This is a genomic window from Polymorphospora sp. NPDC051019 (genome assembly GCF_040683055.1).
Classification (GTDB): domain Bacteria; phylum Actinomycetota; class Actinomycetes; order Mycobacteriales; family Micromonosporaceae; genus Polymorphospora; species Polymorphospora lycopeni.
In genome coordinates, this window is sequence record NZ_JBFBCH010000031.1 from 1 (window position 1) to 57671 (window position 57671).

43 protein-coding genes and 1 pseudogene (1 of these 44 running past the window's edge) are annotated in these 57671 nt (G+C 71.2%); 16 read left to right on the forward strand and 28 right to left on the reverse strand.

Going from position 1 to position 57671, the window contains the following annotated elements:
* The 7 genes and pseudogenes from AB0M79_RS33345 to AB0M79_RS33375 all read right to left on the reverse strand — a co-directional run.
* A pseudogene (locus AB0M79_RS33345) lies at positions 1-250 on the reverse strand (hypothetical protein); the annotation flags it as partial.
* Between the two features lie 175 nt (positions 251-425).
* Positions 426-659: a helix-turn-helix transcriptional regulator gene (locus AB0M79_RS33350; RefSeq protein ID WP_364221785.1), complete on the reverse strand. Its 234-nt coding sequence runs from the start codon at positions 657-659 to the stop codon at positions 426-428.
* A gap of 301 nt (positions 660-960) precedes the next feature.
* A complete protein-coding gene (gene ispG, locus AB0M79_RS33355; RefSeq protein WP_364221788.1) occupies positions 961-2094 on the reverse strand; it encodes a flavodoxin-dependent (E)-4-hydroxy-3-methylbut-2-enyl-diphosphate synthase in 1134 nt (377 codons plus the stop codon).
* Positions 2094-3995, reverse strand: a complete 1902-nt coding sequence (gene dxs / locus AB0M79_RS33360; RefSeq protein ID WP_364221952.1) for a 1-deoxy-D-xylulose-5-phosphate synthase — start codon at positions 3993-3995, stop codon at positions 2094-2096. Before dxs ends, ispG begins: the two co-directional genes overlap by 1 nt.
* Before the next feature lie 48 nt (positions 3996-4043).
* Entirely contained in the window at positions 4044-5093 is a 1050-nt protein-coding gene (locus tag AB0M79_RS33365; protein WP_364221791.1) for a polyprenyl synthetase family protein, read from the reverse strand.
* Positions 5083-6042 (reverse strand): 4-hydroxy-3-methylbut-2-enyl diphosphate reductase, encoded by a 960-nt coding sequence (gene ispH, locus AB0M79_RS33370; RefSeq protein WP_364221794.1) that lies wholly within the window; start codon positions 6040-6042, stop codon positions 5083-5085. Before ispH ends, AB0M79_RS33365 begins: the two co-directional genes overlap by 11 nt.
* On the reverse strand, positions 6039-6299 hold the full coding sequence (locus AB0M79_RS33375) for a DUF6059 family protein (protein ID WP_364221797.1): 261 nt from the start codon (positions 6297-6299) through the stop codon (positions 6039-6041). Before AB0M79_RS33375 ends, ispH begins: the two co-directional genes overlap by 4 nt.
* Before the next feature lie 928 nt (positions 6300-7227).
* On the opposite strand from AB0M79_RS33375, the gene AB0M79_RS33380 reads away from it, so the two are divergent.
* The 8 genes from AB0M79_RS33380 to AB0M79_RS33415 all read left to right on the forward strand — a co-directional run bounded on the left by AB0M79_RS33380 (position 7228) and on the right by AB0M79_RS33415 (position 18103).
* A complete protein-coding gene (locus tag AB0M79_RS33380; protein ID WP_364221800.1) occupies positions 7228-8286 on the forward strand; it encodes a cytochrome P450 in 1059 nt (352 codons plus the stop codon).
* Between the two features lie 44 nt (positions 8287-8330).
* The gene (locus AB0M79_RS33385) at positions 8331-9242 is read left to right on the forward strand and encodes a fumarylacetoacetate hydrolase family protein (RefSeq protein ID WP_364221803.1); all 912 of its coding nucleotides are present in this window, start codon (positions 8331-8333) and stop codon (positions 9240-9242) included.
* 26 nt (positions 9243-9268) lie between these two features.
* Positions 9269-12049, forward strand: a complete 2781-nt coding sequence (locus AB0M79_RS33390; RefSeq protein WP_364221806.1) for a UbiA family prenyltransferase — start codon at positions 9269-9271, stop codon at positions 12047-12049.
* Complete coding sequence (locus AB0M79_RS33395; protein ID WP_364221809.1) at positions 12046-13332, forward strand: NAD(P)/FAD-dependent oxidoreductase; 1287 nt, start codon at positions 12046-12048, stop codon at positions 13330-13332. Before AB0M79_RS33390 ends, AB0M79_RS33395 begins: the two co-directional genes overlap by 4 nt.
* 65 nt (positions 13333-13397) lie before the next feature.
* Positions 13398-14264, forward strand: coding sequence for a TauD/TfdA family dioxygenase (locus AB0M79_RS33400; protein WP_364221812.1), 867 nt, complete (start codon positions 13398-13400; stop codon positions 14262-14264).
* A gap of 13 nt (positions 14265-14277) precedes the next feature.
* Positions 14278-15714, forward strand: a complete 1437-nt coding sequence (locus tag AB0M79_RS33405) for a cation:proton antiporter (protein WP_364221815.1) — start codon at positions 14278-14280, stop codon at positions 15712-15714.
* Positions 15711-16439 carry a tryptophan 2,3-dioxygenase family protein gene (locus AB0M79_RS33410; protein ID WP_364221818.1) on the forward strand — a complete coding sequence of 243 codons (729 nt, stop codon included), beginning with the start codon at positions 15711-15713 and terminating at the stop codon, positions 16437-16439. Before AB0M79_RS33405 ends, AB0M79_RS33410 begins: the two co-directional genes overlap by 4 nt.
* A gap of 74 nt (positions 16440-16513) precedes the next feature.
* Positions 16514-18103: a tryptophan halogenase family protein gene (locus AB0M79_RS33415; RefSeq protein ID WP_364221820.1), complete on the forward strand. Its 1590-nt coding sequence runs from the start codon at positions 16514-16516 to the stop codon at positions 18101-18103.
* On the opposite strand, the gene AB0M79_RS33420 is transcribed toward AB0M79_RS33415, so the two are convergent.
* Positions 18097-18984: an alpha/beta hydrolase gene (locus AB0M79_RS33420; RefSeq protein WP_364221823.1), complete on the reverse strand. Its 888-nt coding sequence runs from the start codon at positions 18982-18984 to the stop codon at positions 18097-18099. The genes AB0M79_RS33415 and AB0M79_RS33420 overlap by 7 nt on opposite strands.
* Positions 18984-20234, reverse strand: coding sequence for a kynureninase (kynU, locus tag AB0M79_RS33425; protein WP_364221826.1), 1251 nt, complete (start codon positions 20232-20234; stop codon positions 18984-18986). The genes AB0M79_RS33420 and kynU overlap by 1 nt, the downstream gene beginning before the upstream one ends.
* Before the next feature lie 107 nt (positions 20235-20341).
* Here kynU and AB0M79_RS33430 point away from each other — a divergent pair, with 107 nt between their 5' ends.
* A complete protein-coding gene (locus AB0M79_RS33430) occupies positions 20342-21397 on the forward strand; it encodes an alpha/beta fold hydrolase (RefSeq protein WP_364221829.1) in 1056 nt (351 codons plus the stop codon).
* A gap of 18 nt (positions 21398-21415) precedes the next feature.
* Positions 21416-23002: an NDP-hexose 2,3-dehydratase family protein gene (locus AB0M79_RS33435; RefSeq protein ID WP_364221832.1), complete on the forward strand. Its 1587-nt coding sequence runs from the start codon at positions 21416-21418 to the stop codon at positions 23000-23002.
* 11 nt (positions 23003-23013) lie between these two features.
* Here the strand turns inward: AB0M79_RS33435 and AB0M79_RS33440 are convergent, their stop codons facing one another.
* The 15 genes from AB0M79_RS33440 to AB0M79_RS33510 all read right to left on the reverse strand — a co-directional run bounded on the left by AB0M79_RS33440 (position 23014) and on the right by AB0M79_RS33510 (position 47497).
* Entirely contained in the window at positions 23014-23616 is a 603-nt protein-coding gene (locus AB0M79_RS33440) for a dTDP-4-dehydrorhamnose 3,5-epimerase family protein (RefSeq protein ID WP_364221835.1), read from the reverse strand.
* Between the two features lie 3 nt (positions 23617-23619).
* Positions 23620-24861 (reverse strand): class I SAM-dependent methyltransferase, encoded by a 1242-nt coding sequence (locus AB0M79_RS33445; protein WP_364221838.1) that lies wholly within the window; start codon positions 24859-24861, stop codon positions 23620-23622.
* 8 nt (positions 24862-24869) lie between these two features.
* On the reverse strand, positions 24870-25991 hold the full coding sequence (locus AB0M79_RS33450) for a DegT/DnrJ/EryC1/StrS family aminotransferase (RefSeq protein WP_364221841.1): 1122 nt from the start codon (positions 25989-25991) through the stop codon (positions 24870-24872).
* Positions 25960-27219 carry an acyl-CoA dehydrogenase family protein gene (locus tag AB0M79_RS33455; RefSeq protein ID WP_364221844.1) on the reverse strand — a complete coding sequence of 420 codons (1260 nt, stop codon included), beginning with the start codon at positions 27217-27219 and terminating at the stop codon, positions 25960-25962. Before AB0M79_RS33455 ends, AB0M79_RS33450 begins: the two co-directional genes overlap by 32 nt.
* 217 nt (positions 27220-27436) lie before the next feature.
* Positions 27437-27847, reverse strand: a complete 411-nt coding sequence (locus AB0M79_RS33460; RefSeq protein WP_364221847.1) for a LuxR C-terminal-related transcriptional regulator — start codon at positions 27845-27847, stop codon at positions 27437-27439.
* Between the two features lie 75 nt (positions 27848-27922).
* The gene (locus tag AB0M79_RS33465; RefSeq protein ID WP_364221850.1) at positions 27923-28915 is read right to left on the reverse strand and encodes an NAD-dependent epimerase/dehydratase family protein; all 993 of its coding nucleotides are present in this window, start codon (positions 28913-28915) and stop codon (positions 27923-27925) included.
* Entirely contained in the window at positions 28912-29829 is a 918-nt protein-coding gene (locus tag AB0M79_RS33470) for a putative sugar O-methyltransferase (protein WP_364221853.1), read from the reverse strand. Before AB0M79_RS33470 ends, AB0M79_RS33465 begins: the two co-directional genes overlap by 4 nt.
* Positions 29830-30313: 484 nt before the next feature.
* Entirely contained in the window at positions 30314-32233 is a 1920-nt protein-coding gene (locus tag AB0M79_RS33475; protein ID WP_364221856.1) for a hypothetical protein, read from the reverse strand.
* Complete coding sequence (locus AB0M79_RS33480; protein WP_364221859.1) at positions 32230-35814, reverse strand: DUF5682 family protein; 3585 nt, start codon at positions 35812-35814, stop codon at positions 32230-32232. The genes AB0M79_RS33475 and AB0M79_RS33480 overlap by 4 nt, the downstream gene beginning before the upstream one ends.
* On the reverse strand, positions 35811-36992 hold the full coding sequence (locus AB0M79_RS33485; protein ID WP_364221862.1) for an AAA family ATPase: 1182 nt from the start codon (positions 36990-36992) through the stop codon (positions 35811-35813). The genes AB0M79_RS33480 and AB0M79_RS33485 overlap by 4 nt, the downstream gene beginning before the upstream one ends.
* Before the next feature lie 53 nt (positions 36993-37045).
* Positions 37046-42103, reverse strand: coding sequence for a hypothetical protein (locus tag AB0M79_RS33490; RefSeq protein WP_364221865.1), 5058 nt, complete (start codon positions 42101-42103; stop codon positions 37046-37048).
* Positions 42100-42957, reverse strand: coding sequence for a DUF4132 domain-containing protein (locus AB0M79_RS33495; protein ID WP_364221868.1), 858 nt, complete (start codon positions 42955-42957; stop codon positions 42100-42102). The genes AB0M79_RS33490 and AB0M79_RS33495 overlap by 4 nt, the downstream gene beginning before the upstream one ends.
* Before the next feature lie 733 nt (positions 42958-43690).
* Positions 43691-44227, reverse strand: coding sequence for a hypothetical protein (locus AB0M79_RS33500; RefSeq protein ID WP_364221871.1), 537 nt, complete (start codon positions 44225-44227; stop codon positions 43691-43693).
* Between the two features lie 75 nt (positions 44228-44302).
* On the reverse strand, positions 44303-46846 hold the full coding sequence (locus tag AB0M79_RS33505) for a tetratricopeptide repeat protein (RefSeq protein ID WP_364221874.1): 2544 nt from the start codon (positions 46844-46846) through the stop codon (positions 44303-44305).
* Positions 46847-47041: 195 nt separating this feature from the next.
* Entirely contained in the window at positions 47042-47497 is a 456-nt protein-coding gene (locus AB0M79_RS33510) for a hotdog domain-containing protein (RefSeq protein WP_364221877.1), read from the reverse strand.
* A gap of 154 nt (positions 47498-47651) precedes the next feature.
* Between AB0M79_RS33510 and AB0M79_RS33515 the strand changes: the two genes are divergently transcribed.
* A complete protein-coding gene (locus AB0M79_RS33515) occupies positions 47652-48170 on the forward strand; it encodes a hypothetical protein (RefSeq protein ID WP_364221880.1) in 519 nt (172 codons plus the stop codon).
* Between the two features lie 49 nt (positions 48171-48219).
* Here AB0M79_RS33515 and AB0M79_RS33520 read toward each other — a convergent pair whose 3' ends face one another.
* Positions 48220-49014, reverse strand: a complete 795-nt coding sequence (locus AB0M79_RS33520) for an SDR family NAD(P)-dependent oxidoreductase (RefSeq protein WP_364221883.1) — start codon at positions 49012-49014, stop codon at positions 48220-48222.
* 77 nt (positions 49015-49091) lie between these two features.
* On the opposite strand from AB0M79_RS33520, the gene AB0M79_RS33525 reads away from it, so the two are divergent.
* The 3 genes from AB0M79_RS33525 (at position 49092) to AB0M79_RS33535 (ending at position 51477) form a co-directional block, all read left to right on the forward strand.
* On the forward strand, positions 49092-49598 hold the full coding sequence (locus tag AB0M79_RS33525) for a helix-turn-helix domain-containing protein (protein ID WP_364221886.1): 507 nt from the start codon (positions 49092-49094) through the stop codon (positions 49596-49598).
* A gap of 96 nt (positions 49599-49694) precedes the next feature.
* On the forward strand, positions 49695-50084 hold the full coding sequence (locus tag AB0M79_RS33530) for a TRAP transporter small permease subunit (RefSeq protein WP_364221889.1): 390 nt from the start codon (positions 49695-49697) through the stop codon (positions 50082-50084).
* 118 nt (positions 50085-50202) lie between these two features.
* Positions 50203-51477 (forward strand): TRAP transporter large permease, encoded by a 1275-nt coding sequence (locus AB0M79_RS33535; RefSeq protein WP_364221892.1) that lies wholly within the window; start codon positions 50203-50205, stop codon positions 51475-51477.
* 368 nt (positions 51478-51845) lie between these two features.
* Here the strand turns inward: AB0M79_RS33535 and AB0M79_RS33540 are convergent, their stop codons facing one another.
* The gene (locus AB0M79_RS33540) at positions 51846-52490 is read right to left on the reverse strand and encodes a TetR/AcrR family transcriptional regulator (RefSeq protein WP_364221895.1); all 645 of its coding nucleotides are present in this window, start codon (positions 52488-52490) and stop codon (positions 51846-51848) included.
* 247 nt (positions 52491-52737) lie between these two features.
* Between AB0M79_RS33540 and AB0M79_RS33545 the strand changes: the two genes are divergently transcribed.
* The gene (locus tag AB0M79_RS33545) at positions 52738-54915 is read left to right on the forward strand and encodes an MMPL family transporter (RefSeq protein ID WP_364221898.1); all 2178 of its coding nucleotides are present in this window, start codon (positions 52738-52740) and stop codon (positions 54913-54915) included.
* Between the two features lie 97 nt (positions 54916-55012).
* On the opposite strand, the gene AB0M79_RS33550 is transcribed toward AB0M79_RS33545, so the two are convergent.
* Positions 55013-56584 carry a Na+/H+ antiporter gene (locus tag AB0M79_RS33550; RefSeq protein ID WP_364221901.1) on the reverse strand — a complete coding sequence of 524 codons (1572 nt, stop codon included), beginning with the start codon at positions 56582-56584 and terminating at the stop codon, positions 55013-55015.
* A 116-nt stretch (positions 56585-56700) separates the two neighbouring features.
* A complete protein-coding gene (locus AB0M79_RS33555; protein ID WP_364221904.1) occupies positions 56701-56862 on the reverse strand; it encodes a hypothetical protein in 162 nt (53 codons plus the stop codon).
* Positions 56863-56890: 28 nt separating this feature from the next.
* On the opposite strand from AB0M79_RS33555, the gene AB0M79_RS33560 reads away from it, so the two are divergent.
* Positions 56891-57671, forward strand: partial view of a phosphotransferase gene (locus tag AB0M79_RS33560; protein WP_364221907.1) — the 5' portion only. Its footprint extends 170 nt past the window's final position; 781 of the gene's 951 nt are visible here — the first part of the coding sequence; the start codon lies at positions 56891-56893; the stop codon falls past the right edge of the window.

Consider the following 57671-nt stretch of genomic DNA (forward strand, 5'->3'; position numbering starts at 1 on the left):
GATCCCCCACCCCCACCCCGATCCGCTCCACCATCACATCCGACAACCGCACAGACGCCTCCGCCATCGTCGATTGATCAGACACCGAATCCCAATAGCCAAGATGCAGGCTGCCACCGGCCAGCTCGGCAAGAAAACGACTCATCCCGTCGTCATAGAAGGCCGCCACCTCTCCGGGCCGCGGAACACTCTCTTTTCCCACGCCGGCCGCGCTCGACATTTCTCCTCCTTCATGGTCGAACCTGTCCACCCGGCACACCCGCCCATTCGACGCGAATAGCATGCGGACCGGAACCGGCCAATTGTTCGCCCGACATCGGGATACGCCGACGAACGATTACGAGCACGCCCGGCCCGAGGACCCTGCGATGTGGGCCGGCAAAACCAGACGGACCGCGGGGTACGGCTCAACCAGCCGAAGCGCTCTAGTCAGGCACAATGCCGGAGGCAACCGCCCAACCGATCAGACGGGACTTGGTGGCCGCGCCGACGCGGCGCCGCGCCTCACGCAGATGCTCTTCCACCGTGTTCTTCGAAATACCTAGCTGGCGAGCTGTTTCCTTGGCCGTCAGACCGCAGACCGCGAGCCGGACCACTTCGGTTTGTCTTGGGGTAAGCAATTGACTGTTACCGTGCCAAATTCGCGAAGCCTGGGCCACCTAAAGCCTCCCCGTGCCGTAACTCACGTCCCGCCACGCAACTTGCACCTTAACACTATCACCTACGTCGATGTCATAAAAGTCTGAAGTGTCGACCAAGGACGGATCTATGGCGAACTTGCGGCGGTGGGCTGTTCGGGCGCGAGGAACCTATGGGCACCGTTGTGCCTGCTATTTTGCGGTCCGGATCAGCACCGTCTCCCCGGACCGGATCCGGCGGGACTCCGCACCGGCCGACCACTCCGGCTTCGGCTCCCCGGCGCTCCGGTACCGTCGCAGGCGGGTCGGATAGACGACCGGTTCAGTCGCCGGGCAGGCGGTGCCCGAGCGCCTCGGCCAGTTTGAGCGCCTCGTCGATGAGCGTCTCCACGATCTGCGGCTCCGGCACGGTGCGCACGATCCGGCCCCGTACGAAGATCTGTCCCTTGCCATTGCCGGACGCGACGCCCAGGTCCGCCTCTCTCGCCTCGCCCGGCCCGTTGACGACGCAGCCCATGACCGCGACTCGCAGCGGGATGTCCATCCCCTCCAGGGCGGCGGAAACCTCGTCGGCCATCCTGTACACGTCGACCTGGGCCCGCCCGCAGGACGGGCAGGAGACGATCTCCAGACCCCGCTCGCGCAGCCCGAGCGACTCCAGGATGGCGTTGCCGACCTTGATCTCCTCGACCGGCGGGGCGGACAGCGACACCCGGATCGTGTCCCCGATCCCCTCGGCCAGCAGCGCGCCGAACGCCACCGCCGACTTGATCGTGCCCTGGAACGCCGGTCCGGCCTCGGTGACGCCCAGGTGCAGCGGGTAGTCGCACTGCTCGGCAAGCTGCCGGTAGGCCCGCACCATCACGACCGGATCGTTGTGCTTGACGGAGATCTTGATATCGCGGAAGCCGTGCTCCTCGAAGAGCGAACACTCCCACAGCGCCGACTCGACCAACGCCTCGGCGGTGGCCTTGCCGTGCTTGGCGAGCAGCCGCTTGTCGAGCGAGCCGGCGTTGACCCCGATCCGGATCGGGATGCCGGCCGCCGACGCCGCCGCGGCGATCTCCTTGACCTTGTCGTCGAACTGCCGGATGTTGCCGGGATTGACGCGTACGGCCGCGCAGCCGGCGTCGATCGCGGCGAAGACGTACTTCGGCTGGAAGTGGATGTCGGCGATCACCGGGATCTGCGACTTCTTCGCGATGGCCGGCAGCGCCTCGACATCGTCCTGCGACGGCACGGCGACCCGGACGATCTGACATCCGGACGCCGTCAGCTCGGCGATCTGCTGCAACGTCGCGTCGACGTCGGCGGTCAGGGTCGTCGTCATCGACTGCACGCTGACCGGTGCACCACCGCCCACCGGCACGCCACCGACGTCAAGCCGGCGGGACGTGCGGCGCGTCGCCAGCGGGGGTGGCGGCGATCCCGGCATGCCCAGCGGAGTACCGCTCATCAGTCCTCCTCGCGGTAGGTCGCACGTTGCCGGCCCAGCGCGTTGGTCAGGTCCCGGACGATGCCGGGAGCGGTCAGGCCAGCCTGTTCGAGCACCTCGTGGCGGGTGCCCTGCGGAAGGAAGTCCTGTGGCAGGGCGAGCTGGCGCAGCGGCGTGTGGACATTGGCGTCGTCGAGCGCCTGCGCCAGCGCGGCACCGACTCCGCCCACCCGGCCGTTGTCCTCCACGGTGACGACAAGTTCGTGTGCCTCCACGAGCTTGAGCAACTCGTCGTCGAGCGGTTTCACCCAGCACGGATCGACGACCGTCGCCGCGACACCGTCGGCGGCCAGCTGCTCGGCGGCCGCCATGGCGGGCCCCGCCATGGGCCCCACCGCGACGATGAGGACCTCACTCCGCCCGTCCGGGCGGGCCAGGATCTCCGCGACTCCCGCCGTGGCGACCGGCTCGATGTCCGGGGAGACCGGCCCCTTGGGGTACCGGATCATGGTTGGACGATCGTTCACCGAGACGGCATGACGCAGTTGGGCACGCAGCCGCTTCCCGTCGCGCGGCACCGCGATCTGCATCGTCGGGACCAGTTGGAGCAGCGAGAGATCCCACATCCCGTTGTGACTGGGCCCGTCCGCGCCGGTGACCCCGGCCCGGTCCAGGGCGAACGTCACGCCGCACCGATGCAGGGCGACATCCATGAGCACCTGGTCGAAGGCCCGGTTGAGGAAGGTGGCGTACAGGGCGACGACCGGGTGGACCCCGCCCAGTGCGAGGCCCGCCGCCGACGTGACCGCGTGCTGTTCGGCGATGCCGACGTCGAAGATCCGGTCCGGGTAGCGGGCGGCGAAGTCCTCCAGCCCGACCGGCTCCAGCATGGCCGCGGTAACCGCCACCACGTCGGGCCGCTCGGCGCCGAGGCGTACCATCTCGTCGGCGAAGACCGAAGTCCAGTCGGCCGTACTCGGGCCGGCTTTGGACAACGGGCCGATCGCGTGCATCCGATCGCGTTCGTGCCGCTCGGCTGCCGGGTAACCGTTGCCCTTCCGGGTGACGCAGTGCACCACTACCGGCCCGTCGAAACGGGCGGCGAGCCGCAGCGCCCGCTCCGTCGCGGCGATGTCATGGCCGTCGACCGGACCCAGGTATTTCACCCCGAGGTCCTCGAACAGGCCCTGCGGCGCGAGCATGTCCTTGAGGCCGGCCTTCGCCCCGTGCAGCGCGCCGTAGACCGGGGAGCCGACGACCGGCACGTTCCGCAACTGCTTGATCAGCCTGTTGAACTCCTGATAGCCGCGCGCGGTCCGCAGGGCCGACAGGTGACGGGCGAGCCCGCCGCGGGTCGGCGCGTACGACCGCCCGTTGTCGTTGACCACCACGACCACCCGCAGGTTCTCCTCGACGAGGCTGTTCAGTGACTCCCATGCCATGCCGCCGGTGAGGGCGCCATCGCCGACGACGGCCACCACCCTGCGATCCGCCCCGGTGAGCCGGTAGGCCTTCGCCAGCCCGTCGGCCCAGGCAAGGGCGGTGGAGGCGTGCGAGTTCTCGATGACGTCATGCGCCGACTCGGCGCGGGACGGGTAGCCCGACAGCCCGCCTCTGCTGCGGAGCCGGGAGAAGTCCTTGCGTCCGGTGAGGAGCTTGTGGACGTATGCCTGGTGCCCGGTGTCCCAGAGGATCCGGTCATGCGGCGATTCGAAGACCCGGTGCAGCGCGATGGTGAGTTCCACGACGCCGAGGTTGGGCCCGAGATGCCCGCCGGTACGCGACACCGTGGCGATCAGGGACTGCCGGATCTCCGCGGCCAGCGCCGTCAGCGCGATGTCGTCCAAGGCCCGTAGGTCGACGGGTCCGTTGACGTGGTCGAGCAGCGGTGTCGCGCTGTCCCGACCGGTTCCTGGTCCGATGTCAGCCAAGGTGTCGCTCCAGGGGTAGTGAGGCGGGGCGGGATTCCCTCAGACGTCGCGGTATGCCACCGCCCGCGCGAGCTCCTCGAACTCCTGTCGCCACTCGGGCGTCAGATCCGTCTCGCTCAGCGCGCACCCGCCGGTCTCGACGAGGTCGGCGATACGGTTCTCCACCTCGGCGGGCACGCCCCAGTCGACGAGCATGTCGACGAAGGAGTCGGCCTCGAACAGTTCGTCCATGAACGCCGCGCGTAGACGTTCGTCCCGCTCGAACGCCAGGCTGAGTAGCAGCGTCATCTTGTGCTGCCGCAGGTCGGAGCGAGACGGCTTGCCGGTCGCCGCCGCATCGCCGAAAAGGTCGATCAGGTCGTCCCGTAACTGGAACGCCTCGCCGACGGCCGTGCCGTACGTCTCGAACGCGGGCATCAGATCGGGCCGGCCGGCCAGACAGGCGCCGAGTTGCAGCGGCCGGTGGATGGTGTAACGCCCCGACTTCACCACCGCGATCCACCGGGACAGCCCCGGATCGGTCACGAAGGCGGCCGCCGCCTCGACGTCCATCCACTGTCCGATGACGAGTTCCGCGCGCAGTTCGTCCCAGACGGCGCGAACGCGGGCGTCGTCGACCATCATGGCGTCGGCGTACGCGTGCGCGAGGTCACCGGCGAGGATCGCGACGCTCTCGCCGAACCGGTCGGATCCCCCCATCCGTCGGTCACGGGCGTGTTCCCGGCTGTGCAGCGCGTGCACCGTGGGATGTCCGCGCCGCTGTGCCGACTCGTCCATCACGTCGTCGTGGATCAGGGCGAACGCGTGCAGCAGCTCCAGCGCGGCGGACATCGCCGCTACGTCGTCGTTCGACGGATCGCCCCCGGCGGCGAGGTACCCGGTGATGCAGAAGGTCGGCCGCAGGCGCTTGCCGCCGGATCCCACCAGCCGTGCGATGGCCTCAACCGGCACGCTGGCCCGCGGGTGCACCGCGGACCACCTGGCCCGCTCTCCCGCGAGCAGGCAACCGACCCGGTCCTCGGCAGCCCGCAGCAGCCGTGCCCGATCGCGTCGGGCGCCCTCCACCAGTACCGTCATGTCAGTCGTCATGGCTTCCTCCGTCGGCCGGCGCACCACCGGACAAGGACGCGGGCACCGCGAAGTCGACCCGCTCCACCGAGGTCACGTCCGTGGTGATGTCGTCGTAGCCCAGTCCAGCGAGCCGGTCGACCAGCTGTTCGACAAGAATCTCCGGCACACTCGCACCGGAGCTGACGCCGACCGAGCGAACATCGCGCAACCACGACTCGTCGAGTTGCGCGACGTCGGGTACCAGGTACGCACGGGCGCCGGCCTCCCGGGCGACATCGACCATCCGGAGCGAGTTGCTGGAGTTGCGGGCGCCGACGACGAGAATCAGCTCGCACTGTCGAGCAAGCGACTTGATCCCGTTCTGCCTGTTCTGGCTGGCGTAGCAGATGGTGTCGGCGCCAGGCGCCACGATGTCGGAGAACCGCTGCCTGATCCGGTCGATCAGCACCGCGGTCTCGTCGACCGACAGGGTGGTCTGGGTCAGGTAGGTCACCGGCGTGTCGGACGGCAGGGTCAGCCGGTCGAGATCCTCGATGGTCTCGACGACGATCGTGCGATCGGGCGCCTCGCCGCGAGTGCCCTCCGTCTCCTCGTGCGCGGCATGCCCGATCAGCAGCAACACCCGGCCGTCCCGGGCTCCGCGCTTGGCGTGCTGGTGGACCCTCGACACGAGCGGGCACGTAGCATCGATCACCCGCAGCTCACGCGCTGCGGCGTTGTGCCGGACGAGCGGGGACACGCCGTGTGCGGAGAAGACGCAGACCGACCCCTCGGGCACCTCCGACTCGGAGTCGACGAAGCGCGCCCCCCGGCGCCGCAGGCTCGCGACGACGTGCTGGTTGTGCACGATCTCCTTGCGCACGTACACCGGTGGCCCGTGGAGCTCCAGGGCCCGCTCGACCATCGCGATCGCTCGCACCACGCCGGCGCAGAAACCGCGCGGCTCGGCGAGCACGGTCCGCTTCACGGCGTACCCAAACTGCCGGCGAGCCGGTTCAAATACTCCCGTTCCTGGTCGGTCAGCACGGCGTACGGCACGACCCGCTCCGGGTGGCCGGCCGGCGGCTGGGCCACGTCGGACGCCTCCCGGCGCCGAACTTCCTCCCGCACGGCATGGAACCGCATGGTGTACACATGCAGGGCCGCGCCGGGCAGACACGCCGCCCCGAACAGAGCGATGCCGTGCCCCAGCTCGCGCAGTAGCCAGCGCGCCTTCCCCGCCATCTCCATCACGTTCCTCCCGTTCCTGCGCCAGGACACGCGGCCCGGCTCGGCCGCACCCGGCCACACCGGCACCGTCCGGCCGCCGACCACGACGACATGGGCGCGCGCGTCGAGACGATGCCGAGTGCGCGGACACGACGCGGGCCCCGACGACGGGCGTTGTCGGGCCGGCGCCGCTCCAGAGATCCCGCTGCCTGCCGGTAGGCGTCACCGGCGTCGCGGCCGGCCCCGCACGGTGACAGCTGACTTTCCCGAAGACATGCCGGGCGTCCCGTACCCCGTCACCGGTGTCGGGACGACACGACATTGAGTCGTCACCGCTGCCTGTGTTGTAGCGAGTGGCCTTATGCCCAGCACGTACCGGTGTGGCGTTTCCGCCGCGGAAGCCACGTTGCCGGATGGATTCGGTCCCAACAATCCCCGATTTTCACAGGGTACCCGCGCATGAATGGCTGTGCTACTCTGCGCCCGCCGCACTCATCTCATATAGATACTCGAGCGAGATCGCAAGACCCGACTTCCGGCCCGGGCACATATTTCACGTTCATTCATGCCCGGGTGGCGCCGGCGGCGGGGAGCCTAGCACTCACCGGGTTGCACGGGTACCCCTGCCAAATCAGGGATTGTTGCTGTGAGCGACCGTCCGGCAATGTGGTCTTCCGCGGCGACAGAGATCTGCCGACTATCGGCCGAGTAGTGGTGACAGCTCATTGGTGTGCCGTCCCGCCGCTGGTTACGCGGATGCGGACAACGCCACGTCGCACCGTTCGCCACAGCCACACAGATCGGAATCCCGCAGATGAACGATATTGTCGACTATCCGAGCGCGGCGGCACACGGGGGTGAACTACCGCCAGCCTTCGACACATTGCGCCGGCACGCTCCCGTTTCGCAGGTACGTCTGCCGGACGGGCGTACCGCCTGGCTCGTGACGCGATACGAAGATGTGCGCACGGTATTGGCGGGTGAGCATTTCACCCGCGACCTTTCCGCAGCGGCGCCGTCCGGCCAGAATCACAACACGACGCGTACGGTCAACATGGACGGCCGGCCGCATCTGGAATTGCGTTCGCTGGTGTCGAAGGCGTTCACGGTGCGGCGGATCGAAGGCATGCGGCCGAGAATTCAGCAGCTGACCGACGAACTGCTCGACGAAATGGAGCGGCACGGTCCCCCGGCCGACCTGGTACGCCATCTCGCCGCTCCCCTGCCCGCCATCGCGATGTGTGACCTGCTCGGGTTTCCCACCGCCGACCACGAGCGGCTCAACCACTGGTGTGACGGCATCACCGCGGTGCCGGGCACCGACGCCGGGACGGCGGCGTGGCGGGAACTCGGCGCCTACGTCAACGAGACCGCCCGGGCGAAGCGCGCGGAGATGGCCGGGGGCCGACCGGCGGACGCGGATCTGCTCAGCGTACTCATCCGCGCCCACGACGACGCCGGGCGGCTCACCCACGAGGAACTCGTCCTGCTCGTCGTCGTCGTCCTGGCCGGCGGCCTGGAAACCACCCAGACGGCGATCGGCGCCGGCCTGATCAGGCTGTTGCGGAACCCGGACCAGCTCAAGAGGCTGCACGACGATCCCCGGCTCCTCGACCCGGCGATCGACGAGATCCTCCGCCACCAGCCGGTCATCGACCTCAACCGGGTTCAGGTGGCGACCGGGGACATACGGCTCGGCGGGCAACTCGTGCGGGCCGGCGACCTGGTGCAGATCTCGATCAACTCGGCGAACCACGACGAGACGGTCTTCCCGGAGAGCAACCGGTTCGAGATCGCCCGCCACCCCAATCCACACATCGCCTTCGGCCACGGGGCGCACCACTGCCTCGGCGCCGCGCTGGCACGGCTCGAACTACAGACGGCGTTCTCCACGATCCTCCGCCGGTTCCCACGAATCGATCTCGCGGTGCCGCCGGAGAGCCTGCGCTGGCGCGGCGGCCATGTCTCGCTGGGCTTGGCGGAGGTGCCCGTGACCTGGTGAACCGCTCCACACCACGGCACGGCACCGCACGGAAGGAACGTCACATGATTGTCTGCAGGTACGCCGACGGCGGCCGCTCCGGTTACGGACGCGTGGAGCCCGAGCACGGCGGCAGCCTGGTCGTCCCGATCCGCCGGTCAGCGGGACGCTGGGTGGGCGGCCCGGGCCGGGCCCGCCCGGTCGACGAGCTCTCGCTCCTCCCGCCGGCCGAGCCAACCAAGATCATCTGTGTCGCGCTGAACTATTCCGCGGCCGCCCGCCCAGCTCCCGGCCGCGGACGTCCGGGAAGCGCCGACTCCACCGTCGTTCTGCTGAAACCACCGTCGTCGCTGGCCGGTCCCGAGCATCACATCGGCCATCCGGGTGGTTCCTGGGAGCTGAGACACGAGGCCGAACTCGCGGTCGTCATCGGCACACGGTGCAAGCGGGTGCCCGTCGAGTACGCCGCGGACGTCGTGGCGGGATACACGTGTGCCAACGACATCACCGCGTACGCGCGCCGCGACGCCGAAGCGTCCGGTACCCCGGCGGCCCCGCCGCCCGTCTGGGCGAAACACTTCGACGGCTGCACACCACTTGGACCGTGGCTGGCGACCGACCTGGACCCGGCCGATGTCGAGATCACCTGCCGAGTGGACGGACGGGCGAGACAGCGCGGCAACACACGCGACCTGATCGTTCCCGTACCCGAACTCATCGCGCTCATCAGCGAGCACATGACACTCCTCCCCGGGGACGTCGTCCTCACCGGGACCCCGGAGGGCTCCGGTCCGCTGATGGTCGGCAGCCGGGTCGAGGTGTCGATCGCCGGCATCGGCACCCTGCGCAACACCGTCGACATGCCGTCGGGCACGGCGTGGACATCCGACGGCGACCGGAACGACCGACCGGGGCCGCTGTCGTTCGCCGGCCGCCCGGCGGGCGAGGAAGGCGGGCCGAGCGATGCAGACCGGTGACCACGCTGTCGCGACGGGGGCCGTGGATGCGTGACCGAGGGCTCGGCGGAAGCCTCTCCGCCCACGTACGCACCTGGCGCCCCTACACCCTGTGGTACGTCGGCCTGGTCGGACTGGCGGGTGCGGCGCTGGCCACCGACCGGCACACGGTCCCCCGCCTGGCCGCCGCGTGGCTGGTGCCCACCCTGATCTGGGTGGCAGCGCACTACCTGGGCGACTACCTGGACCGCGACCTGGACGCGTTGAGCAAGCCGCAACGCCCGATCCCCTCCGGGCAGATGCGGCCCTCGACGGCGCTCACCGTCGGCGCGGCCCTCGCCGCCGCCGCCGGTGTCATCGCCGTCGGTGTCAACCCCCTCAGCATCCTCGTGCTAGTCGTCGGCATCGGCGGCGCTGTGGCGTACAACGGGCTGTTCAAGACTCGAGGACTGTGGGGAAACCTGGTCCGGGGCGCACTCACCGGCGCGGCCTTCCTCTTCGGTCAGCTGATGACCGCACCGCATCCGCTCGTCGAGCTGCTGCCGTTCGTGCTGGTGTTCTGGGCGCACGACGCCGCCTCCAACCTGGTGGGCACGCTCCGCGACGTCTCCGGGGACCGTGCCGGCGGCTACCTCACGTTCGCGGTGCGCCACGGAGTCCGCAGGGCGACGTGGACCGCGGTCGCGCTCTACGGTCTGGCCGTCACGACGGCGATGGCCGCCGTCCTCGTCGTGCCGGGTGCCCGGCTGGCATATCTCTGCGCCGTCCTGCTCGCCACTGGGCTTGGGTGCCACGCCTTCGGGATGCTCTTCGCCACCGCGCGAGAGCCCACCCCCTCCGTCGCCCTGCGCTCGCACGAGGTGCTCGTGGCCGAGCGGCTCGTCCTCGGTGGCGCGCTGCTGGTGCCGCCCTTCGGGCTGCCGGTGGCGCTCGGGCTCGTCGGGCCGATGCTGGCCGTCACCCTCGTGACCCAGCGGGCGATGCGTCCCCGCCACGAGTTCCCGCCGGCGGACCGCGAGCGCGGGGGTCGAGAGCCGGGCCACCTCACCCCGCGCCGATCCGACGAGACCGCGGCACCGAGTGCCGGTGGACCGGGGCCGGAGCGGGTGGCGGCGGGCTCCGTTCCGGCCGACCGGACGGAAACCGCGGTGAGGCAGGCCACCACGGCGCTCTTCGCCCTCCAACGCCCCGACGGGTCCTGGCCCAACCGGCGGCCCACCGCGGTGCTCGGCACGGCCGGCGCCCTGGCGGCGCTGCACTTCGCCGACCCCGAGCGCTCGCGCGACCTCATCGAGCGGGGGGCCCGGTGGCTGTTGGAGAACCGGAACGCCGACGGCGGCTGGGGCGGAGTGGCCGGTGCTCCCACGCAGATCGTGCCGACCGTGGTCGCGGCGTCCACCCTGCGTCTGCTGAACCCGCAGGCGTCGGCGGAGCCCGTACGGCGGGCCCTCGACCTTGTGGCGTCGCGCGGCGGGCCGGCCGCGCTGGCGGATCCCGGGATGGTGCACATGGCGTCGATGTTTCTCATGCTCGCCGGCCTGACCGACATGGCGGGCGCCCGCCGCATCCCGCTGGAACTGCTCCTCCTCCCGCGAGCGCTCTGGCGGGCCCGGCTCTCCTTCCGCGTCGCGCCCTTCGTGGCCATGGCGTTCGTGCAGGCGCGTCACCAGCCGCCGACGGGGCTGCCCCGCCTGCTGTACCGGCTCGCCCGGCCAGCCGGCATACGCGTGCTGGCAGAGGTGGAGCGCGGCGAGAACGACCGCGGCGGCTACGGCGGCGACAACTGGCTGGTCGCCGTCGTCTGTATCGGCCTCACCTGCGCCGACGCCCCGCGACACATGATCCGCGACACGGTCGGTTACCTACGGTCGAACGTGCACACGGACGGTTCCTGGCACATCATGCAGGGTCTCGATCTCATCGGCGGTTCGTTCGTGGCGCGCGGCCTCGCGGAAGCCGGCTCCGCCGCCGATCCGCGGCTGGCGCGGGCGCGACAGTGGTTGCGCGCCTGCCAGCAGGACGCGCCCTTCCCGGTCTTCGGGTCGCCGCCCGGCGGATGGGGCTGGGAGGGGCCCCGCGGATGGCCGAACTTTCTCGACAGCGCCAACGTCCTGGCCGCCCTCGTGGCCGGCGACCAGCGGACCGGCGACGAGCACCTGCGCCGGGGCCTGCGGTGGCTGGAATCCAGGCAGGACCGGCCGGGTTCCTGGGGCACCTTCGTACCGGACACCACACTGCCGAACGACGGCCCCTGCCCCTACGTCACCGCGCAATCCCTGGAAGTGCTGCTCGAGGCCGGTGTCTCGCCGGAGCACCCCCGCATCCGTAGGGCGCTGAACTGGCTTCTCGCCCGGCAGCGGGAGGACGGGACTTACGACGCCCTCTGGTATCGCGGCCGCGTCCCGGGAACCGCCATGGCCCTCGTGGCCCTCAGCCGGGCCGGGCTCGCCGGTCACCCGGTCAGCGTGCGCGCCCGTGAGGCGCTGACGCGCGCTCAACTCCCGGACGGCTCGTGGGGTCCGGGTGAGACCGGCGTCCTCGGCGACGACCCGTCGACCGGCACCGTCGAGGAGACCGCCTGGGCACTGCGGGCGCTACTCGCCTCCGGCGTGCCGGCGGACGAGCCGATCGTGTGGCGGGCGGCTGACTGGATCATGGCCGCCCAGAAGCCCGACGGGTTGTGGCCGGCGGCCCCGGTCTGCATGCACATCCGCAACTTCGCTTACTACGTCGACGGTCTGATCGTCAACGGGCTCGCCCTGAAGGCGCTCGGCAGCTATCGGACCGCACTCGCCGGCGTCAGGTTCGAGGAGCAGGGGACGGTATGACGGCACGGACGGTGGATCAACTGGACACGGATGTCGTCATCTGCGGTTCCGGGGTCGCCGGTCTCGCGACGGCCTGCGCGCTGGGCCGGCTCGGACTCGACGTGGTGCTGGTCGAGAAGAGGCGTCAGCAGCCTCATATCGCCAAAGGCGAGGTGCTCCAACCGGGTTCGCTGCGGATCCTGCAGGGCTGGGAGGTGCTGCACCGGCTCGAGTCGAGGCAGGCTGTCCGGCTGAACCGGCTGGTTGCCCGCGAGGCCGACGGCGACGAGCTTGCCACGATGGACTTCGGGACGCTGGGCGGCAACCGCTCGTGGATGCTCTCCCACGACTACTCGACGATCCTGGAGTGCACCGGGGAGGCGCTCGGCGAGACCGTGCGCCTGCGCCGTGGCGTACTGGCCAACGAACTGATCCGGGACGCCGGCGGCCGGGTGGCCGGCGTGCGGGTCAGCGAGGGCGGCCGCGAGTACGAGATCCGGGCCCGACTGGTCGTGGCGGCCGACGGCATGTCCTCACGCCTGCGCCGGATGGCGGGTATGAGCGCGGACCCGGTCGCGTACGGCCACCGGCTCCTGTCGTTCGAGCTTGCCGACGTGCCGGTGGCACCCGACGAGGTCTCCGCCTACGTCACCCGGCGCGGGCTGGTCATGATCTATCCGTTGCCGCACGAGAGAACACGGGTCTACGTGCAGGTGGCCCCGGACGAACTGAGGCGGGCGGACGCGGCCCGGCTGGAGCACTGGTGTGCGGAACTCGTCGCCGACGTGCCCGCGTTGGCACCGTTCGCCCACCTGTTCAAGGAGGCTCTGGATCGCCGGCAACTGCTGCAGGTCTGGCGGTACCGGGCCCTGTCGCTCGTACGACCCGGGATAGCCCTGGTCGGCGAGGCGGCCCACGGGGTGCATCCGCTGACGGCACAGGGCATGAACACCGCCATCGGTGACGCCCACACGCTCGCCGTGCATCTGGCCGGCACCGCTCCCGGCGCGACCGCGGCGGTCGACGAGGCGCTCCGCGGGTACGAGAACGAACGCCTGAGCCGGATCCGGGACATCCACGTGATGAGCCACAACGCCGCCCGGATGATGACCTCCACCTCGCGCGTCGGCCGGATGCTGGGCCGTCGCCTGCTGAGCGGCACCGGCCGGAGCGCCCGGCTGCGCTATCTGACGACGTTCAACATGTCGGGTCTCGGCATGCGCCCGCTGACCGGGTTCGACCGGCTCGTGCAACTCGGTGTCCTGCCTGATCCCAAGGCACGGTCGTTCGTCCCGTCACATTGACCACGGCGGCGCGGCCGAGGGAACCGGTGACCCATGGCTGATCGAGGGAGACAAGGAGCTGAGAGATGTCAGACCTGCTCAAGACGGCGTTCGACGTACGTCCGTTGACGGGCGCGCTGGGCGCCGAGATTCATGGCATACGACTAGCCGAGATCACCGATGAGGAGTTCGCCGAGTTGCGCCGGCTGTTGCTGGAGTATCTGGTGATATTCGTCCCGGATCAGCACGACTGGTCGCCGGAGGCGCGCGTCGCGTTCGGCCGCCGGTTCGGCCGGCTCGAGGTGCATCCGTACCTGCCGCACCTGGAGGGACATCCGGAGATCCAGATCATCGACTCGGAGCAGGACGGCAAGATCCCGATCTGGCATACGGACATGACCTACACGACGAACCCGCCGGTGGGATCGATCCTGCAGATCATCCGCAACCCGGGTCGTGGCGGCGACACCATGTGGTCGAACCAGTACCTGGCGTACGAGTCGTTGGCCGCGCCCCTGCGTGACCTGCTGGACGGGCTGACCGCCATCCACGCCATCCACATCCCGGGCCTGGACAGCCGCGCCGAGCATCCGGTCGTGCGGGTCCATCCGGAAACGGGCCGTCGGGCGCTGTTCGTCAACCGGGCGCACACCTCGCACATCGCCCAGCTCAGCCGGATCGAGAGCGACGCGCTTCTGCAGTTCCTCACCGAGTTCGCCACGAAGCCGGAGTTCACGTGCCGGCACCAGTGGCGGCCGGGCGACGTGGCGATCTGGGACAACCGCGTCACCCAGCACTACGCGGTGGACGACTACGCGGAACGTCGTACCGGGCTGCGTCTCGTGCTCCTCGGCGACGAGCCCACCGGCAACCCGCCGCGGTGGGAGCACTACCAGCCGGCCCCGGGGCAGCGGTACGCCCCCGCCCGGGTCAACGCGAAGGAGTCCTACTGATGGCCGGGGAGCCATGCAGCTGAGCGCCGCCATCGCGCCGCCGATCGCCCCGCATGCCTTGCTGGTCCTGCTGCTGCAGGTCGCCGTCCTGCTCCTCGGCGCGGTACTGATGGGACGGCTCGCCGCCCGGCTCGGCCTGGCTCCCGTGGTCGGCGAGCTGACCACCGGCCTGATACTCGGGCCCTCGCTACTGGGTGCGCTGGCCCCCGGCGTCACCGGCTGGCTGCTGCCGGCCGACGCCACGCAGGCCCACCTCCTGGACGGAATCGCTCAGCTCGGCGTCCTGCTGCTGGTGGGCGTGACCGGACTGCACCTCGATGCCGCGATGCTGCGGCGCCGCGCGGGCGCGGCCTTCCCGGTCAGCCTCACCGGCATCGTGATCCCGCTCGGGATGGGGGTGGGCCTCGGCTATCTGCTGCCGCCGAGCATGCTCGGCGACAACGGCCAGCGCGGGGTGTTCGCGCTCTTCATCGGCGTCGCGATGGGGGTCAGCGCGATCCCGGTGATCGCCAAGGTACTCAGCGATCTCCGCCTCCTGCATCGCGACGTCAGCCAGCTCACGCTGACCGCGGCCGCGATCGACGACACGATCGCGTGGCTGCTGCTGTCCATCGTGTCCGCGGCGGTGACGGCCGGAGTCGCCTTCGGGCAGCTGACCGGGTCGATCGTTCTCACGCTGCTGGTGCCCGTCGCGGCGCTGCTGCTCCGGCCCCTCGTGGCCGTGGTGCTGCGCCGGGCGGCCCGCTCCGCCGAGCCGGCAACCGCCGGCGCGGTGGTAGTGGTGGTGATCCTGCTGGCCGCCGCCGGCACCCACGCCCTGGGCCTGGAGGCGGTGCTCGGCGCGTTCGCCGCCGGCATCCTCGTCGGCACCAGCGGTGTACCCAAGACCCTGCTGGCTCCGCTTCGCACCGTGGTGATCGGCGTGTTCGCGCCGCTGTTCCTGGCCACCGTGGGTCTGCGGATGGACCTGACCGCGCTGGTGCGACCGGAGGTGGCGCTGAGCGCGGTCGTGGTCACCGCGGTGGCGATCGTCGGCAAGTTCGCCGGCGCCTACGCAGGCGCGCGGATCAGCCGACTGGGGCACTGGGAAGGGCTGGCGCTGGGTGCCGGGATGAACGCCCGCGGCGCGGTCGAGGCGGTCGTCGCCATGGTGGGGTTGCGGCTCGGTGTGCTGAACACCGCCAGCTACACGGTGATCATCGTGGTCGCGATCGTCACCTCCTTGATGGCGCCGCCACTGGTGCGGTGGGCGATGGCCAGGGTGCCCATGACCAGCGCCGAGCGGGACCGGCAGGTCGCGGACGCCGCGTGGATGACATCCGCCGTGAGCGCGGACATCAGCGCCGCTCCGGCGGTGGGCGGGGCGACGGGCGAGGGGGCCGGTCCGGTGGCACCTGGCCGGGCCGACGCGAAATCCGGCCACCGCGAGTCGCACGGAGGCACGTCATGACCTCGACCGAGCCGCACTACGGCGACTTCCTGCGGCTGCAGGCCCTGCTGTCGCTGCAGCGGGAGCTTCCGGACGTGCACGACGCGCACTTCTTCTTCACCGTGCACCAGGCGTACGAGCTGCAGTTCAAGATCATCCTCTACGAGCTGGACGCGGCGGTGGTGGCCGTACGCGGCGACGACATCCCGCGCGCGGTGTACTGCCTGCGGCGCGTCCGTGCCATGGAGGACGCGCTCGTCGCGCAGGTCGGCACCCTGGAGACGATCAGCCCGGGCAGCTTCGCGGTGCTGCGCCGCACGTTGGGGGGCTCGAGTGGCCTGCAGTCGGTGCAGTTCCGTGAGATCGAGTTCCTGTCCGGGCAGAAGGATCCGGGCTACCTCGACCGACTCCGCATGTCGGAGGCCGAGCGGATCCGCCTGGAACGCCGATTGACCGAGCCGTCCCTGTGGGACGAGTTCCAACGGCTGCTGAGGCGACTCGGCGATCCCGACCTGGTCGAGCTGTATCGGGCGGAGATACCGGACAACGGGCTGGCCCGGCTGGCGGAGGCCATGGTGGACCACGACGAAGGCTTCGGGCTCTGGCGGGTCCGCCACGTCGCCATGGTGGAACGCGTGATCGGGCGGCGGCCGGGCACCGGCGGGTCGGCCGGCGTCGCGTACTTGCAGTCAACGGTGGAGAGACGGTTCTTCCCCGAACTGTGGGCAGTGCGAACGCTGCTGTGACACCTTCCGGCGGCACGGTGAAGGGCATGCTGCCACCCCCGCAATCGACGAGGCAAGAAGAAGGGCTGTACGCAATGGACAACCGCATCAAGAAGATCGTCATCCTCGGTGGCGGCACCGCCGGCTGGATGGCCGCCTCCTACCTGGGCAAGGCCCTACAGGGCACCGTCGAGATCACGGTCCTGGAAGCGCCCTCGATCCCCCGCATCGGCGTCGGAGAGGCGACCGTGCCGAACCTGCAACGAGCATTCTTCGACTACCTCGGCATCGCCGAGGACGAGTGGATGCGCGAATGCAACGCCGGCTTCAAGATGGCGGTGAAGTTCATCAACTGGCGGACCGCCGGGGAGGGACAGAGCATTCCCCGTGACGCGGGAGGACACCCCGACCAGTTCCACCATCCGTTCGGTCTACTGCCGGACGTCGACCAGATTCCGCTGTCGCACTACTGGTTCCAGCGCCGCTTCACCGGACAGACCAGTGAGCCGTTCGACTACGCATGCATGAAAGAACCGGCCATGATGGACGCTCTGCGCGCGCCCCGCACACTGGACGGCCAGCGCGCCACCCGGTACGCGTGGCACTTCGACGCCCAACTCGTCGCCGACTTCCTGTCCCGGTTCGCCACCGGGCGGCTGGGCGTCCACCACGTGCAGGACACGATGGAGGAAGCCCTACTGGACCAGAGGGGAAACATCACCGGCCTGCGCACCGCCGGCGGCCGGATTCTCGACGGGGACCTGTTCGTCGACTGTTCCGGGTTCAGCGGCCTGCTCATCAATCAGGCCATGGGGGAACCCTTCATCGACATGAGCGACCATCTGCTCTGCGACCGGGCGGTCGCCACCGCCGTGCCCAACGACGACGAGCGGCTGGGCGTCGAGCCGTACACCTCCTCCATCGCCATGAAGTCCGGCTGGACCTGGAAGATCCCCATGCTGACGCGGTTCGGCACCGGGTACGTCTACTCCAGCCAGTTCGCCTCCCAGGACGAGGCTACGGAGGACCTGTGCCGGCTGTGGCGTCTCGACCCGGAGAAGACACAGTTCAACCACGTACGCTTCCGGGTCGGCCGCAACCGCCGTGCCTGGGTGAAGAACTGCGTGAGCGTGGGCCTGGCATCGTGTTTCGTCGAACCGCTGGAGTCGACCGGGATCTACTTCACCTATGCCGCGCTGTACTGGCTGGCGAAGCTCATCCCCACGGGCGACCTCGACCAGGTTCTCGTCGATCGCTTCAACCGCGAGATCGAGGTCATGTTCGACGACACCCGCGACTTTCTCCAGGCCCACTTCTACTGCTCGCCGCGCATCGACACGGAGTTCTGGAAGGCGAACAAGGAACTGCACCTGTCCGATGCCATCCGGGAGAAGATGACGATGTACAAGGCGGGACTGGCCGTCAACCCGCCGATCGCGGACGAGAGCACCTACTACGGCAACTTCGAGGCCGAGTTCCGCAACTTCTGGACGAACGGCAGCTACTACTGCATCTTCGCCGGGCTGGGCTTCCTGCCCGACCAGCCGCTGCCGGCACTGGCGCACAAGCCCGAGTCGGTGCACGCCGCACAGCGACTGTTCGACGAGGTCAAGCGCGCGCAGCGGGAGGCCGTGCGGACACTGCCCAGCAACTACGAGCTCCTGCGACAGATCCACGGTCACTGACCGGGCGCGGACCGGGCCGGTGGCGGTACGGCCACCGGCCCGCGCGGTGCCCGGTCAGCCCCGGGCGGCCGGCCGGTCGGCGGGCAGCAGTCGTGCCAACTCCGCGGCGACGCGGGCCCACGCGGGCGTCCCGGGTCGATCAGCTCGAAGTGGTCCACGCCCGGGAGTTCGAGCAGCTCCGCCTCGGGACCGACGCCGGCGACGTACCGCCGGCTGAGCACGACGGGAACATGGGTGTCGGCGGTGCCGTGCACCACCAACTGAGGCACGCCGATCGGCACCCGGGCCATCGGGTCCGCCTGGGCGTACACCTCGGGCCGCTCGTCCGGATCACCCCCGAGCAGCTCGGATGCCGCACCGTCACTCAACCCCAGCCGCGCGGCGAGGGTGAGGTCGCAGACGCCGGCCAGCGACACGACCGCGGCCGGGACGGTCCTGGCGCCCGAATTCGGCTTACGCCCGCAGCAGGCCCACAACGCGAGATGACCTCCGGCGGAGTGGCCGATCAGCCCGACACGCGCCGGGTCGACGGCATCGTCCCCGAGCCCCACGACCGCGTCGAGCGCGGCGGCCACGTCGTCGAACGTACCGGGCCAGCCACCGCCGGGCATGTCCATCCGCCGGTACTCGATGTTCCAGACCGCATAGCCTCGGGCGTTGAGGTCCGCCGCCACGAGGTGCATCAGGTCCAACCGGTACCGGCTACGCCAGTATCCCCCGTGGACCAGGACCACCACCGAACCGTCGCCGCCCGGCCAGTACTCGCCGTACTGATCGGTGGCCGACCCGTAGCGGACGGTCCGGTACGCGTCCGGTGGGGCGGCGGTGAACCGGGCCAGTTCCGGTGGGTATGCCGCGGGCACGCCGCCGGTGGCGGTCATCAGGTCAGCCCCTCCGGTTCGTTCGGGAAGTCCAGGTGCCGGCCGGCCGTCACCAGGTCACGTACCCGCGCGAGGGCGGTGTGCACGTCGACATGGCGGGTGTAGAGCGGCGCGAAGCCAAACCGGATCCGGCGTGGCCGGCGGTAGTCCGGTATGACTCCGGCCAGTTTGGCTGCTTGACATATCGACCATCCCGCCGGGTGATGGAGGGTCACGTGCGCGCCACGTCGCCGGGCCGGCCGGGGTGAGGCGACCCGGAGCCCCAGCGGCGTGAGCCAGTCGTCGATCAGGCGGAGCGCATACCCGGTCAGGCTGCGGGCCTTGGCCGCGACATCGTCGATGCCGGCCGTCGCGGACAGCCGCGCACCTTCGAGTGCGGCGCAGCCGGACAACACCGGAGGTGTTCCGACGAGGAAGCGTTCGATCGCCCGCACGGGTTCGTAATCGCGGCCCATCGCGAACTGGTCGGTCTGCCCGAACCAGCCCCAGATGGGTTGTGTCAGCTCCGGTTGAAGGTCGCGGCGGACGTACAGGAACGCCGGCGAGCCAGGGCCACCGTTCAGGTACTTGTACGTGCAACCGACCGCGAGGTCCGCGCCCGCCGCGGACAGGCCGATCGGCACCGCGCCGGCCGAGTGGCAGAGGTCCCACAGCGTCAACGCACCGCACCGGCGCGCCGCCGCCGTCACACCCGCCAGGTCGGCGACCGCTCCGGACCGGTACGCCACGTGCGACAGGCAGACCAGGGCGACCTGGTCGTCCAGGGCACGCTCCACCTCGGACAGGCGTACGCCGTCGTCAAGGTCCGTGGGCACCTGCCGAACCTTCAACCCGCGTGCCGCGGCGACGCCGTCCAGGACGTAGCGATCGCTGGAGAAGTTGCCGTCGTCGGTGACGATGACGTCGCGTCCGGGCCGGGCGTCGAGCGCCGCGACGGCCAGCTTGTAGAGGTTGACACTGGTCGAGTCGGAGAGTGTCACCTCTCCCGGCCGGGCACCGACGACCTCGGCCACCAGGTCGCCGGCTGCCCGGCCGACTCCCAGCCACCGGCCCCAGCCGTCGATCAGATCCGTACCCCATTCGTCGACGACCGCGCGCACCCTGGCGCGGGTGGCCCGCGGCAGCCGGCCGAGCGAGTTTCCGTCCAGGTAGATGACCGACGGATCGGCGATGACGAACTCGTCCCGGAAGTGGGCCAGCGGGTCGGCCGCGTCCAGTTGCCGGGCTTCTGCGAGGTAAAGGTCGGCCACCACCGGACGGTACAAGCGGCGAAGCGGCCCGCGAACCCCACATTAATGAGGGGTTCGCACCGCCATTACGTATTGGATAGTGTCAATTGGACCAAAGGAGAACCGACTTGCTGGCTTCGACTTCACGCCGATTCCTGGCGGCCATGATCGCGCTCCTCACCGCGGGTGCGGGGCTCATCGCGACCACCGCGTCGCCAGCGGCGGCCACCGGGCCCGCCGGAATCACACCGACCTGTGTGGCGCATCTCGTCCCGGTCCGCATCGCCGACCCGGGACCGGTCACCGAAACCCTGTGGGGCGAACTCTGCTATCCGGGCGACCGGCGGCCCAGCACGGTGCAACTGCTGGTGCACGGCGGGTACGCCAACCACGGGTACTGGGCGAGCGACGTGCGGGGTGGCTACTACTCGTACGTGCGCGCCGCCGTGACGGCCGGCTACGCCACCTTCAACGTCGACCGGATCGGCGCCGGCAACAGCTCGCATCCCCACAGCAGCGTGGTGACCGGGAACGCGGGCGCCGTCGCGCTGCACGACGCGATCACCGCGTTGCGCTCCGGAACCCTCGACGGGCACGCGTTCAGCAAGGTGATCTGGGTCGGTCACGCGGTCGGCTCGCTGCACGCCTGGCTCGAGATCCCCAGGTACAACGACGTCGACGCCGCCATCCTCACCAGCGCGCTGCACGCGTACAACATGGAACACCTGCTCACCGTCGCGGAGAACGTCCATCCGGCCGCCGCCGATCCCGCGTTCGCCGACTCCGGTCTGGACCGCGGATACTTCACCACCAAGCCCGGCACCCGCGCCGGCATGTTCTTCCACCCAGCGACGACGGACCGGGCCGCAGCGGCGGCCGACGAGGCCGGCAAGGACGTCTTTCCGATCCAGCAGGGTGAGACCGCGCCGCTGCCGCACCAGATCCGGGTGCCGGTGCTCCTTGTCGCCGGCCAGAAGGACTTCATGTACTGCGACGGCGTCACCGAGTACGACTGCACCAGACCGGAGACCGTACGCGCCTTCGAGTCCCAGTTCTACCTTCCGGAGGCGCGGCTCCAGGTGGTCACCATCCCCCTCACCGGCCATGCCCTGGCGCTCTCCACGAGTGCTCCCGTGACCACCGCCGTCATGCTGAAGTGGGCGCTGCGAACGGCGGCACCCTGATCCCACCGATTCCGCGGAATGCCGACGACGCCCGGCGGCACGCCGCTGCGCGCGGCAACCATTTCGCTGCCGAGGCCACCGACCCACGATTCCAGGCAGGCGCCGTTCATCCGTTCACATCCTGATTCTCCGAGCCGGACACGAGGTATTCGGAATGGTACGCCGCAGAGGGAACGAAAACCCGCGGAATGTTCTCACCGGAATGGCGCGGCCATGGTGACCGCCGGCGTGCCGCGCACCCGGGCCCGTCCGGAAGAGTTGTGGCCGGCCGGCGTCGACGACGGCTTCGCGGCATGGTTCACCGACCGGGCGGCGGCGACGTCGTGCCAGGTGACCCGGGTGCCGTTGGATCGCCTGCGCGGATGGTCGTTCGACCCGGCGACCGGCGACCTGAAACACGACAGCGGCCGGTTCTTCGTCATCGAGGGCCTACACATCAGGTCCACCTACGGCGCGGTCGACGAGTGGTACCAGCCGGTCATCAACCAGCCGGAGATCGGCATCCTCGGCATGCTCGTCAAGATGGTCGACGGTGTGCCGCATTGCCTCATCCAGGCAAAGGCCGAGCCGGGCAACAGCCGGATGCTCCAACTGTCACCGACAGTACAGGCCACCCGCAGCAACTACACGCGCGTCCATCGGGGAGCACGCACCAGGTATCTCGAGTACTTTGTCAATCCGGGCACCGGACGCGTGCTGGTCGACGTGCTGCAGTCCGAGCAGGGATCGTGGTTCCTGCGCAAGCGGAACCGCAACATGGTCGTACTGGTGGGTGACGACGTACCCGCCTCCGACCAGCACCGCTGGGTGGCGCTGCACGAACTCCGGCGGCTGCTTCGGGTGGACGGGCTGGTCAACATGGACGCCCGCACGGTGCTGTCCTGCCTGCCGCCGACGTTCTTTCCCGGCTCTCGCGGGGAGCCGCTCGACGAGGACGTGGCCGGGGCACTGATCCGCTCCGTGCGCGGCTGGGGCCCCGTGCGGCACGACGACCGGTCCGTGCTGAGCTGGTTCACCCGATCGAAGTGCCGTCACGAGCTGACGGCCGAGCGAGTGCCGCTGCGCGGGCTGCCCGGCTGGCGCTACCGCCCGCAGGAGATCGTCCGTGAGGACGGCAGGCACTTCAGCGTCGTGGGCGTCGACGTCCGGATGGACAACCGCGAGGTCACCCGGTGGAACCAGCCGCTGCTGTATCCGCACGGGCGCGGGGTGGTCGCGTTCCTCGTCAAGCGGATCGACGACGTCGCGCATCTGCTCGTTCAGGCCCGGTTCCAGGCCGGGCTCATCGACGCGATGGAGATGGGGCCGACGGTGCAGTGCGTGCCGCAGTCGCAGCCGGGACCGCTGCCACCGTTCGTCGACCAGGTACTGACCGCGCCGCCGCAGCGAGTCCTTTTCGACGCGCTCCTCGCCGAGGAGGGCGGGCGTTTCTACCACACCGAGAACCGGTACATGGTGGTCGAGGCCGGCGACGATGTGCCTTCCGAGGAACCCGAGGGATTCCGCTGGGTGACCGTCCACCAGTTGAGCATGCTGCTGCGGCACGGCTACTACCTGAATGTCGAGGCGCGCAGCCTGCTGGCCTGCATACATGCTCTGTGGTGACCGGGAGACGGTCACGAGCAGCGGAAGGCTGCCTCGATCTCCTGGGCTGTGTCGTAGTCCGGCAGCAGCCCGGCGGCCCGAGCCTCGCCGAGCGTCGGCGCGACCCGGTCGCGCGCGGACATGGTCGGGTCAGGGTACGGGATCGGGAGCCCGAGCGCCGGGTCGGTCGGTGACACTGCCAGCTCGTTGGCCGGCACGTACTCCTGAGACAGCAGATACGACATGACGCTGTCGTCCTCGAGCGCCACGAACGCGTGCCCGACGCCGACGGGGATGTAGACGGAGGCGAAGCCGTGTGCATCGAGGACGACGCTGTCGAAGCGACCGAAGGTAGGCGAGCCGGCGCGGAGGTCCACGACCATGTCGAGCACGCGCCCGCGCGGGCACGACACCAGCTTCGCGCTGCCCGGCGGCGTCGCGGTGAAGTGCACGCCGCGCAGCACGCCGCGGCGGGAGACGGAGTAGCTGGTCTGCCGCACCGGGAACAACGGATGCCCGACCGCCGCGGTGAGGACCGAGTCGACGTACGGCGAGGCGAAGACCCCCCGCTCGTCCGGGAAGACCCGTGGCGCGAAGGCGATCGCGCCGGTAACCGCCAGCTCCCGTGCGGTCATCGTTCAGTCCCTGACGTGGACGCGGGGAACGTAGAGGATCCACTTGCCACCGGCCCGGCGGAACGCCTGCTCCTTGGCCATGATCTCGTCGGCGTGGTTCCACGCGAAGAGCAGCGCGTAGTCGGCGGTGAGCTCGCCGGCGGGGCGCACCGGGATGTGCGTGCCAGGAGTCAGCCGGCCCTGCTTGGCGGGCGTCGTATCGGTCACCCAGGAGACCAGCTCCGGCCCGATGCCGCAGAAGTTGGTCACGGTCGCGCTCTTGGCGGTCGCGCCGTACCCCACGACCCGCTTGCCGTCCGCCTTCAGCCTGGTCAGCAGCGCGACGAGGTCCTCGCGGACGGCGCGTACGTCGGCGGCGAACCGCTCCAGTCTCGCCATGGTGGCCACGCCGGTCACCTCCTCCTCCGCGATCAGCTCGGCGACCCGGCTGGACGGGGCCCGCCGCCCGGCGCGGGCGATCGTGTAGCGGACCTCGCCACCGTGCACCGGTAGCCGCCGCACATCGACCAGTTCGAAGCCGAACCGCGCGGCGAGTGTCTGCACCGCCCGCGCCGAGAAGAGGAAGAAGTGCTCGTCGTAGATCTGGTCGAAGGAGGTCTTGGCGAGGATGTCACCGAGGTACGGGTCCTCGAACACGAACACGCCGTCCTCGCCGAGCAACGCGTCGACGCCACCGAAGATCGAGTCGAGGTAGGGAATGTGGCAGATCGTGTTGGCCGCGAATATCACGTCGGCGGGCCCGTCCGACGCGCGGATCTCGCGGGCGGTGCCCTCCTCGAAGAAGTCACCTCGCACCCGCAGGCCCTTGGACCGCGCCACGTCAGCCACCTTGCCCGACGGTTCGAAGCCCAGATGCCGTACGCCGGCCTCGTGGACGGTTCGCAGCAGCACGCCGTCGTTGCAACCGATCTCCACCACGAAGGGGTCCGGACCGGTCGCCTCGCCGTCCAGCAGCTCTCGTGCGGTGTCCGTGAAGTGCTTCTGCATCACCGACGAGCCGGACGAATAGTAGGGGTAGTCCTCGCGGAACATGCGCTCGCGGGGAACCTCGGCCATCAACTGCACCATGGTGCAGCCCTGACAGGCTCCCACGGACAGGTGGAAGAAGTACTCCCCGGCAGTCTCCGCACCGGTGAGGAAGTGGTCGGACAGTGGCTGGCGGCCGAGATCGAGAAAGCCCACGACGGTCCTGCCACAGGCCCGGCAGGTGGTCGTCGGTCGATCGGCGGGGGACGCGTCGGTCATCGTGTCTCCTAGAGTGCGGTCAGCACGTCGCGCAGCGTGGCGATGACCTTGTCCTGCACGTCCACCGGCAGTGACGGGTACATCGGAAGGGAGAAGATCTCGCGGGCCAGCCGTTCCGTCACCGGCAGCGCGCCGGTGGCGTACCCGAGGTGGGCGAAGCCCGTCATGGTGTGCACCGGCCACGGATAGCTGATGTTGAGTGAGATGTCATGCTCGGCCAGCCGGTCCAGAATCCGGTCCCGCTCCGGGTGGCGCACCACGTAGACGTAGTAGACGTGGTCGTTGCCGTCGTTGACGGACGGCAGGGTCAGCCCGGTCTTCGCGGCGATGTCGGCCAGACCGTCCGCGTACCGGTCGGCCACCGCGCGGCGCGCGGCGATGTAGGCGTCCAGCCGGCCGAGCTTGCGCCGCAGAATCTCGGCCTGCACCTCGTCCAGGCGGCTGTTGTGGCCGGGCGTCTCCACGACGTAGTAGACCTTGTCCATCCCGTAGTAGCGCAGGCGCCGCAGCCGCTTGTCGACCGCCTCGTCGTCGGTCAGCACCGCGCCGCCGTCGCCGTAGGCGCCCAGGACCTTGGTGGGATAGAAGGAGTACGCGGCCGAGTGGCCCATCGTCCCGGCCAACCGGCCGTGGTGGCGGGCGCCGTGCGCCTGCGCACAGTCCTCGAGGATCAGCAGGTCGTGCTCCCGCGCGAGCCGCTCGAGTGGCTCCATCTCCACACACTGGCCGTAGAGATGCACGGGCAGCAGTGCCTTGGTGTTCGGGGTGATCGCGGCACCGACCTGGTCGACGTCCATCAGGTAGTCACGTTCCCGCACGTCGACGAAGACGGGGACGGCTCCCACCGCATCGATCGCCACGACTGTCGGCGCCGCGGTGTTCGACACAGTGATCACTTCGTCACCCGGCCCGACCCCGAGAGCCTGCAGCGCCACCTTGATCGCGTTCGTGCCGTTGTCGACGGTCACGCAGTGACCTACGCCGTGGTAGGCGGCGTATTCCGCCTCGAACCCCAGCACACTCGCTCCGAGCACGAGGTTTCCCGACTCGAACACCGTCTCCACCGCGTCGAGAAGGTCCGCGCGCTCCTGCTCGTACTCATGAAGGTAGCCCCACACTCGGATGGTCATGATCCCCTCTCCGGATCAGGTCGCCCGCCGCCTGTGCGGGGGTGGCCGAGGCACGCAGCGCCCGGACACTCATGTAGTCGTTGTCCCGCTCAACCCCCAGCGCCTGGCCACTGAGGTACTCAACGCCGTCGATGTAGCTGTACGGCTGCATGAACCCGCCCGCGCGTACGTCCCGGTAGAGGCGGGCGAGCGTGTGGTCAGCGGTGTACGCCGACCCGCCGACCAGCGTCAGGCAGTCGTCGACGATGGCCGGGGCGAGCCGGTTCACGGCCAGTTTGGCGTGCTGGAACGGCGTCATCATCCGCCGCCCGCGCTCGTCCGGATCGCCGGTGAGACGCTCCGAGGCATGCTCCGCGTTGACCAGTGCCATCCCGACCGCCGCCCGGAGCAGGTACAGGTTGGTGTCGATCTCGGTGACCAGCGCCCGTACGCCGGCGGGTGGCTGCGTGCCCCGGCGGCGACATGCCACGAGGGCGAGGTCGCGGGCCGCCTGGGCGATGCCGGCATAGATGCCCAGCATCGTGATCGAGCTGACCGTCTGTCCCGCCAGCACGGCGTCGCGGTGCGCGCCCGCCTGCCCACGCTCGAGAATCTCGTCCGCGGCCACCGGGCAGTCGTCGAAGGCGACGTCGAGGGTTCCGGACGCGCGCATACCGAGCCCGTCCCAGTGCGGCTCCACCGTCAGACCGGGGCTGTCCCGGCGCACGACGGGCACCGACAGCAGGATCGTTCCCGCGCCGTCGCGCTTCTGCGCGTGCACGAAGAAGTGGGTGGCGATCGGCGCCATGCTGACCAGCGTCTTTCGTCCGGAAAGCCGCCAGCCGCCGGCGCTGTCCGGGGTGAGCCGGGTGACCACGCCCGGCGCGTCTTTCAGCGCGCCACAGACGGCGGCCGCACCGGAGGCCATCTGTCGGAGCAGCCGCTCCGCGAGCATGCGTACGGCGGGTGTGCCGTGCCGCCATTCGTAGGTCAGCGTGAGCCCGCGGCTCAGCTGGACATGCAGAGCCAGTGCGGTGGAGGCGTCGGCCTCGGCGAGGCGCATGAGCGCCACCGCGACGTCGTACAGGCTGCTGACACCGAGACCGCCCAGTTCCTCGGGCACGGTCGCGCCCATCAGGCCGAGCTTGGCGAAGTCCGCGAAGGTGGCGACGGGAAAGGCGGCGGCTCGGTCGTGATCCGCCGCGGTGGCGCCGATGCCGGGGAGCAATCCACCAAGTGCGTCGAGCACCGCGTGTCCGGCCGCCGTCGTCGGTGTTCCGAGGTCCCCGACCGCTCCTGAGATTGTCCGCTCCGATGACATCTTCCGCTCCTGTCGCACCGTTTCCGGGGGTGAACAGAATCCTTCGCCGGACGGCGTGCCCATGCGTCGGAACGCCGCGCCAGGCTCACCACCGGTGCGCGCGTCGAGGACCCGACACATCGCGGTCCACCTGGGATTTCGCCGTTCACCGGGGACGATCGCCTGCTTTGGTCACCGCGGGTGGCCAGGTGCCGGCCGCGAGAATACCGAGCGCGTAGGCCTTGGCCACGAGAGCCGTGCGATTCGAGACCCGAAGATGCCGCAGAAGCTTACTGACATGGTATTCGACTCCCTGACGGCTGAGATACACCCTGTTGGCGATACGGATCGTGCATTCGCCGGCGGCGATGCCCTCGATGATCTGCGCGTCAAGTTCGGACAACTGCAGCTCAAGACTCACAACGCGCCCCCATTCCATTGTGGATCTCTCGCATGAGTGGGCGGCAAGCGCGCCGACCCGTTCCGTCACCCGACCGCACAGCGGCAGACCGCACCAGCCGGAACTCCGATGGCGCGCGAATGCCAATCCCGCAAACGACATGTCGATCGACCGCATTGACTAGTGTCGAATCTTACCGGCCACCCATTGAGTGGGCAACCGCCCACACCAGGCGGAGGCCGCGCCCCCACCTCACGACCCGGCCAGCGCCGCCACCGTGCGCATCAGACCTTCGCGCAGTGGCACCGCAGCCCGCCACCCGGTGATCGACGAGAACGCGGCCGGGTCCACGGCCATGCTGTGGAAGTCGGTTCCCTGCGCGTCCGCGGGCGGCGGCACGCAGATCACCGGCACCGGTGATCTCCCGCTCCGCTCCGCCACCAGCGCGGCGATGGCGTGGAAGACCTCGCCGAGCGGCTCGCCCCTCCCCCGGCCGACCGGCCAATGCCGGCCGGCAAGCACATCCGCATGATCGACCGCCGCCACGAGAGCGGCCGCCACATCGTGCACATAGAGCAGTTCGCGCGTGATCCGGCCGTCGTGCCACATGGTCAGCGACTCGCCGGCGAGGGCACGACGGATCATCGTCGACACCACGCCGCGATCGCGGGCCGTACCGGCGGCGACGACCGGACCGAACACCGTGGGCAGGCGGACGGATACACCGTGCAGCAGGCCGGCGACCGACGCCTGCTTCAGCGCGTCCTCGGCCGCCTGCTTCTGCCTGTCGTAGGCGGTCGCGGGCCGATCGGGCTCGCTGCCGTCGATCGGCAACCACGGCGGCGGACCGACCTGGGAGACGGATCCCGCGAAGACGACGGCGGGCGGCCCGTGGCCACCACATCTGGCCGGAAGCACCTCCACCAGCTGGCGCATCACGCCGACGGTCACACCGGCACCCGGATCCGTTCCGACCCCGCGCCACCCCTCGGCGTCCAGCAACAGGTGAACCACGGCGTGCGCGCCCGAGAGCGCCGCCGTCAGGCGTCCCGGATCGGTGAGGTCCGCCGTCACCACCTCGAACACGGCCACCCCGTCGCGTGGGGGTGCAACCGGCCGGCGGGCCACGGCGCGCACGACCACCGGGTACGGCGCCAAAGCCGCCAGCAGCGCGGAACCGATGAAGCCGGAGGCACCCAACACGACGATCAGCGGCCGGGCACCGGGTTCCGCCCGGGTGATCACGGCACGTTTTCCTCGGTACGCCGGTACATCGCCTGCCAGTAGTACGTCCAGGGGACGGTGGCGCCCTCCGCGACGCACGTCCATTCGTCGCCGGGGAGATACGCGGCGAGGAACCTCCGGGACTGGGCCGCGACCGCGCGGTCGTCGTGGATGTCGATGATCTCACGCAACGGCCCGGTACGCAGGGCCAGGTCGACCACGTCGCGGCCTTGCGAGTGTCCGTCCAGGCTCTTGTCCAGATACTTGCCCACCGGATTCTTCACGTACAGGTGGCGGCAGTGGGCGGCGACGAAGCCAAGATAGGCACGGACCGTCTCCGGGTTCATCTCGGCGAACGAGTCGATGTTGACACAGAGATCGAACCGCATGCCGCTCAGCGCGCCGTCGACCTCGTCCGTCGGGTGGAAGTGCACCTTCTTCAGTTGCCCCTCGGTCAGCACGGCTGCCAGATAATTACGCGCGAGATGAAGAGAGTTCTCCAGATCGACGATGTGGTATGCGTCGAGGTCGTGATTGGACAGAATGGTGTGGCAGGTGCGGCCGTACCCGCCACCGATCTCGAGGACCGTCGCACCGTCCAGCGTGACCCGGTCGGCGATGAACTCCAGTTCGAGAACGGCCTGCAGATAGTCGAGACAGACCCGGTCGCCGCCATACGTGACGGTGATCGGATCCCCGACGTCCCGGTTGTCGATGCGGCGCAGCCTGGCACGGTTCGCGTCGCTCAGGCCGGCACTCAGATTGAAGATCAATGTCTTGAGGTACCGGACTCCGTTGAGAGCCGGATCCCAAAGCGCGATCTTGAAATTGACTCCGTTGGACTTGAATCCGGCAAGATCGGCGACTGCCTCGCTCGTCACGTGAGTCTCGTTGTGATGCGCCCAGAGCGGGCTCCTGGCATACCTGTGACCCATCGGCTCTTCCCCGCCATCATCGAAATCCGGCCGGGACCACGCCCGTGCGGGACCAGCCGTCCGAACGCCACGTTACCGAGTCGGTCCGCCTCGGTGACCGACCGAGACTTTCCTCTAGCGGTTCTCCTACTCTTTCCACCGAGCCCGGCGAACAGCTGTTCGGCCGGACCGGCAGGGGGCCTGGAGGGACACGGGTTCAACCCGTCCGGGTGCGGCTCGACGCCGACGGAGCCACCGTCGACCGCTGGTACGACTCGTCGCCGGATCGGGTCGGGCCGGTCTCCCGGGCACGCGGCCTGTGACGTGGGAGGTCGCTGACCGGGACTGATGGGTAGGCGATTGATTTGGCGGCCGCTGAGCAACCGGAGGGGCGGCGCCCGCCCGAACCTCGGGCGGGCGCCGCGGCGTAGCTGGTCCGTGTCACGCCGCGACCACCCGGCCCCGGGTCACCACCCCGACCTCGATCACCCCGGACTCCGACTGGTCAGCCTGCGGATGGGACGGTCCATGAGGACCGGATCAGCTCCCGCTCGGCCGCGGCGAGGTGGGCGGTCACGGCGAGCCAGGCCCAGGCGTACCGGTCCGGGTCGGGGTCGGTACGCCGGCCGAACGCGTCCCGGCCGCCCCGGGCGGACTCGTCGGCGAGCGCGGTGGCCACCGCGGCGGCGGTGGTGAAGCCGGCACGGCGCAGCGGACCGGCCAGCCCGGCGGCGTCGCCGCGGGCCGCCTCGGCGACGGCGCGGCGACCGCCGGAGACGGCCAACTCCACCAGCCGGCGGACCCGCCACAGCGGGGACTCCGCGACCGTGTCGGCGCCGACGGCGAGTACCGGTTCGGCCATCGCGGCCGGGTCGCGCGGCGGCAGGTGGCCGCCCTGGAGCTCGTCGTAACCGAGATCCGCCCGGCCGTGCCAGTCCGGTGGCAGCCGCAGCGTCCCGGCGGCACCGGGCACCGGGCCGACCACGAGCGGGTGCAGCGTGCTGGCCCGGTCCGGGTCGAGCCGGCCGACCACCCGGATCCGCAGGCCCGGCCGGGACGCGAGTCGCCGCAGGTTGGCCACGTGGGCCAGCACCGGGTGGGAGTTGGCCGGCACCAGCCGGATCACCGGCCCGTCCGGCACCGGTGCCCGGTCCGGTCCGGCGTCGGTGGCGGGGGCCAGTTCGCGGGCCAGCAACTGGTCGCCGGCGGCACCGACCACCATCAGGTCGCAGCCGATGAGCGCGGTCCCGGCCCGGGCCGGATCCTCCGGGTCGTCGGCGGCGAGTTGGGCGGTGACCACCTCGGCGAGCGGGCGGGCGAACAGGTCCGCCAGCGGTCCGGCGGACCAGTCCGTGCCGGGGATCGGGGTGGCCCGGACCCCCTTGCCGGCACCGAGCCGGCCGTCCGGGGCGACGGTGGTACCGGTGATCCGCAGGCCGCCACGGGCCAGCACGGCGTGGTTGACCGCGACCGCGCCCATCTCGGTGACCGCCCGGGCGCAGTCCTGTGCCCGGTCCGGGCCGCCCGGTTTCACGTCGCCGAAGGAGAGCCGGCGCCCGTCGGCGGCGACCAGGTGGGTGACCACCCCGGCGTACCCGGTCGCGCTGATCACCGGTTCCCGGCAGACGCCGTACACGTCCAGGGTGCCGTCCGGCTGGTAGGCCCGCCGGAGGATGCCGACCAGCGCCGGATCGGGGTCGCCGGCGGCGAGCCGGCCGGCGACGTACAGCAGGTCGTGCAGCACCTCGACCAGGTCGGCGAGCCGGTGGCCGGTCTGTCGTTCCCGGTGCGCGCGCAGGCCGCGTACGGCGCGCAGCGCGGCGCTCTCCGCGCGTGGCAGGCCGGCCAGCCGGGCGCCGTGGGCGGCCCGCAACAGTTCGGCCTGGGGGACGGCGCCGGCGGCGGGCACGCCGGCCGCGAGGACCGCGGCGGCCGCCCGCCACAGCGCCTCGGCGGCGGCCCGTTGCGCCTTCGTCGGTGCCGTGTTCCGCCCGGCGGCCGCGCCCGCCGTCTTCCCGGTCCGCCGGGTCCGGCCGGTGGCCGCACCGGCGCTGTCCGAAGTCGACGGTCCAGCGGAGGTGGACGCCGGATCGGGGTGGGTGGCCCGGTCGGCGACCGGGCAGGCGACCAGGACCGCGGTCCGGTGCAGGCAGCGGGGCGTCAACAGGCAACTGCACCGCGCCTGGTCCGGATCGGTGACCGCGCCGGTCGGTCCGGGGGTCAGCGTGACCAGTGCCTCGGGGCCGCAGTCGACCGACACGCCGCCGTCGACCCGGCCGACCGGTACGCCGGCCAGTCGTTCGACGGTGGCGTCCAGGCGCTTGTGCAGCCGGGGTGGCAGGGCCGCCACCGCGGCGGCTGCCACCCCGGGCAGCACCGGCGGCAACCGGTCGGTGTCCACGGCGGTGGCTGTACGGTCCGTCAACGTGATCCTCCGCGGATGCGGTCGCCCACCCAGCGGGCGAGTTCGAGCGGGCTGAGAGCGGCGATCGGCATCCCGGCCGCGGCGAGCTGCTCGGCGACCGGTACCGAGTAGCAGGGCACTCCCCTGTCGTCCAGCGCGGCGCAGCCGAGCAGATGCAGGCCGGAACCGGCCAGCGTGCGGACCTCGCCGAGCAGGCCGGCCAGCGGGTAGCCCTCCTCGAAGTCGCTGACGACGGCGACGATGGTGCGGCTCGGCACGGTCACCAGCGAGCGGGCGTGGGCCAGTGCGGCGGCGATGTGGGTGCCGCCACCGACGCGCACCTCGAGCAGCAGCGACAGCGGGTCGTCGACCCGGTCGGTCAGGTCGACCACCTCGGTGGAGAAGGCGAGGAAGTGGGTGGACAGGGTGGGCACCCCGGCCAGTACGGCGGCGGTCAACGCCGACCACACCACCGACGCCTCCATCGAGCCGGACACGTCGACGACCAGCACCAGCCGCCAGTCGGCTTCGGTGCGGGTGCGGGTGTTGAAGACCGGGCGTTCCGGCACCACCACCGTCCGCCCGTCGCCGAGCCGCTGGGTGTGCGCCAGGTTCGCCCGCAGCGTACGGGCGAGGTTGATCCGGCCGCCGGGACGGCGGGACGGACGCGGGTTGGTCAGCCCGGTCAGCGCCGGCCGCATCTGGGTGGCCAACTGTCTGGTCAGCTCCTCGACCAGCCGCCGGACCAGTGGCCGTAGCTTGGCCAGCTGCGCCTCGGGCAGGCCACCGGCCAGCGACAGCACCGAGGTCAGCAGTTCCATCGAGGGGCGTACGGCCGCCGGGTCCAGTTCGGTGAGCACGTCGGTACGGCCGTTCTCGGCCGCCCGGGCGATGACCTCCTCGCGTACCGCGGTGCCGAACAGCGCCTCGAGTTCGTCGGCCCACTCGCGGGCGGTCGGGAAGGAGGCTTCCTGGCCGCCACCGGCCGCCTGGCCGAGGTCGGTGGCGCCCTCGCCCTGCCCCGCCCCGTAGAGCTCGTCCAGGGCGCGGGCGTAGCGGCGGGCGTCGGCCGGCAACCGGTCGGGTTGGCGGCCGAGCAGCAGCCGCCACCGGTCCCTGGGGGCGATCCGGGCGGTCGGCGTGTCCGGCCCGGCCGCGGAACCGGCGTCGACCACGGCTCGCGGGTCGGTCGTCGACGGGTCCGGGATCGGGATGTGGCGGGTGGCCAGGGCGGCCCGGCCGGCCGCGTCGGCGGCGGCCCAGGAGGCCAGCAGCTCGGGCGGGGCGGACAGGGTCAGATCGAGCCGGTCGCCGAGCCGTTCGCCGACGGTGTGCAGCATCCGGTCCCGGGCCGCCGGGGTGAGCACGTCGAAGCCGCCACGCAGCGCCGGCAGCCGGTCCAGGAAGTCGGCGTCGGTGAGCCTCTCGATCCGCTCCAGCAGCGGGTTCAGCGCGGCCGGGGCGGACTGCAGCAGCGGGTGTGCCGCGGTGAGCAGACCACCGAGCAGCCGGCGCAGGTGTCGCCGGGTGTCCGGTCCGGTCGCCGCGTCGATCCAGCCGGCCACCCGGCTGCCCAGGGTTTCCGGGCCGGTCAGTTCGAGCAGCACCCGGGCGGCCAGGGCGGCGCCCTGGATCAGCGGCGAACCGGCCCGGGCCAGGTGGTCGAGCGCCTCGTCCAGGCGTAGGCCGATCCGTTCCTCGCCGGCCCGGACCGCGAGGTCGACCAGCGCGGCCGCGTCGGCCGCGGTGTCGCTGCCGGCCAGGCCGGGCAGCCCGCGGACCGCCGCGTCCAGCAGCACGACGGCCAGCTCGGCCGCCCGGGCCCGGCCGTCGACCGTGGTGCCGGGCAGGTGTTCCCGGCGCAGCGCCTCCAGCAGGTCGAGTGCGGCCAGCAGTTCGGGCAGCGTACCGGTGCCCGGCAGCACCGCGGCGGCCAGCTCGAGCCGGTCGGTGACCAGCTCGGGCAGGTCGCACCGGGCGGCGTCGCGTAGCCCGGTGAGGAGCTGTGCGCCGGTGGGGCCGCCCTCGGCGGCCTCCCGGCGGAACCGCTCCCGCAGGGTGCCGGCCGCGGCCAGCGCCGCGGTCACCCCGCGTACGCCGACCAGGTCCAGCCGCGCCGCCACCGACGGCGTCCAGGCCAGTTGCCAGCGGGTGGTCAGGGCGGCACCGTCGCCGGTGCCGGAGACCGCGATCGGCTCCCCGTAGCCGACGCCGCAGACCTGGAGGCGTTGCAGCAGGATCTCTCTGCGTCCGTCCAACTCGGTACGCAGCGGGTCCAGCCGGACCTCGCGGGACTTGGGGCTGTCCGGGTTGGGCAGCCGGAGCCCGCCGAGTTCCGCCTCGACGGCGGGGCCGAGCCCGGACCGGGGCGTACCGGGGGCGATCCGGCCCCGTTCGGCGCCGACCAGCACGGTTTCCAGCGCCTTGGCCAGTGCCCGGCCCCGGCCGAGCAGTTCACCCTGGCCGAGCACGGTGGTCACCGCCTCCAGCACCTCGCCCCGGCCGGGGGCGGGCAGGTCCCGCAGCCGGGCCAGGTCGTCGGCGAGCCGCACGGTCTCGGCGGCCTCACCGGTGCCGGCGGTGTGCCCGGCCCGGCGGAGTTCCCGGCACAGGTCGGTGACCGCCCGGGCGGCGGCGGCCCGGATCAGTTCCGGGTCGCCGGCGGCGGTGAGGACGAGCTGCTGCCAGCGCGGGTCGCGGATTCCGGCCGGGTAGCCGGAGCGGGAGTCGAGCAGGTCGAACGCGTACGGCACCAGCGAGGTGGTCGCCGGGGTACCGCCATCGGTGGTGTCCGGCCCGGACCGGTCCGGACGGTCCGGGGCGGCCAGCAGGGCCGGGGCGTGGAAGGCGCCGATGACGGCGGCGACCCGCCGGCCGTCCGCGCCGGCCTGTGCCAGCACCTGGCGCATGTGCCGCTCGCGGGCCAGGTCCCGGGCCGGTACGCCGTCGCCGCCGGCGTTGTCGGTACGCATCGCCCAGCCGATGCCGAGGGCGGCCCGGCGGACCGCCTCGGGCGGGCAGCCGGGGGCGCGGACCTCGACCACCCGGTCCCACAGGTCGTCGCCGTCGCGGCCGGTGCCGCTGGCGCTGAGCGCGGCGGCGTAGGACCGGCGCGGGCCGGGCAGTGGTTCACCGGCGTCCGGGTCGGTGGTGTCGGCGGTCCAGCCGGGGTCGGCCAGCGGCAGGTCGCAGCAGACGACCTCGACGCCGCGCTGCCGGGCCCAGCGGATCGCGGCCAGTTCCGGGGAGAAGTCGGCGAACGGGTAGAAGCCCATCGGCCCGTCCGCGCCGTGGCTGCCGACCAGGGCCAGCGGAGCCTTCGCGGCCGGGTCGGACAGGTACGGCAGCCAGCGCTGGAAGTCGGCCGGCAGTTCGATGCAGACGACCTCGGCGCCGGCGGCGTCCAGCAGTGCCGGAACCACCGCGGCCAGAGCCGGGCTGTGATGCCGCACCCCGATCAGGTAGGGCCGGACCGAACCGGCGAGGGCGTCGACGACGGCTCGCGGGTCGGCCGTCGTCGGCGGGGCCGTCGACGGGCTGGCCGCCACCGGGTCGGCGGTCGGCGGGGCCGTGTCGGTCGCCGTGCTGGACAGGGTCGTCACCGCAGGCTCTCCCGCAGGTCCCAGAGCCGGCGCCACATCGCCGAGCCGTCCTCGGCGCGGCGGCGGACCGGGCCGTCCCAGTAGCCGAGCAGCCGGGCGTGGTCGTTCTCGTCGTCCTTGCGTACCACGCCGAGCAGGTGCCCGGGCACCAGGTCGAGCGCGTCCCCGCCGGGCAGGTACGCGGCGGCCAGACCGAGCGACACCGTCACCTGCACCGCCTCGGCGGTCGACATCGCCGTGCCGGGCCGTTCCACGTCCCAGCCCTCGCCCGATCGGCCGGAACGCAGGTCGCGGAACACGGTGACCAGGGCGTCCAGGACCGAGTCGTCCACCGCGTACGTCGCGCCGGCGCGCTGCACGGCGGCGGTGGCCTGCCGGCGGACCAGGTCGGTCTCGGTGTCCGCGTCCGCGATCGGGTGGATCGTCTCGAAGTTGAACCGGCGCTTCAGCGCCGAGGACATCTCCGACACGCCCCGGTCCCGCAGGTTGGCGGTCGCGATCACGGTGAACCCGGGCACCGCCCGGATCAGGCCGTCGCCGGTGCCGGCCAGCTCCGGCACGTTCATCCGCCGGTCGGACAGGATCGACACCAGCGCGTCCTGCACCTCGGGCAGGCAGCGGGTGACCTCCTCGATCCGGGCCACCCGGCCGGTGCGCATCGCGGTCAGCACCGGCGAGTCGACCAGCGCCTGCGGGGTCGGCCCCTGGGCGAGCAGCAGTGCGTAGTTCCAGCCGTACCGGAAGGCGTCCTCGGTGGTGCCGGCGGTGCCCTGCACCGTCAGCGCGCTGGTGCCGCAGACCGCGGCGGCCAGCAGCTCGGACAGCATGGACTTGGCGGTTCCGGGCTCGCCGACCAGCAACAGGCCCCGCTCGCCGGCGAGGGTGACCACGCACCGCTCGACCAGGCTCCGCTCACCGACGAACTTCGGCGAGATGGTCATGCTGGCCGGCAGTTCGGTGCCGTCCGGGCCGGTGCGCCGGCCGGCGGGCAGCTTCAACGCCTCGCCGTCGCTGCCCCGGATGAAGGTGACCACGGCACGCGGGGTCAGCGCCCAGCCCGGTGGCCGGGCCCCGTCGTCGTACGCGGCCAGGAAGACCAACTCGTCGGCGTAACGTTGTTCGGCCGAAAGGACCTGGGCGGCGGTCTCCGGCGGGCGGACGTGTTCCGTCACGGTCACTTGTGTTCCTCGATCTCTCTGGTTCCGGGTGGGGTGTTCGGGACAGGGTCGGGTCAGCGGCGGTTGCCGCGGGTGGGCAGGTTTTCGAAGCGGGGCCGGTCGCCGTCGCGGAGGCGTTGCCAGGCCCGCCGGTAGAGGTCGGCGACGGGTTCGAACGGCACGGTCACGCCGAGCCCGGCCGTACCGTCGGGGGCGAGATCGAACAGGGCGACCTTCCATGCCTCGATCGGCGCCTGCCCGCTGCCGCGCTCCAGCCACGGGCCGGGCAGGAACAGCGACCGGCCGGCCCGGGGCCGGCTGGCCTCGATGACCAGGTCGGTGCCGGCCAGTTCGGCGCGGGCCGCCTTCAGCCGGGCCGGCTTCCAGCCGGTCCACTTCGCCGTGTTGCGATCGGTCGGGTCCGGCATGGCCAGCAGCATCAGGTACGTCGCCGCCGCGTCGGCGCCCAGGCCGTGTCTCCCGGCGACCTCGGCGACCAGGTCGGCCACCGACCGGGTCGGGTCCTGCGGCCACCAGGTCCCGTCCGCCGCCGGCGCGCCGCCGTCCGGCTGCCCCGGATCGCCGAGCAGCGCCGCGAACCGCGGGTCGCGGACCAGGCGCAGTGCCACCTCCGTCGGGTACGGCTTGGCCGCGTCGCCCCGCAGCGCCGGCAGGTACGGGTCCGTCCCGGCGGCGTCGAGCAGGTCGGGCCGCAGTGCGGGCGACGGTTGGCTGTCGTGGGTGGCCAGGACGATGGCGCCGTACCGTTCCCAGCCCGGTCCGGTCTCCGACGGGCTGCCCGCCACCTGGCGGAACGCGGGCAGGGAGACGTACTGGTCGAGGTCGAGCAGCAGGTCGGGGTTGGCCAGCCGGTCGCGCAGCGCACCCAGTGCGGCCGGCAGCGCGGCCCGGCACGGCTCACCGGCCGGCGTGTGGTGGGCGACCCAGGCCGCCAGGGCAACCGTGCCGCGCAGCACCCGGCCGGTGAAGCCCGCTCCCGCGCCGTCGACCGGCAGTGCCCGGTCGCCCTTGATCCGGAAGGCCAGGTCGGTGCTCAGCTCGACCGAACGGGCCGGGTCGAGCAGGGCCGGTAGCGCCTTCGCGGGTCCCCAGTCGGTGCGGACCGCGCGCACCGCCTCGGCGAGCAACTGTTCGGGCACCATCACCCGTCGCCCCACGGCGGCGTTCCAGACCGCCGCGGCGGCGGCCACGTCCGGACCGTCGGTCCACAGCCGGGCCGGGTCGTCCGGCACCAGTGCCGACACCACGGCCCGCCGGACCTGCGAGTTGGCCTCCCTGAGCACTCCGAAGGCCAGGTTGAGCTCGCCGACCTGCCGGACCCCGAGCGCCTTGCGCAACCCGGTCGGCACGGTGCTCTCCGAGTCGGCGTACGGCAGGCCGGACAGCACCAGCTTCGCGGCGGTGGGGGTGACGCCGGTCAGCTCGGAGAACAGCTCGGCGGCTTCCGGTCGCCAGGACAGCGGGCCACGCGCGGCCCACTCGGTGCGGAAGCCGGCCAGCCAGCCGGCCGGCCGTTCGTCACCGACCGGCGCCGAGGACTGCACCGTGTACGGCTCGGGCACGGCGAACACGCCGGCCGGGTCGTGGTACAACGCGTCGAAGGAGTAGCCGGTGGACGTGCCGCTGGAGTCGAGGATGGCGATGAACACCCCGTCGGACAACGGCAGGATGCCCGGTCCGGGATACCGGCGCGAGCCGTCGGGGTTGTTCAGGTCGTCGTCGAGCAGGTGCAGCGTGAACCGGCGCCACATGGCCGGTTCGGCCGCCGTGCTCAGGTCGAGCCGGTCCAGCTCGGTGAGCAGGGCGCCCAGCGTCTCGCGGTGTTCGTCCGGCGTGACCGCCGCGACGGCCCGGTAGGCCACGGCCGCGACACCGCCGAGCAGGGGCCACCAGTTCAGGCCGTTCGGCAGCGACGGCCCGTCGAGGTGCAGCCGTACGGCGGGTTCGCCGCCGGTGGCGGCGGACCGCTGGGCGGTGATCGCCTGGAACTGGGTGAAGACGTGGACCGCCCTGCCCGCCCCGTAGGCCGAGCCACGCAGGCCGTCCAGCGCCATGTTGAGCTGCTCGTCGGTGGGTCCGGTCACGCCGGCCGTCGGCTTCACCGTCTTCGGGGCGGACAACGACCTGGTGAGCCGCTCGGTCAGCGCGTCCAGGTCGGTACGTACCCGGGCGGCCAGCCGCAGCACCCCGGTCACCCCGGCGATCAGCGCGTCGTGGCTGACCGTCGGCAACGTCGAGCGGACCAGCTCGACCAGCGCGTCCTTGTCGGGTTCGCCGGCGGATGCTCCGGAGCCGGAGGTGCCGGTCGGTGCGACGACCGCCGGGACGGCGGCGACGAGGCCGGTGCTGGCCCGGGTGGCGGTGGTCGACCGGGATCGGGTCGCCGCCTGGGTCGCGGCCCGCGCGGCCTGTTCGGCCAGGACGGCGCGGTGTTCGTCGAGGGCCACCTTCAGCAGCACGCCGGCGACGTCCCGGTCCATCCGGCGCAGGGCGGCGGAGCCGGCCGGGTCCCGGGCCAGCATGGCGCCGAGGAACCGCTCTCCCGGCAGCGGAAGCGCGTCGGGGTGGTCGTCCCGGGTGGTCGACGGTCCGACGACGGTGCACACCATCCCGTCCGGGTCGACCAGGACGAGTCCCTTGAGGACGGCCCGCGGCCGGTCGTCGCCGGGCAGCACCAGCGCCGCGATCGGCTCCCGTCCGGCGGCCACGGTGACGGTACGACCGGCCAGGTCCTCGCCGCGTACCGAGCCGTCCGGCAGCGTGACCACCCGCCAGCCGAGCAGTCCGTCCACCGGTACGGCGGCCGGGGTGGCCCGGTCGGACAGGGCCGGCCGCAGCCAGCTGGCCGACTCCTGGAGGTGGCCGCCCTCTGCCGGCAGGTCGGCCAGGAACCGGGGCAGGCCGCGCCGGCCGTGGGTGTTGCCGGCCGGGTCGTACTCGCGCCAGCCGAAGCTGTCGTCGTCCTCGCCCCGGCGGTACACCCAGTGGGAGGCGCCGTCGGTGATGACCGGTACCTCGGACGGGACCGCGGTGTCACCGACGTGCAGTACGCCGTCGCCGGTGGTCCGCCCGCCGCCGGCCAGTGGCAGGGTGACCCCGTTCCCGCGCGGCCGGTTGCCGCGGCGCCCGCTCTGGATGGGCTGCGGCTCGCCGGGCGACGAGTGCCAGTAGCCGCGCGGGTCGTAGCCGAGGGACTGGGAACTCCAGTAGACCAACAGGTGGCCGTCGACGTAGTGGTAGCCGGGCTGCCCCCACATGTCGCCGGCCGGGATACGCAGGTCGTGGCGCAGCACGATGCCCTCGGCGCCGATCACGCGCACCGTGGTCGGCCCGCCCAGGATCACGTACGGCCAGGCTTCCTGCCGGGTCACCTCGACCCGGCGGTCCCCGCCGGTCACCTCCTGCCAGGCCAGCTCCCAGTCCGGCCAGCCCAGCTCGTCGATGATCCCGCCGCGCAGGCTGCGGGCGACGTGCTCGGCGAGGTCGATGTCGAGGGCCTGCCCGAGGTCGCCCTCCGGCCCGCCGTCACCGGGCCGGACGGGGTCGTCGGAGACCAGGCGCAGCGCCTCGACCGGGAGCCTGCCCAGCCAGTCCACCGACTGCGGAAGGTACGGCAGCCCGACGGCGAGGCGGTCGCGGACCCGGGCCCGCAGCCAGTCGGTCAGCATCGGCCGGACGCCCGGCGTGTCGACCAGCCGGTGCAGGGCGTGCGGCTGGTTGTCGAACTGGTCGAGGCCCCGGCGCAGGGCCCCGGTGAACCGGTCGTCGCCGGCCACGGCGAGCAGATCCCGCTCTCCCCCGCCCTTGGTCCAGCTCGCCAGGTCCAGGATGTCGCGCTCCTTCGGCGCGGCAACCGGGAGCTCGCGGGCGAGCAGCAGGTCGAGCAGGTCCAGGTCGCCGTCAGCGTCGAGGGTCTCGCCGCTGCCGGCCAGCTCGGCGCGCAGCCGGTCGGCCATCCGCTCGACGAGCGGGTACAGTTCCGCCACCCGGTGGCGGTGGTGGCCGGAGTTGGCCCGGCTCACGAAACGGCGCAGCCAGCCGACGGAGCCGTCCTGTGGGCGGGCCGGGTCCGGCACGTCCGGGTCGAACAGTCCGTCGAGCGCCCCGGTGTCGGTCAACAGGGCCAGCCAGGGGACCAGATTGTCCCGGTCGACGGGCATCAGGTCGAGCAGGCTGCCGCGGATCGCCGGGTCGCGGCCGGCCAGCTCCGTCAACGCCGGCAGGTGCGCCTTCCACCAGCCGGGTGGCGCCTCGGCCGCCACCGGCAGCCGGATCAGCTCGGTCAGATAGGCCGCCGCACGGTCGGCGACGGCGGCGGCGCCCGTACCGGCGGCCTTCGTCGCGGTCCGGACCAGCCGGTTCACCGTGCTGGCCGACTGCGTGGACGGCACCACGCCGGCGGCCGCGGCCCGCAGCGCCAGCCGGCAGAACCGCTCCAGCGCCTCGTCGGGTGGCAACTGGGCGGACAACTCCTTCGCGTGGCCGGCCAACGCGGTCGCGGACACCACCCTGGCCGCCGCGAACTCCACGTAGACCTCGTCGAGCCGGGTCAGGTCGACCGGCAGGCCGTGCTGCGCCTCCGCCTTGCGCGCCTTGTTGAACAGCTGCGTCGCGTAGGTGTCCTGCCCGGCGGCCAGGAACACCCGTGCCGCCTGCTCGAAGAACGTCGGCAGGAGGTGCGGCAGCGTACGGGCGAACCGGTCGGCGACGGCCTGGTGCCCGTCCAGGGCGGCCTTCGGCCGCGACCGGACCTGCTTGGCCAGCTTCTGCAACTCCGGCACCACCGCCAGCGCGTGCCGGCCGTCGGCCGGGTGGTGTACGAGCACCCACTCCGGGAAGGCCAACGGGCGGCGCAGGCCCAGCCCGACGACGGCCGGCTCGGCACCCGGTGCCAGGCCGAGGAACCCGACGGCGATGTCCTCGCCCTCGCCTAGGGCGGCGTCGACCAGGCGGACCACCGGCCGGTCGTCGAGGGCCGGGTGCCGGTAGGTGCGGGCGGTGAGCGGCACCGCCCGGTCGCCGGCCACGGCGGTGTCGGCCGGCAGCACCGCGCCGGCGGCCAGCAGGCTGTCGGTCGACTCCTCGCCCGACCCGGTCGTCATCCCGGTCACGACTGCTCCCCCGTTCCCGTCAGGGCGCCGGACAACGCCGTCGCCATCCGCATTCCTTCCGACCAGGCCACCGGCCCGACGTCGGTCAACCGCAGCATCGGTCCCTCCACCACCGACCAGGAGAGGGTGCCCAGGGTCGCCTCGGAGTCCCAGTAGTCCTCGTCGAACCAGATGGCGGCCTCGACCGTGTGGCCGGCCTCCCAGACCCGGCACCTGACCTGTGAGCCGGAGACCCGGAAGCCGAGGGTGGCGGCCCGGGTGGCCAGCCGGTTGGGGACCGTGGTGCCGCGGAAGTCGGTGATCGTGGTGTCCCGGTCCTTCAGGTTGGCGGGCCTGTCCCAGGTGCCCCGGTGCAGTTGCTCGACCCGCTGGGTCACGTCCAGTTCGCCGGCGAACTCGCGCAGGTCGGCCAGGTCGGGCAGGCGCACCGGGTGGGGCAGTACGGCGCTGGCCGGCGAGAGCCGGACGGTCTCCCCGTCGAGGTTGACCACGCGCAGGTCGCCGGTGTCGGTGACGTCCCGCAGGAAACCCGGCTCGGCCGGGTCGTCCCCGAGCACCACGAGGTCGCGCAGCGCGTCCCGCCAGGCCGGGTCCGGCCAGATCCGGGCCAGCAGCCCGGTCGGCACCGGCAGCGAGGACACCACCCAACCGTCGACCCGGGCCAGGCATTCCGCGCTGTGCCGGTCCAGCCACTGGGCGAGTTGGCGCAGCCGGTCCACCTCGGGGTCGTCCCGCAGCACCTTCGGCAGGGTCTTCAGTGGACGGCCGGTGGCCCGCGGGCCGGTGGCCCGGGCCGCCACCTTTCCGTCCACCAGAGAGATCTCGTACGAGTCTCCCACCGGTAACCAGCCCATCAGGAACACCCTCCGCAGTGGCAAATAGCTATATTTCGGAAGCAATCGGCCGTGATCAACGACGCAGCGCACGCTAACAGTAGTGACCGACACAACAGGGACCCGTTGGCGGGAGAAGCACGACCGGGCCGGCGGGGCCGGGAGGACGGGACCCGTGGGAGTCGCAGGTCCGACCCGGTCGGGGTGCACTGCGCGCGGTCAGGGGCGGCCCGACGGGAGGCCGAGGCGGTGACCCGGGTCACACCGGTCAAGCTGGGACGGCTGTCCGACCGACCCGACTCTCTCCTCCGACAAGATGGCGGGCCGCGTTCACGCCCGGGGCGGTCCGTCCAAATCGACCACGCCAGGAACACCCAGCTGGCGCAGCAGAACGCTCAACAACTCGATCTCTACGCGAGTGCCCGCGAATCCGGCCCCTCTGAGCCTGTCTGCGGACGCCCGGGCCTCCTGAAGGCTCCCACCGAAGACCTGACGAAAGACTCTGAGTATCCGGCCACCACCACGCGACTCACTGTTTTCGAGCCGCAGACGGCAGCCCCCGTGCTGAGCCAACAACTCGTCCCGAACCTCGTCCGGCGCGGGCCCCCAGCCACCGTCACACGACACCGTTCCACAGGCACTGCAGTCCCACTCCAAGCCCCAACGGAGCTTGCTGTCGCGCGTGAGCTGCACCGCCCATCCACTGCACGGAGTGCCGCACGTCTGGCAATCACCCGAGAGTCGGGCCGCTTGCTCACTCACTTCGGGCCAGACGATCCCAGGTTTCGGTGTACGTGACCATGACCATCCGGCGCCTTCCGTCCGGCGCGTCCACCCAACTCGCCGGATCACGCAACGCGTCGTGCAACCTCTCGCCCGGCAGCGGCTCCGTGCCGTCCCAGCGGTCGAACGTCGGCTCGGCCAGCTCGATCAACTCCCGTTCGACCAGGTCCGCGACCACCGACGCGAAGCGCGGGGGCAGCTCGCGCTTCGCGACGTCGTCCAGCTTGGACGGACAGGTGGTGTCACCCGTCCTCGCCCACTCCAGCCGGGCACCGTACCCGTCGATGATGTTGTTGAGGTACGCCTCCTCGAATGCACTGATCATCACGGCTTGCTGTTCCAACGTCATTTCATCCCAGACCCGCACGCACCGATTGTGCGCCGCCACGGCAGGACCGACGGGTGAGCCCACCCCGCCCGTGGTCCGGCCGATCGCCGCTGTTCGGGACTGTTCCGAACAGCGCGGGCATAGCAGGCGGAAGTAGCGAACTGCTGGAATCGAGAACATCGATACTCGACCCCTGCCGCCGGAGGCTCGCCCTTCGCCCAGGGAACCGGAAGGGACTGACCATGGCGAACGTTCCTATCCGTGGCCGGCACCGGCCGGCCCCGTCCGGGTGGCCGCGGCCTCCGCCCGGATCCGGGCCGCGGTCCCGATGTCCCCGGCCCGGTGGTGAGCCTCGGCGAGGGTGTCGAGACCGGTCGCCAACCAGGTTCGGGAGCCGACCCGCCGCCACAGGTCGACCGCCGCCTCGGCACGCCGGACCGCCAGCGCCGGCCGGCCGGCCGCGAGTTGCGCCTCGGCGAGGGCGTAGAGGGTCGCCGCCTCGCCCCACACGTTGCCGAACTCCCGGTAGGTCCACAGACTCCGGGCGAGCAGCCGGCGCCCCTCCCCGTACACCCCCTGTCGTACCAGGACGTCGCCCAGCCAGCAGCGGGCGTGGGTGGCGGAGAGGCGGTCACCGAGGGCCTCGCTGATCGCGGCGGCCCGCCGGAAACAATCGGCGGCGAGCGGGTACGCGCCGACGGCCCGATGGCTCTGCCCCAGACATCGCAACGCCTGGGCCTCGCCGGGCCGGTAGCCGGCGGATCGACTCAGCCGCAGACACTGCTCGAATCGTTCCGCGGCGGCCTCGACCCGCCCCTGTTCCAGGTCGATGACGCCGATGCCGTTGGTGACGTAGACCAGACAGTTCACGTTGCCCGCGGTACGGGCCAGTTCGGCGGCCTGCTCGAAGTGGTGGACGGCGGTGTCGTACCGGCCGAGCAGCCGATGCACGTACGCCAGTCCGGCGCTGGCGCTGGCCTGGTAGGCAGGGTCGCCGTCGGTGAGTCGCAGGGCCTGCTCGAAGTGGTCGAGTGCCTCGGCGTACCGGTCCAGAATGGTGGTGAGTTCGCCGAGGCAGCGGTGCAGCGTGCCCGCGCTGTGCCGGTCGCCGGCGGACAGTGCGACCGCGAGAGCCCGGCCCTGCAACCGTTCCCAGTCGTCGAAGTGGCTGCCGACCTGGAAGAACGGTGTCAATGCGGTGGCCAGCCCGGCGGCGGGCGCGATCACGTCGTCGTCCAGCCCCTGGTCGACCACCGCGATCAGAAACCGGCGTTCGTCGTTGAACCACACCACCGGGTCGGCGGTGAGCCGGTCGGCTTCCGGCGTGGGGAGTCGCCACGACACCAGTTCCTCGTGCGACATGACCTGGAAGTCGGCGGCGAGGATGGTCGTGGCACGGTCGGCCAGGGACAGGCAGGCGCCGCGCAGCCGGTCGAGCGCGGCGGCCCGCCACCGTGGAGTGATCTCCTGATCCGCCCGCTCCCGGCCGAGCAGCCGTACGAGGTCATGCACGCGGTAGCGGATTCCGGTGTCGCCGACCGGTCCGATCTCCAGCAGGTGCACCTCGACCAGGTCGTCGAGTATCGCCTCCGCCTGCGACACGCTGGTGTCCAGCATCGCGGCGAGGGCCCAGGCGGCGAAATCCGTGCCCGGCAGCAGACTCAGCATCTGGAGGGCCCGATGGGCGGGCTTGCCCATTCCGCGATAGGTCAGTTCGAGGCTGGCCCGGACGGCGACGTCACCGACGGCGAGTTCGTCGAGCCTGCGCTGCTCGTCCGCGAGCGCCCGGGCGACCCTGACCAGCGGCCAGTGCGGTCGGGCCGCGAGCCGTGCTCCGGCCACCCACACCGCGAGGGGAAGGCCACCACAGGTCCGGACGATGAACCGGGCCGCGTCGGCCTCCGCGACGGTCCGGTCCCGGCCCAGCATCTCGCGCAGCAACGCGAGTCCGGCGGCGGAGTCCAGGACACCCAGGGGTAGCCGGCGGCTGGCCAGGTCCGCCACCGTGGTCCGGCTGGTGACGATGGTGGCGCACCCTTCGCCGCTGGGCAGCAGGTTGCCGATCTGCCGGGCGGATGCCGCGTTGTCGAGGACGATCAGCATCTCCCGCTGGGCCAGCAGGGTGCGGTAGAGGTGGGTGCGGCTGGTCAGGTCCGGGGGCACCGCACCGCCGCGTACGCCGAGGGCCCGCAGGAAGGTGCCCAGGACGGTGTACGGCTCGGCCGGCTCGTCACCGAAGCCCTGCAGATCCGCGTAGAGCTGACCATCCGGAAACCGGGCCACCGACAGGTGCCCGATGCGTACCGCCAGGGCGGTCTTGCCGACCCCGGCCGGGCCGGTGACCAGCAGCGTCACCGGGCCGGCGGCATCCCGGTCGAGCAGCCGTCGAGCCCGCACCACCTCGTCGTCCCGCCCGACGAACAACGGAAGGTCCGGCGGCAGCAGCCGCGGGACCATCGGCCGGCCGGTGGGTGGGGCGAGCGGGTGGCCGGGCTCCTCGGTGCCGGCCCCGTCGAAGGCTGGCGGTGCCGCGGCCTCTGAGCCGATCGGCGGGGCCGGTGGCCGGCCGGATCGGTCGGCCACCGGGGCGACCTCGTCGGGCAGGGCCAGCGCACGGCGTGCCTCGACCCACTCCCGTACCAGGCCCGGGTCGCCGCCGCAGGCGCGCACGAGGGCCGCGACCACATCGTCGGACGGGAGCGAGACCCTGTTGAGCGCGCTCGCGAGGGTGCTGGCCGGCAACTGGTCGCCGGCCATCCTGGCCCGCCGCTCGAGCGCCCGGTATGAGAGTCCAGACATGGATCGCATGGCACGCAACCGGGCAAGGAACTCCGCCCCGGTCCGCACCGTTCCGGGCCGTAGCGACACCGTCACGCATGGCACTTTATCAATGCGCGCCCGGCCGGTCGCACCCGTACTGTCGCCTAACAATCACTTCGGAACGCACCCGCCGCCTCGCGAACCCGGCCGATCGATCACGGCCGCGAGATCCGGTCACGAGACGGGTTCTCCGATGTCTGGACGAGAGACTCCCCGACCCAGCAGCGGGCCGGCGATCTCCCACATCCTGTCGGTCAACGGGACCGGGCGCAGCGAGACCGGGTCGAGGTTCACCAGCACCCGGCTCCCCTCGGCGTGGCGGACCGAGTGCGTGGTCGACAGCACCTCGAAGCGATAGGTGACACTGGTGCGCCCCGCCCGCTCCACCCAGAAGTGCACGTCGACATCGCACATCCCGACAATCGGCGCGTGGTACGTGATTGTCAGCTCTCGTACCACCTGGACCGATTCACGCGGGTTCGGAGCCCAGCCGGCTTCAAGCCAGTAGTCGATCACAGCCCGGTCGAACAGCACGGCGTAGCCGGCATGATGCAGGACGCCGAAGCCGTCGAGATCGTCAAGATATACGCGCTGACGTGTGACGACACCCTCGGCGATGTCGATGGTCATCTGCCCTCCTCAACAATACAACCGATCGGTCGCATAGTAGGGGGTCGCCAAGCTTTACGTCCAGTCGGTCGCATAAGCTACGGGGATGACTTCGGTGGACGGTCGGCGACGGCGCGGCGATGCCACCCGGCGCACCGCTGCCCGAAGCGCCGCGATGACGGCGACGGTCGGTGGGCTGGAATCGGTGACGGTGGGCGGACTCGCCGCGTCGACCGGGTTGAGCAAGAGCGGGATCCTCACGGTGTTCGGCAGCCGCGAGGCCATCCTGCTCGCCGCCGTCGCCGAAGCCCGCCAGATCTACATCGACACCGTGATCGCACCCGGGTGGGGAGCACAGCCGGGACGGGACCGACTACGCGCCCTCGTGGACTCGTGGTTCTCGTGCCTACGTCGCAGAGTCTTCCCGGGAGGGTGCTTCATCACGGCGACATCCAGCGAGTACGGCCACCGGGAGGGACCCGTCGCCGACGCGATCCGCAAACTCAAGCGGGAATGGCTGGATCTCATCGAGTCCGAGCTTGCGGTCGCGGGCTCCCTCGATCCGCCCGGCGACGCGTTTCGCATCGACGCGTTCCTCAGCGCCGCCAACACGCGGTTCCAACTGTTCGACGACGAGACCGCGCTTGAGCGCGGGCGACACCTCGCGCTCGAGGTCATCGACCGACACTCCTGAACGACTCGCGCCCCTCACCCGCCCGAGATCTCTGGGCCGAGACGGCAGCTCAGCCCAGCAGCTCTTCCGTGAGGTCCATCAAGCGTCCGGCGTTCTGCGGATCGAGCGTGGGGAAGCTGAGCGGAAGTCGCTTGTTCCGGTCGACTGCGGTCAGCGGCGCGGCTGGCGGCGCGTCCAGGAACTGGTGAATGGGGGCCACCGCGTCCGCGACCGGGCGGGCCGCCACCGACACCGCCGCCAGCAGGCCGCGGACGACCAGCGGGAGCGGGCTGCGGTCGCCGCTCTTGGTGAAGCCGGGATGGTAGAGCACGTATCGGGCGCGGCTGCCGGACCGTTGGGCGAAGCCCACGCCGAGCAGGTCGTTGGCTCGACCGGCCTGCAGTTGCGCGGCGACGACCGAGTAGCCCGACGTCAGTTGCGGGTCGGCCCAGCGGACCCCGCCTTTGGTGACGCCGACGCCTGCGATGTTCACGATTACCGGCGCGGTAGCCCGGTCCATCGCCGCACGCAGGCCGAAGCTGAGCAGATAGCGACTGAGGTAGTAGAGCGCGAACGTACGCTCCAGCCCCTCGACGGTCTCGATTCGACGCGGCGCCACCGCGTTGGCGAACAGCGTCAGCGCGTCCACGACGTGGTACTCGGTGAGGATGTGCTCGACGACCTGTCGCGTCTCGGTCACGCTGGAGAGGTCGACGGGAAGGAAGGTGACAGATCCGCCCGCCAGCGCCTCGCCGCGTTCGCGGTTGCGGCCGAGCACCACGACCCGGTCACCGCGTTCGGCCCGACCGAGGGCGAATGCGCGCCCCATTCCGTTGGTGCCACCACTGACCACCACGACTCCCATGTCGCCTCCGTTACCGTTCTCCACTGACCATGCTCATCCTGGGCAGATGATCGACGGAGGCGAAAGAAGGCACTTTCATGGCCACAAGGAACACCGGTGTTCGTACCACGCTGGACAGCCACCGGTTGCCGATTCCCGTTCCGATCGACGAATACGAGTGTTGCCCGGTCACAGACGTGTTGCGGCGGGTGAGTGACAAGTGGACGCTGTTGCTGATCACCCTGCTCGGCCAGCAGCCGTACCGGTTCAACGAGTTGCACCGGGCGGTGGAGGGGATCAGTCAGCGGATGCTCACCCGGACGCTGCGCGTGCTGGAGAGCGACGGCCTGGTCGAACGGGAAGTGTTTCCGACGTCGCCGCCGAGCGTCGAGTACCGGCTGACGGCACTGGGCGCCAGCCTGCTGGAGCCACTCTCGGCGCTGGCCAGCTGGGCGGTCGACCACCACGCCGAGATCGCCGCGTCCAGAACCGGTACCGGGTATCCGAGGCGGGCAGGCCGGCCCCGGGCGGGATTCCCGCCGTCACCTCCAGATCGTCCCGGGCACGGACCGTTCGAGCATCGTACGGATGAGCCGTCGAACTGACACCCGCCGAGTCCGAAGGCTCTGCGCCGGTCGAGTGGCCGGCATCGACAGTCGCGTGCTACCCAGGGCCGGCGGGCAGGACGACCGCCCGCGGCGGTGGACCGCATATCCGAATGGATCGACCGGACCGAACGGTTCCTCGGCGCGACCTTCCTCGCCCTGGTCCTGCTCCTCGTCCTCGTCCAGGTCCTGCAACGGATCACCATCGGTAGCGGCTGGGCGTGGACCGGCGAGATCGCCAAGTACGGCATGGTCTGGTCCACCTTCATCCTCGCCGGCCACCTGCTCCGCCGTGGGCTGCACCTGCGGCTGGAGGTCATCGACCGGTGGCTCGGCCCGCGCTCCGAGCGGCTGGTGACCCGACTCACCGACGCGCTGGTCGCGCTGATCTGCATCGGCCTGACCTGGGCCGGTTACGGGCTGGTCACCGCCCCGTTCGTCGGCGCCGCGCCGGCGTCGGGCCGTCGCTGCGGATCGTCTACCTGATCTCCGTGGTCGGGCTCGGCCTGACCGCCCTCGCCGCCACCGGCCAGGCCCTGTTCGGCCGGCCGGCGGACGACCGGCGGGCGAAGTCCGGCCCCGCGGTCGAAGGAGCGATCTGACCATGGCCATCACACTGCTCGGCATCGCCATCGTCGTGCTGCTGTTCCTGCGGGTACCGGTCGCCTTCGCGATCCTCGGCCCGTGCGTGACGTATCTGCTCGCCACCGGACAGTCGCTCGAACTCGGCCTGCGTACCACCATCAACGGCATCGACAGCTGGCCGCTGCTCGCCGTACCGCTCTTCGTCCTGCTCGGGGTCATCGCCAACCGGGCCGGGATCGCCGAACGGCTCTTCGACTTCGCCATGGCCCTGCTCGGCCGGGTCCGCGGCGGCATGGCGTACGTCAACGTCGGCTCCAGCGTCGGCTTTTCCTGGATGAGCGGATCGGCGCTGGCCGACGCCGCCGCCCTCGGCGCGATCCAGGTGCCGGCGATGCGCAAGCAGGGCTACCCGCAGAACTTCTCCGTCGGACTCACCGGCGCCTCCACGCTCATCTCCCCCGTGATGCCACCGAGCATCCCGGCGGTGGTCTTCGCCTCCGTCGCGGCCGTCTCGACCGGCGCGCTGTTCGCCGCCGGCGTGATCCCGGCGCTCCTGATCGCCGCCGGCCTGCTGGTCTACGTGGTGATCTGGTGCCAGCGGCAGACCTTCCTCAAGGCGGGCAAGTTCGACGGCCGGCTCGTCAGGCGTACCGGGGTCCGGGCCCTCGCGCCCGCGGTGACCCCGGTCCTGATCATCGCCGGGATCCTCGGTGGCTTCGTCACCCCCACCGAGGCCGCCGGGGTCGGCTGCCTGTACCTGCTCGTTCTCGGCCTCTGCTACCGGACCATCACCCCGCGCCAGCTGCCGTCGATCCTGCGCGAGGCGGCGGTGACGGCCGCCGCGATCATGCTGATCATCGGCTCGACGTCGCTGCTCGGCTGGATCCTCGCCCGGGAGCGCATCCCCGGCATGGTCGCCGAGCGGGTGACCGGACTCACCGACGATCCGGTGGTCTTCCTGATCCTGGTCAACGTCATCCTGATCCTGCTCGGCACCATCATGGAGCCCACCTCGGCGCTGGTGCTCAGCGTGCCGATCCTGCTTCCGGTGGCCACCCAGTTCGGCGTCGATCCGATCCACTTCGGAGTGATCGTCGTCCTCAACCTGATGATCGGCCTCATCACCCCGCCGATCGGCCCGGTCGCGTACGTGCTGAGTTCGGTCACCGGAATCCCCGTCGGCGCGGTGTTCCGGGGTCTGCTGCCCTTCCTGATTCCCCTCATCGCCGTACTGCTCATCGTCACCTTCGCGCCCGGCCTCGTCCTCTGGCTGCCCGGCCTGCTCACCCCCTGACCGTCCGCGGCCGGGCCACGCCCCGGCTCGTCCCACCCCCGGAAGGAGCTCCCCGACAGTACCGTCGGGCGTCGGGAATCCTCCTCCCACACCACCCCGGCGACCTCGCTCAGGATCCGGTAGTCGGTGCCGAACAGGTCGCGGTCCTCGTCGAACCCGGCCAGCGACTCATCGGGGCCGCGGAACATCCCTTCCGCCAGCGCGGGCTGGGCGCGCAGAGTGGCCAACAGCTCCGGACTCACCTTGGCCGGCATCAGCCACATCGACATGGTGAGGCAGCGTACTGCCGCCGTCCGACACCGCCGCTGGCGAAGCCTCGGTGTCGCTGACCTCGACGCGCACCTGGCAGCGGCGGATGCTGTTCGTGGCTAGGCACCGGTCCGACCCACCTGTCGGCCCGGCGGTTCGAGGAGGCGTTGCAGCAGCAACAGGCCGCTCTGGAGGTCGGCGCTCCCGTCGAGCAGCCACTGGGTGCTGAGGCCGTCGGCCGCCGCGAGGACGAGCGAGGCCGCTTCGTCCAGAGGGATGTCGGACCGGACGCTTCCCGCCGCCCGGCCTTCCTCGAGAAGGGTCACGATCGTCGCCCTGAGGTTGGCGTACCGCTCGGAGAAGTGCGCCCGCGAGTGGTCGTTGCCGGCCTCCAGCGCATGGGCCACCATGCTGTTCAGCAGGGCCATCAGCCCCGGCACCCGCATGCTGTGTTCGGCTGATCGTTGGATCAGGTCGACGAAGGTGTCGTCGTCCTCGGACGGGACGTCCAGGAATCGGCGGTCGTGCTCCCGCAGCACCTCGATGAAGAGCTGTTCGCGGGTGCCGAAGTGGTGCTTGAGCACCGGATGCGTCACGCCGATCGCCTCACCGATGGCGCGCAGCGAGGTGCCCTCGAACCCCAGCCGGTCGTAGACCGCCAGCACCTCGTCGATGATCTGCTGCCGCCGCGCAAGTCCCTTCGAGTACGGCCCCCGCTTCGACGAGCCCTCCCGCCGGGCGGGTCGGGGTTCCCGGTCGGTCATGGCACTACCTCCAAAGCGGTCGACGCGCGGTGGAGCGCGGCTCACTCGATCCTATGACCACCGCCACCAAAATATCCGATCGGATATTTTCATGCTACCGTCTGCTGGACGCCGGATCGCGTCACCACCCCCGGACAGCCGCGAGTGAGCACCCGCACCGGCACCCGGTCACCGACACGCAGGAGGAAACGGCATGGCATGGCAGTTGTTCAGGATCGGACGCTGGTCGTTCCGACACCGGCGGACCGTGACGGGAATCTGGGTCCTGCTGCTTCTCGTCGTCGCTCTCGGGGCGGCGACCCTGTCGGACAAGACGAACGACAGCTTCGAGCTGTCCGGTATCGAGTCGACGCAGGCCTTCGACCTGATCAGGGACCGCGATCCCACGGCCGCACCGGAAGGCGCTACGGCGAGGGTGGTGTTCCAGGCGCCGGACGGCGAGTCACTGGCAGACCCGGCCAACCAACAGGCTGTGTCCGACGCGCTCGCGGCGCTGAGGACGAGCGGCGTCGTGTCGATCCTCGACCCGTTCGCCGCGGGGACGATCACCGAGGACGGGCGTACCGGCTACGCCTCGGTCAGCTACGCCCGGAGCGCGGTCGATCTGTCCCAGGCGGACCGGGAGGCCCTCGAAGCCGCCCGTGATGTCGCCGAGGAGGCAGGGCTGACGGCCACCATCGGTGGAGACGTGATCGGCGTGGAGATCGGCGGGGCGCTCGCCGAACTCATCGGCGTCGCCATCGCCTTCGTGGTGCTGGCCCTCACCCTCGGGTCGCTCGTCGCGGCCGGGATGCCGCTGCTGACCGCGCTGGTCGGCGTCGGCATCGGTATCACCGCCATCGCCACCCTGACCGGGTTCGTCGAACTCGGCACCACGACCCCCGCGCTCGGCACGATGCTCGGGCTGGCGGTCGGCATCGACTACGCGCTGTTCATCCTGTCCCGCTATCAGGCCGAGGCACGCCGGGGCCGCCCGCTGGAGGAGGCAGCCGGCCGCGCCGTGGGCACCGCGGGCACCGCGGTGGTGTTCGCCGGCCTCACGGTCGTCATCGCACTCGTCGGCCTCGCCGTGTGCGGCATCGGATTCCTCACCGAGATGGGGCTGGCCGGAGCGTTCAGCGTCACTCTCGCCGTACTCATCGCGCTCACCCTGCTGCCCGCACTGCTCGGTTTCGCCGGCACCCGCGTCACGAAGCGAAGTCCTCGCGCCGGGCAAGAGCACACCGACGCCGAACCGAACCCCGGCGAGCCACGCACCCTCGGTCGCCGCTGGATCGAGGGCCTGGCCCGGTTCCGCTGGCCCGCGCTCCTGGCCGGGATCGTGGCCGCCGCCGTGGCCGCCGTCCCCGTAGCCTCCCTGCAGCTCGCGCTGCCCGACGACAGCACCAAGCCCGCGGGCAGCGACGTACGCCTTGCCTACGACCTCATCGACGAGCACTTCGGCGCCGGAGCCAACGGCCCGCTGCTCGTCGTCATCGACACCAAGGAAGCCCCGGACCCGGCCGCCGCCGTCGCGACCGCCACCGAGCGGCTGCAGACGCTGGCGACCCGAGACGACTCCAACATCGCCGCCCTGGTCCCTGCCGTTACCAGCGACAGCCCGCAGGCGCGGCAGTCCTACCTGCGGCAGCTCGACACGGCACAGTTCGCGACGCTCACGGTGATCCCGCACTCCGGACCGTCGGACGAATCCACCAAGGACCTCGTCGCGGACATCCGAGACACGCTGTCGGACCTGCCGGACCAGAGCGGGGCCCGGGCACTGGTCACCGGCGTCACCGCGGTCGGCGTCGACATCTCCAACGAGCTGACCGAGGTGTTCCCGCTCTACCTCGCCGTCGTCGTGGGTCTGGCCTTCATCCTGCTCATCGCGGTGTTCCGCTCGATCTGGGTGCCTGTCAAGGCAGCGCTCGGCTTCCTGTTCTCCGTCGGCGTCTCCCTGGGGGCGACAGTCGCGGTCTTCCAATGGGGCTGGCTCAACGAACTCGTCGGTCTCGACACCACCGGCCCGGTGCTGTTCCTGCTCCCGATCCTGCTCACCGGCATCCTGTTCGGCCTGGCGATGGACTACGAGGTCTTCCTCGTCACGCGCATGCGAGAGGCCTACGTCCACGGCGCACCAGCGCGTCAGGCGGTCATCGACGGGTTCACCCACAGCGCCCGCGTCGTGGCGGCCGCCGCCCTCATCATGGTCGGCGTGTTCGCGGGCTTCACCCTCACCGACGACATCATCCTCAAGACCATCGGCTTCGCCCTCGCCATCGGCGTCCTCGTCGATGCGTTCCTGGTCCGCATGCTCATCGTTCCGGCCACCATGCTCATCCTCGGCCGGCGAATCTGGTGGATGCCCCGCTGGATGGGCAGGCTCGTGCCGACCTTGGACGTCGAGGGCGAGGAACTCGCGAAGCACCTCGCACCACGCTGACCAACCCACCGGTGCGTGCCTCGACGCAGGCGCATCATCGCCCTGGCCGAGTCGATCGCCGCCTCGGCCAGGGCGCGAACTCGACGTCGCGCCCACGTCAATCGAGGGTCATCGGCCCGATTAGGCGGATCTCCTCGACGTCCAGTCGAGCCTGCAGTTCGCGCAGCACGGCCTCGTCGATCTCCCGGGCGTCGCGCATCCGGGTGATCTCGCGCCGCTTGTGGTCCAGCGCCGCCAGCCGCAGTCGGCGCTCGACCTCTTGGGCGCCGCCCGACTCGTCGTCCTGCCCGGCCCGCAGTGCGCCGAGGTGTCCCTCGTAGTCGCCCCGCAGCCGCTGCACGCTCTCCGGATCGGCGCCGACCCGGTCGGCGATGTCCGGCAACGCCGTGAGCGTGGCCTTGGTGGCCAGGACCTGCGCCTGCCGCGCCTCGTCGGCACGTTCCGGGTCGCCGGAGAGCCCTGCCCAGTTCATCAGCAACGGCAGCGTGGTCCCCTGCACGAGCATCGTCAGCAGGATCACCGTCGCGACACAGAAAATGATCAGATCGCGCTCCCGGACCGGCTCCCCGTTGACGGTCAGCGGGACGGCGAGCGCCGCCGCCAGGGAGACGGCCCCCCGGAACCCGGCCCAGCCGGCGACGGTACGCACCCGCCAGTTCACCCGCCGCCCGCGACTGGACTCCCGTCTGTCCACCACCCGGGCGACAGCGGCGGTCAGGTGCAGCCAGAGCATCCGGACCGCGACCAGCACCCCGGCCACGACGACCGCGATGGCGATCGCGCGCATCAGCGAGGTGCTGGTGACGTCCCGTACCGCCCTCGGGATCTGCATCCCCAGCAGCACGAAGAGTCCGCCGTTGATAAGGAAGGTGGTGAGGTCCCAGAACGACAGCGCCAGCACCCGCGACCGGGCCCGGATCACCCGAGGGCTGGCGAAGGCGACCAGCAGCCCGGCGGCCACCACGGCGAGCACGCCGCTCTCATGGATGGATTCGGCGAGGAAGAAGGCGGCGAACGGGGTCAGCACGCTCAGCGCCCCCTCCCGCAGCGGGTCGTCCAGGCGCTTGCGGATCAGGATCACCACCGTGCCGACCAGCAGGCCGGCCGCGATGCCGCCGAGGAAGGACAGGCCGACCTTCTCGACGAGTTCGATGGCGTTCGGAGCCGCGTGCCCGCCGAGCAGTCCGAGCGCGATGGCGAACAGCACCAGGGCGGTGCCGTCGTTGATCAGGCTTTCGGTGTGCAGGGTGGCGAGCAGGCGTCGGGGCATCCGCTTGGCCAGGCCGGCCACCGCCGCCGCGTCGGTCGGGGCGAGCACCGCGCCGATCACCCAGGCCACCGCCGGGTCGACGCCGAACCGCTGTACCACCAGCGACACCGCCACCATCGTGACACCGACCAGCCCGATCGCCAGCAGAGCGATGACCACGATGTTCGCCCGTACCTCCCGCAGGCTGGTGGTCAGACTCTCCCGGTAGAGGATCGCCGGCAGGAACAGCAGCAGCACCACCTCGGGGGCGAGGATCACATGGGACAGCGGTGGCAGGAGCGCGAGCAGCGCGCCCAGGCTGATGAGCAGGACCGGTGGCGCGACCCGGTAGCGGCCACCGATGGTGGTGCCAACCAGCACGGTGACGCCCAGCGTGATGATCAGCAGCAGTTCCGGCACATCGCCCCCGTCCGTCCTCGCTCACATGGTGGTACCTACGCCGGCCGCCCGCCCCGGAATCGGCGGACCGGGGCGCTGAGGGGCGGATCGCCGCCCCGGTCCGCTTGACACCCCCGTCACCTGGCGCACTCGAGCCCAGGCAGGTCGTACGTCTTGCACATGACCGTGGCCGCGTGGCGGGCCGCCGCCGCGTAGGGGATGTGCGCGTGGGGCGGGTAGCCGAGCGGGGCATGGATCTCGTCGGCGGCCATCCCACGCCACGCCCCCGGATCCGGCATGACGGCTCCGCGATAGGACAATCGCGTCATGGGTACCTTCATGACAGCGGAGCAGATCGCCGACCGAACGTCACGTGCCGTCGACGCGGCTGTCCGCGCGGGGCGCGGTCTCGGGCTCACCGTGACCGATGCCCGGGTGCTCTACGACGTGTTCTCCGTCGTTGTCCACCTCGCACCCTCGCCGGTCGTGGCCCGGGTTCTCACCGTGTTGCCGCACCACGCGGATCTCGACAGCCAGGCGAGCCGACAGCGGGCGGAACTGGACGTGGTCGGGTGGCTCGCAGACCAGGGAGTCCCCGTCATTCCTCCCAGTTCCCTCGTTCCGCGCGAACCTGTTCTGGTCGACGGATTCTCGATGACGTTCTGGCAGTTCGTCGAGAAGGCCCCGGCCACGGAGCCCGACTACGTGGCGAATGCCGGCCTGGTCACCGATCTGCACGCCGCCATGCGCGCCTACCCGGGTGAGTTGTCGTTCCTGTCCGCGGCCGAACCGCGGTTCATCGAAGACAGCATCGCTCGGCTCGACGGACGCCCCGACCTCATCGACCCGGCCGACCTGGACCGCGCGCGCCGCGAATGGCAGGTCCTGGAACCTGTGGTGCGCTCACGCACGGCGTTCGAGAAGAAGTTCCCGGGGATCGACCTGCAGCCCATCCATGGCGACTGCCCGGCGGTGAACATCTTCCACGAGGTGGACGGAGACTTGTACGCCGACTTCGAGATGGTGACGCTGGGGCCGGTCGAGTGGGACCTGGCCGGCCTCGGCCCCGAGTGCGAAGCCGCCTACAACCGTGAAGCACGGCGCAAGG

Excerpts from the sequence above, each read along its gene's own strand:
- ispG (WP_364221788.1), bottom strand. The coding sequence starts at position 2,094 with ATGAGCGGTACTCCGCTGGGCATGCCGGGATCGCCGCCACCCCCGCTG.
- AB0M79_RS33365 (WP_364221791.1), bottom strand. The coding sequence starts at position 5,093 with ATGACGACTGACATGACGGTACTGGTGGAGGGCGCCCGACGCGATCGG.
- AB0M79_RS33375 (WP_364221797.1), bottom strand. The coding sequence starts at position 6,299 with ATGGCGGGGAAGGCGCGCTGGCTACTGCGCGAGCTGGGGCACGGCATC.
- AB0M79_RS33385 (WP_364221803.1), top strand. The coding sequence starts at position 8,331 with ATGATTGTCTGCAGGTACGCCGACGGCGGCCGCTCCGGTTACGGACGC.
- AB0M79_RS33390 (WP_364221806.1), top strand. The coding sequence starts at position 9,269 with ATGCGTGACCGAGGGCTCGGCGGAAGCCTCTCCGCCCACGTACGCACC.
- AB0M79_RS33395 (WP_364221809.1), top strand. The coding sequence starts at position 12,046 with ATGACGGCACGGACGGTGGATCAACTGGACACGGATGTCGTCATCTGC.
- AB0M79_RS33400 (WP_364221812.1), top strand. The coding sequence starts at position 13,398 with ATGTCAGACCTGCTCAAGACGGCGTTCGACGTACGTCCGTTGACGGGC.
- AB0M79_RS33405 (WP_364221815.1), top strand. The coding sequence starts at position 14,278 with ATGCAGCTGAGCGCCGCCATCGCGCCGCCGATCGCCCCGCATGCCTTG.
- AB0M79_RS33410 (WP_364221818.1), top strand. The coding sequence starts at position 15,711 with ATGACCTCGACCGAGCCGCACTACGGCGACTTCCTGCGGCTGCAGGCC.
- AB0M79_RS33415 (WP_364221820.1), top strand. The coding sequence starts at position 16,514 with ATGGACAACCGCATCAAGAAGATCGTCATCCTCGGTGGCGGCACCGCC.
- AB0M79_RS33420 (WP_364221823.1), bottom strand. The coding sequence starts at position 18,984 with ATGACCGCCACCGGCGGCGTGCCCGCGGCATACCCACCGGAACTGGCC.
- AB0M79_RS33435 (WP_364221832.1), top strand. The coding sequence starts at position 21,416 with ATGCCGACGACGCCCGGCGGCACGCCGCTGCGCGCGGCAACCATTTCG.
- AB0M79_RS33440 (WP_364221835.1), bottom strand. The coding sequence starts at position 23,616 with ATGACCGCACGGGAGCTGGCGGTTACCGGCGCGATCGCCTTCGCGCCA.
- AB0M79_RS33445 (WP_364221838.1), bottom strand. The coding sequence starts at position 24,861 with ATGACCGACGCGTCCCCCGCCGATCGACCGACGACCACCTGCCGGGCC.
- AB0M79_RS33450 (WP_364221841.1), bottom strand. The coding sequence starts at position 25,991 with ATGACCATCCGAGTGTGGGGCTACCTTCATGAGTACGAGCAGGAGCGC.
- AB0M79_RS33460 (WP_364221847.1), bottom strand. The coding sequence starts at position 27,847 with ATGCGGTCGATCGACATGTCGTTTGCGGGATTGGCATTCGCGCGCCAT.
- AB0M79_RS33470 (WP_364221853.1), bottom strand. The coding sequence starts at position 29,829 with ATGGGTCACAGGTATGCCAGGAGCCCGCTCTGGGCGCATCACAACGAG.
- AB0M79_RS33495 (WP_364221868.1), bottom strand. The coding sequence starts at position 42,957 with ATGGGCTGGTTACCGGTGGGAGACTCGTACGAGATCTCTCTGGTGGAC.
- AB0M79_RS33500 (WP_364221871.1), bottom strand. The coding sequence starts at position 44,227 with ATGTTCTCGATTCCAGCAGTTCGCTACTTCCGCCTGCTATGCCCGCGC.
- AB0M79_RS33505 (WP_364221874.1), bottom strand. The coding sequence starts at position 46,846 with ATGTCTGGACTCTCATACCGGGCGCTCGAGCGGCGGGCCAGGATGGCC.
- AB0M79_RS33510 (WP_364221877.1), bottom strand. The coding sequence starts at position 47,497 with ATGACCATCGACATCGCCGAGGGTGTCGTCACACGTCAGCGCGTATAT.
- AB0M79_RS33515 (WP_364221880.1), top strand. The coding sequence starts at position 47,652 with ATGACGGCGACGGTCGGTGGGCTGGAATCGGTGACGGTGGGCGGACTC.
- AB0M79_RS33520 (WP_364221883.1), bottom strand. The coding sequence starts at position 49,014 with ATGGGAGTCGTGGTGGTCAGTGGTGGCACCAACGGAATGGGGCGCGCA.
- AB0M79_RS33525 (WP_364221886.1), top strand. The coding sequence starts at position 49,092 with ATGGCCACAAGGAACACCGGTGTTCGTACCACGCTGGACAGCCACCGG.
- AB0M79_RS33535 (WP_364221892.1), top strand. The coding sequence starts at position 50,203 with ATGGCCATCACACTGCTCGGCATCGCCATCGTCGTGCTGCTGTTCCTG.
- AB0M79_RS33540 (WP_364221895.1), bottom strand. The coding sequence starts at position 52,490 with ATGACCGACCGGGAACCCCGACCCGCCCGGCGGGAGGGCTCGTCGAAG.
- AB0M79_RS33555 (WP_364221904.1), bottom strand. The coding sequence starts at position 56,862 with ATGCCGGATCCGGGGGCGTGGCGTGGGATGGCCGCCGACGAGATCCAT.